Annotated in this window: 55 protein-coding genes, 3 pseudogenes and 3 riboswitches; of the genes and pseudogenes, 10 read left to right on the top strand and 48 right to left on the bottom strand. The window is 41.7% G+C overall.

Annotated elements, in window-relative coordinates:
• Window positions 1–54: 54 nt before the first annotated feature.
• Window positions 55–474, bottom strand: a complete 420-nt coding sequence (locus J7J00_RS24670) for a VOC family protein (protein ID WP_214795449.1) — start codon at window positions 472–474, stop codon at window positions 55–57.
• Between the two features lie 24 nt (window positions 475–498).
• A pseudogene (locus J7J00_RS24665) lies at window positions 499–702 on the bottom strand (IS1595 family transposase); the annotation flags it as partial.
• Window positions 703–720: 18 nt separating this feature from the next.
• Here J7J00_RS24665 and J7J00_RS24660 point away from each other — a divergent pair.
• A pseudogene (locus J7J00_RS24660) lies at window positions 721–900 on the top strand (IS1595 family transposase); the annotation flags it as partial.
• 1 nt (window position 901) lies between these two features.
• On the opposite strand, the pseudogene J7J00_RS24655 reads toward J7J00_RS24660, so the two are convergent.
• The 13 genes and pseudogenes from J7J00_RS24655 to J7J00_RS24595 all read right to left on the bottom strand — a co-directional run.
• Window positions 902–1189: pseudogene (locus J7J00_RS24655) on the bottom strand (transposase); the annotation flags it as partial.
• 170 nt (window positions 1190–1359) lie between these two features.
• Entirely contained in the window at window positions 1360–2721 is a 1362-nt protein-coding gene (locus J7J00_RS24650) for an MFS transporter (protein ID WP_286201560.1), read from the bottom strand.
• Between the two features lie 25 nt (window positions 2722–2746).
• Window positions 2747–3520: a 2-keto-4-pentenoate hydratase gene (locus J7J00_RS24645; protein WP_214795447.1), complete on the bottom strand. Its 774-nt coding sequence runs from the start codon at window positions 3518–3520 to the stop codon at window positions 2747–2749.
• Window positions 3517–4536 (bottom strand): 4-hydroxy-2-oxovalerate aldolase, encoded by a 1020-nt coding sequence (gene dmpG, locus J7J00_RS24640; protein ID WP_214795445.1) that lies wholly within the window; start codon window positions 4534–4536, stop codon window positions 3517–3519. The genes J7J00_RS24645 and dmpG overlap by 4 nt, the downstream gene beginning before the upstream one ends.
• A 34-nt stretch (window positions 4537–4570) precedes the next feature.
• Window positions 4571–5452 (bottom strand): acetaldehyde dehydrogenase (acetylating), encoded by an 882-nt coding sequence (locus J7J00_RS24635; RefSeq protein ID WP_214795443.1) that lies wholly within the window; start codon window positions 5450–5452, stop codon window positions 4571–4573.
• Between the two features lie 16 nt (window positions 5453–5468).
• The gene (locus J7J00_RS24630) at window positions 5469–6251 is read right to left on the bottom strand and encodes a 2-keto-4-pentenoate hydratase (protein ID WP_214795441.1); all 783 of its coding nucleotides are present in this window, start codon (window positions 6249–6251) and stop codon (window positions 5469–5471) included.
• Between the two features lie 18 nt (window positions 6252–6269).
• Window positions 6270–7745, bottom strand: coding sequence for an aldehyde dehydrogenase (locus J7J00_RS24625; protein ID WP_214795439.1), 1476 nt, complete (start codon window positions 7743–7745; stop codon window positions 6270–6272).
• A gap of 47 nt (window positions 7746–7792) precedes the next feature.
• Window positions 7793–8254, bottom strand: a complete 462-nt coding sequence (locus tag J7J00_RS24620; RefSeq protein ID WP_214795437.1) for a RidA family protein — start codon at window positions 8252–8254, stop codon at window positions 7793–7795.
• The gene (locus J7J00_RS24615) at window positions 8217–9263 is read right to left on the bottom strand and encodes an amidohydrolase family protein (protein WP_214795435.1); all 1047 of its coding nucleotides are present in this window, start codon (window positions 9261–9263) and stop codon (window positions 8217–8219) included. Before J7J00_RS24615 ends, J7J00_RS24620 begins: the two co-directional genes overlap by 38 nt.
• Window positions 9248–9808 carry a 3-hydroxyanthranilate 3,4-dioxygenase gene (locus tag J7J00_RS24610; RefSeq protein WP_214795433.1) on the bottom strand — a complete coding sequence of 187 codons (561 nt, stop codon included), beginning with the start codon at window positions 9806–9808 and terminating at the stop codon, window positions 9248–9250. The genes J7J00_RS24615 and J7J00_RS24610 overlap by 16 nt, the downstream gene beginning before the upstream one ends.
• Before the next feature lie 38 nt (window positions 9809–9846).
• Window positions 9847–10596 (bottom strand): IclR family transcriptional regulator, encoded by a 750-nt coding sequence (locus J7J00_RS24605; RefSeq protein WP_098371864.1) that lies wholly within the window; start codon window positions 10594–10596, stop codon window positions 9847–9849.
• A gap of 31 nt (window positions 10597–10627) precedes the next feature.
• Window positions 10628–12109, bottom strand: a complete 1482-nt coding sequence (locus J7J00_RS24600; RefSeq protein ID WP_214795431.1) for a 4-hydroxyphenylacetate 3-hydroxylase family protein — start codon at window positions 12107–12109, stop codon at window positions 10628–10630.
• Between the two features lie 11 nt (window positions 12110–12120).
• The gene (locus J7J00_RS24595) at window positions 12121–12588 is read right to left on the bottom strand and encodes a flavin reductase family protein (RefSeq protein WP_214795429.1); all 468 of its coding nucleotides are present in this window, start codon (window positions 12586–12588) and stop codon (window positions 12121–12123) included.
• A gap of 259 nt (window positions 12589–12847) precedes the next feature.
• Between J7J00_RS24595 and J7J00_RS24590 the strand changes: the two genes are divergently transcribed.
• Window positions 12848–13633, top strand: a complete 786-nt coding sequence (locus J7J00_RS24590; protein WP_309487241.1) for a protein kinase domain-containing protein — start codon at window positions 12848–12850, stop codon at window positions 13631–13633.
• Window positions 13634–14151: 518 nt separating this feature from the next.
• Here the strand turns inward: J7J00_RS24590 and J7J00_RS24585 are convergent.
• From J7J00_RS24585 to J7J00_RS24510, 16 genes are all read right to left on the bottom strand, one after another.
• A complete protein-coding gene (locus J7J00_RS24585) occupies window positions 14152–14424 on the bottom strand; it encodes an HU family DNA-binding protein (protein ID WP_098371861.1) in 273 nt (90 codons plus the stop codon).
• Between the two features lie 149 nt (window positions 14425–14573).
• Window positions 14574–16091 carry a cobyric acid synthase gene (locus J7J00_RS24580; RefSeq protein WP_214795427.1) on the bottom strand — a complete coding sequence of 506 codons (1518 nt, stop codon included), beginning with the start codon at window positions 16089–16091 and terminating at the stop codon, window positions 14574–14576.
• Between the two features lie 13 nt (window positions 16092–16104).
• Window positions 16105–16623: a cob(I)yrinic acid a,c-diamide adenosyltransferase gene (locus J7J00_RS24575; RefSeq protein ID WP_286201558.1), complete on the bottom strand. Its 519-nt coding sequence runs from the start codon at window positions 16621–16623 to the stop codon at window positions 16105–16107.
• 32 nt (window positions 16624–16655) lie between these two features.
• Window positions 16656–17219 carry a nitroreductase family protein gene (locus J7J00_RS24570; RefSeq protein WP_214795423.1) on the bottom strand — a complete coding sequence of 188 codons (564 nt, stop codon included), beginning with the start codon at window positions 17217–17219 and terminating at the stop codon, window positions 16656–16658.
• A complete protein-coding gene (gene cobA / locus J7J00_RS24565) occupies window positions 17198–18007 on the bottom strand; it encodes a uroporphyrinogen-III C-methyltransferase (protein WP_214795421.1) in 810 nt (269 codons plus the stop codon). The genes J7J00_RS24570 and cobA overlap by 22 nt, the downstream gene beginning before the upstream one ends.
• Window positions 18008–18042: 35 nt before the next feature.
• A complete protein-coding gene (locus J7J00_RS24560; RefSeq protein ID WP_214795419.1) occupies window positions 18043–19437 on the bottom strand; it encodes a cobyrinic acid a,c-diamide synthase CobB in 1395 nt (464 codons plus the stop codon).
• A gap of 16 nt (window positions 19438–19453) precedes the next feature.
• Window positions 19454–20578, bottom strand: coding sequence for a cobalt-precorrin 5A hydrolase (locus J7J00_RS24555; protein ID WP_214795417.1), 1125 nt, complete (start codon window positions 20576–20578; stop codon window positions 19454–19456).
• The gene (gene cobM / locus J7J00_RS24550) at window positions 20575–21351 is read right to left on the bottom strand and encodes a precorrin-4 C(11)-methyltransferase (RefSeq protein ID WP_214795415.1); all 777 of its coding nucleotides are present in this window, start codon (window positions 21349–21351) and stop codon (window positions 20575–20577) included. The genes J7J00_RS24555 and cobM overlap by 4 nt, the downstream gene beginning before the upstream one ends.
• On the bottom strand, window positions 21348–22055 hold the full coding sequence (gene cobI, locus J7J00_RS24545; RefSeq protein ID WP_214795414.1) for a precorrin-2 C(20)-methyltransferase: 708 nt from the start codon (window positions 22053–22055) through the stop codon (window positions 21348–21350). Before cobI ends, cobM begins: the two co-directional genes overlap by 4 nt.
• Complete coding sequence (cbiE, locus tag J7J00_RS24540) at window positions 22048–23262, bottom strand: precorrin-6y C5,15-methyltransferase (decarboxylating) subunit CbiE (protein ID WP_214795412.1); 1215 nt, start codon at window positions 23260–23262, stop codon at window positions 22048–22050. The genes cobI and cbiE overlap by 8 nt, the downstream gene beginning before the upstream one ends.
• Window positions 23246–24358: a cobalt-precorrin-5B (C(1))-methyltransferase gene (locus J7J00_RS24535; protein WP_214795410.1), complete on the bottom strand. Its 1113-nt coding sequence runs from the start codon at window positions 24356–24358 to the stop codon at window positions 23246–23248. Before J7J00_RS24535 ends, cbiE begins: the two co-directional genes overlap by 17 nt.
• Before the next feature lie 5 nt (window positions 24359–24363).
• On the bottom strand, window positions 24364–25011 hold the full coding sequence (locus tag J7J00_RS24530) for a precorrin-8X methylmutase (protein WP_034312499.1): 648 nt from the start codon (window positions 25009–25011) through the stop codon (window positions 24364–24366).
• A gap of 12 nt (window positions 25012–25023) precedes the next feature.
• A complete protein-coding gene (gene cobK / locus J7J00_RS24525; protein ID WP_214795408.1) occupies window positions 25024–25794 on the bottom strand; it encodes a precorrin-6A reductase in 771 nt (256 codons plus the stop codon).
• Window positions 25791–26711 (bottom strand): sirohydrochlorin chelatase, encoded by a 921-nt coding sequence (locus J7J00_RS24520; protein ID WP_214795406.1) that lies wholly within the window; start codon window positions 26709–26711, stop codon window positions 25791–25793. Before J7J00_RS24520 ends, cobK begins: the two co-directional genes overlap by 4 nt.
• An 18-nt stretch (window positions 26712–26729) precedes the next feature.
• A complete protein-coding gene (cobJ, locus tag J7J00_RS24515; RefSeq protein ID WP_214795404.1) occupies window positions 26730–28385 on the bottom strand; it encodes a precorrin-3B C(17)-methyltransferase in 1656 nt (551 codons plus the stop codon).
• Window positions 28386–28400: 15 nt separating this feature from the next.
• Entirely contained in the window at window positions 28401–28769 is a 369-nt protein-coding gene (locus J7J00_RS24510; protein WP_214795402.1) for a (2Fe-2S) ferredoxin domain-containing protein, read from the bottom strand.
• A gap of 149 nt (window positions 28770–28918) precedes the next feature.
• Window positions 28919–29109: riboswitch (cobalamin riboswitch) on the bottom strand.
• A gap of 202 nt (window positions 29110–29311) precedes the next feature.
• A riboswitch (cobalamin riboswitch) is annotated at window positions 29312–29507 on the top strand.
• On the opposite strand from J7J00_RS24510, the gene J7J00_RS24505 reads away from it, so the two are divergent.
• The 5 genes from J7J00_RS24505 (at window position 29491) to J7J00_RS24485 (ending at window position 32365) form a co-directional block, all read left to right on the top strand.
• Entirely contained in the window at window positions 29491–29661 is a 171-nt protein-coding gene (locus J7J00_RS24505) for a hypothetical protein (RefSeq protein ID WP_214795400.1), read from the top strand. It overlaps the preceding riboswitch by 17 nt.
• Before the next feature lie 20 nt (window positions 29662–29681).
• A complete protein-coding gene (locus tag J7J00_RS24500; RefSeq protein WP_214795398.1) occupies window positions 29682–30425 on the top strand; it encodes an energy-coupling factor ABC transporter permease in 744 nt (247 codons plus the stop codon).
• A gap of 1 nt (window position 30426) precedes the next feature.
• Window positions 30427–30738, top strand: coding sequence for an energy-coupling factor ABC transporter substrate-binding protein (locus tag J7J00_RS24495; protein WP_214795396.1), 312 nt, complete (start codon window positions 30427–30429; stop codon window positions 30736–30738).
• Window positions 30725–31501 carry a cobalt ECF transporter T component CbiQ gene (gene cbiQ / locus J7J00_RS24490; protein WP_214795394.1) on the top strand — a complete coding sequence of 259 codons (777 nt, stop codon included), beginning with the start codon at window positions 30725–30727 and terminating at the stop codon, window positions 31499–31501. The genes J7J00_RS24495 and cbiQ overlap by 14 nt, the downstream gene beginning before the upstream one ends.
• An 18-nt stretch (window positions 31502–31519) precedes the next feature.
• Window positions 31520–32365 carry an energy-coupling factor ABC transporter ATP-binding protein gene (locus J7J00_RS24485; protein ID WP_214795392.1) on the top strand — a complete coding sequence of 282 codons (846 nt, stop codon included), beginning with the start codon at window positions 31520–31522 and terminating at the stop codon, window positions 32363–32365.
• 116 nt (window positions 32366–32481) lie between these two features.
• Here J7J00_RS24485 and J7J00_RS24480 read toward each other — a convergent pair whose 3' ends face one another.
• The 12 genes from J7J00_RS24480 to J7J00_RS24425 form a co-directional block, all read right to left on the bottom strand.
• Entirely contained in the window at window positions 32482–32700 is a 219-nt protein-coding gene (locus J7J00_RS24480; protein WP_098371842.1) for a YozQ family protein, read from the bottom strand.
• A 182-nt stretch (window positions 32701–32882) separates the two neighbouring features.
• Window positions 32883–34310, bottom strand: coding sequence for an alanine/glycine:cation symporter family protein (locus tag J7J00_RS24475; RefSeq protein WP_214795390.1), 1428 nt, complete (start codon window positions 34308–34310; stop codon window positions 32883–32885).
• A 773-nt stretch (window positions 34311–35083) separates the two neighbouring features.
• Entirely contained in the window at window positions 35084–35848 is a 765-nt protein-coding gene (locus J7J00_RS24470; protein ID WP_214795388.1) for an SDR family oxidoreductase, read from the bottom strand.
• Window positions 35845–36876, bottom strand: a complete 1032-nt coding sequence (locus tag J7J00_RS24465) for an ABC transporter substrate-binding protein (protein ID WP_214795386.1) — start codon at window positions 36874–36876, stop codon at window positions 35845–35847. The genes J7J00_RS24470 and J7J00_RS24465 overlap by 4 nt, the downstream gene beginning before the upstream one ends.
• Window positions 36873–37631, bottom strand: coding sequence for an ABC transporter permease (locus tag J7J00_RS24460; RefSeq protein ID WP_214746746.1), 759 nt, complete (start codon window positions 37629–37631; stop codon window positions 36873–36875). The genes J7J00_RS24465 and J7J00_RS24460 overlap by 4 nt, the downstream gene beginning before the upstream one ends.
• A complete protein-coding gene (locus tag J7J00_RS24455) occupies window positions 37628–38374 on the bottom strand; it encodes an ABC transporter ATP-binding protein (RefSeq protein WP_214795384.1) in 747 nt (248 codons plus the stop codon). Before J7J00_RS24455 ends, J7J00_RS24460 begins: the two co-directional genes overlap by 4 nt.
• Window positions 38375–38385: 11 nt before the next feature.
• The gene (locus J7J00_RS24450) at window positions 38386–39837 is read right to left on the bottom strand and encodes an acyl-CoA reductase (protein WP_214795382.1); all 1452 of its coding nucleotides are present in this window, start codon (window positions 39835–39837) and stop codon (window positions 38386–38388) included.
• The gene (locus J7J00_RS24445; RefSeq protein ID WP_214795380.1) at window positions 39834–40922 is read right to left on the bottom strand and encodes a LuxE/PaaK family acyltransferase; all 1089 of its coding nucleotides are present in this window, start codon (window positions 40920–40922) and stop codon (window positions 39834–39836) included. The genes J7J00_RS24450 and J7J00_RS24445 overlap by 4 nt, the downstream gene beginning before the upstream one ends.
• A 672-nt stretch (window positions 40923–41594) precedes the next feature.
• Window positions 41595–42869: an Nramp family divalent metal transporter gene (locus J7J00_RS24440; RefSeq protein ID WP_286201557.1), complete on the bottom strand. Its 1275-nt coding sequence runs from the start codon at window positions 42867–42869 to the stop codon at window positions 41595–41597.
• 71 nt (window positions 42870–42940) lie between these two features.
• Complete coding sequence (locus J7J00_RS24435) at window positions 42941–44122, bottom strand: thiolase family protein (RefSeq protein ID WP_214795378.1); 1182 nt, start codon at window positions 44120–44122, stop codon at window positions 42941–42943.
• A gap of 24 nt (window positions 44123–44146) precedes the next feature.
• On the bottom strand, window positions 44147–44812 hold the full coding sequence (locus J7J00_RS24430) for a 3-oxoacid CoA-transferase subunit B (protein ID WP_214795377.1): 666 nt from the start codon (window positions 44810–44812) through the stop codon (window positions 44147–44149).
• 6 nt (window positions 44813–44818) lie between these two features.
• Window positions 44819–45475, bottom strand: coding sequence for a CoA transferase subunit A (locus tag J7J00_RS24425; RefSeq protein WP_214795376.1), 657 nt, complete (start codon window positions 45473–45475; stop codon window positions 44819–44821).
• 243 nt (window positions 45476–45718) lie between these two features.
• Here J7J00_RS24425 and J7J00_RS24420 point away from each other — a divergent pair, with 243 nt between their 5' ends.
• Entirely contained in the window at window positions 45719–46504 is a 786-nt protein-coding gene (locus J7J00_RS24420; protein ID WP_214795375.1) for an IclR family transcriptional regulator domain-containing protein, read from the top strand.
• Window positions 46505–46690: 186 nt separating this feature from the next.
• Here J7J00_RS24420 and J7J00_RS24415 read toward each other — a convergent pair whose 3' ends face one another.
• Together J7J00_RS24415 and J7J00_RS24410 are read right to left on the bottom strand one after the other, a co-directional pair.
• Window positions 46691–46840 (bottom strand): hypothetical protein, encoded by a 150-nt coding sequence (locus tag J7J00_RS24415; RefSeq protein WP_214795374.1) that lies wholly within the window; start codon window positions 46838–46840, stop codon window positions 46691–46693.
• 158 nt (window positions 46841–46998) lie between these two features.
• Entirely contained in the window at window positions 46999–47877 is an 879-nt protein-coding gene (locus J7J00_RS24410) for a LysR family transcriptional regulator (RefSeq protein WP_214795372.1), read from the bottom strand.
• Between the two features lie 260 nt (window positions 47878–48137).
• On the opposite strand from J7J00_RS24410, the gene J7J00_RS24405 reads away from it, so the two are divergent.
• Together J7J00_RS24405 and J7J00_RS24400 are read left to right on the top strand one after the other, a co-directional pair.
• On the top strand, window positions 48138–48761 hold the full coding sequence (locus J7J00_RS24405) for a chromate transporter (RefSeq protein WP_214795370.1): 624 nt from the start codon (window positions 48138–48140) through the stop codon (window positions 48759–48761).
• A 49-nt stretch (window positions 48762–48810) separates the two neighbouring features.
• On the top strand, window positions 48811–49356 hold the full coding sequence (locus J7J00_RS24400) for a chromate transporter (RefSeq protein ID WP_286201556.1): 546 nt from the start codon (window positions 48811–48813) through the stop codon (window positions 49354–49356).
• A 283-nt stretch (window positions 49357–49639) separates the two neighbouring features.
• Here the strand turns inward: J7J00_RS24400 and J7J00_RS24395 are convergent, their stop codons facing one another.
• The 3 genes from J7J00_RS24395 to J7J00_RS24385 all read right to left on the bottom strand — a co-directional run bounded on the left by J7J00_RS24395 (window position 49640) and on the right by J7J00_RS24385 (window position 52430).
• Window positions 49640–50956 (bottom strand): Na+/H+ antiporter NhaC family protein, encoded by a 1317-nt coding sequence (locus J7J00_RS24395; RefSeq protein WP_214795368.1) that lies wholly within the window; start codon window positions 50954–50956, stop codon window positions 49640–49642.
• A gap of 190 nt (window positions 50957–51146) precedes the next feature.
• Window positions 51147–51254: riboswitch (SAM riboswitch) on the bottom strand.
• Between the two features lie 288 nt (window positions 51255–51542).
• A complete protein-coding gene (locus tag J7J00_RS24390) occupies window positions 51543–52214 on the bottom strand; it encodes an SOS response-associated peptidase (protein WP_214795366.1) in 672 nt (223 codons plus the stop codon).
• A gap of 60 nt (window positions 52215–52274) precedes the next feature.
• Window positions 52275–52430: a hypothetical protein gene (locus J7J00_RS24385; RefSeq protein ID WP_153246094.1), complete on the bottom strand. Its 156-nt coding sequence runs from the start codon at window positions 52428–52430 to the stop codon at window positions 52275–52277.
• Window positions 52431–52628 lie beyond the last annotated feature (198 nt).

Below are 52628 nucleotides of genomic sequence, written 5' to 3'. Positions count from 1 at the left end.
ACAATTGGGGTGCAGTTCAAATTTTAGAGTTCTCTTTCAAATATATTAAATATCTTATTTGGAAATTATGTATTTTTCTTTAAATATTGGACTCAATTCGCTCCAAACATCAAATTTATTGCCATTTAAGTCAAAGAAAACAAAGTTTCTTCCAGAGTGTCCTCTGTTTTCAATTTCTCCAACTCTAATTTGTTTGCCAATAAAATCCTTATGTATAGTTTCTAAAGCACTTAACCCGTTGACTTCAAATGTTAATGAAAAACGTTCTTCGCCGTGAATATCATAAAAATTTGAGCTTTGATTTTCTTTAGATTTCACAAGAAATATGCTTTGATTTGCAAAGTTAAGTATTGCCTTATCTTCATCTTTATAGCTCAATTCAGCCCCCAATTTGTTCACATACCATTCCGAAGAAAGTTCTACATTTGATACTGGAATATAAGTTGTACCAACTCTTAATAATATTTCACTCAATCATTTCTCCTCCTTATAAGTTCTCTATTCGGAAAATTCTGATAACCTGAATTTATCATAGGTAACACATTTTGAGAACAGACAACTAACAACAATCAACTTGTTAACCGGTATGTCGTCATTTCGATGACTGATTTGGTCTAAGAATTGAATCCAACTCAAATAATGGTCGAGGTATTTTGTTGCCACGCCATTAAATCGATTCATCCAGCCCTTCAAACGACTATGTCGGTCAGGGACGGATGTAAAAGCCGATTGGATAAAGCTATTGGTTCTAAACTATCTCCTTCCAATGTTCTTTGTACAGATGCTTGGCGAGCATTTATGACTTATGCCAAAGAAAAAGGACTTGAGCATTACAGATCTAAATCAGATGGTAAGGAACGGGTTCGAGGCATATATCATATTCAAAATGTGAATAGTTATGAGTATTAGTCACATCAGTAAACGTTTTCCCGCGATTCTTGCAGCGGTAACGTTGGCGTTCTAATGTACGGCTACCCATTTTCACATTATATTTACCGAAACGAACGGCGTTATTAGAATGGCAATGAGAACAGGTAAATCCATCTTTATGTTTCCTTTCAGAAACCTCTTTAAATACAGGCTCGCTTGCAGAATAAGAGGCTAAAGAGTTCGTGAAAAACTCTTTAAGACGGTATTGGTCTGCTGTACTTAGCTTTCTGATTTCTTGGATAATGTCCTTCAATGTCATTCTTAACAACTCGCCCTCGTACTTTTTGATATATTTTAGAACGTTCGTTCGTATTTTTCAAATGCCAACAGAGTTATTTTACAGAGCTATTTTCTAAAAAATTGCCTATATGTCAGGAAACAATCTGCATGCTGTCCACTGACATATAGGCAATCTACTAAAGAACAATATTATACATTCGATGTTGCTTTTAGTTTTATATTTTCCTCGATCTGCGGTTTATCATAGCTGCCATACCTCTCTTTCACAACGAGTAACGCCAGGGCAGCCATTATGCTCGGGACTGTGAAGGCCATAAATGCATTTTGTGGCGAATAGTTTGCAGCCAGCAATAATCCTATTAATGTAGGGGCAACAATCGCTCCAATTCTACCAAAAGCCAAGGCCCAACCTATCCCGGTGGTCCTTATCTCCCGCGGATAATATTCGGATATATACGTATTGGCCAAATTCATCGTGCCCACTGTACAGGCGCCTCCAAAAGCGATCAGAATATATAATGCTAGTACATTTGAGGTCAATCCTAATATGACAAAACAGACAGTACCTATGGCACAGAGGGAAACAAGTACTCTTCTATGGCCTATTTTCCCAACCAAGTACCCTCCAATTATCGATCCGCCAATTTGTCCTATTCCCGATATAAGATTGAAAGATAAACTGGATGAAAGGCCGTATCCGGACTGCTGCATGATTTTGGGTAACCATGTATTGAGTCCGTATACCATAAGTAAACAATTAAAGGCAGCTACCCAAAAAGCAAAAGTGCTAAGAGTACGCCTATTTTCAAAGAGCTTCTTGACTGGAAAGCCCTTTGCCCTTTCTTGCACTTTGGCAAACTCATAATCGTCCGACTCTTTATAGTCGCCGTCTGGGTCAATGCGATTCAGAATTCCAGCAAGCTTTGCTCCTTGTTTTCGAATAACATAATAGGAAAGCGATTCAGGAAATTGCTTCATGAAGAATGGAAGTGCCAGTAAGGGAAGAGCCCCTATCCAATATAAAACCCTCCAACTCATTTGTTCCATCACATACATTCCAATTAAAGAAGCAAGTATGCTTCCGATAGAATAACCACAGTACATGGTGGTTACAATGAGCACCTTATTCTTTTTGGGTGAGTATTCCGCCATTAAGGAGATGACATTTGGCATTAATCCTCCCATTCCCAAGGCTGCTATAAATCGCATAACCGAGAAAAAGGCAGGATTCGGGGCAAAACTTGAAAGTAATGTAAAAACACTGAATAAACATATACAAATGGCAAGCACTTTTTTTCTCCCTAGTTTATCCGCCAGGGGTGCAAAAATGAGGGCTCCCACCATCATTCCGAACAAAGAATAACTTGCTATTCCGCCAGCTTCGACGGGCGTCAAGTTCCATTCCTCCATCATCAAAGGTAAACCTACTCCGTACATGGCTATATCAAATCCATCGAAGGTAATTGCGAACAAACACCACATAAAGACCATTAAATGAAAACGGCCAAATCTACTATTACCTACCACTTCCGAAGCATTGACTTCACGCAATTAATTCCCTCCCCTTTGCCATATTTCACGATATAACATGTAATGTCAGTTTCCCTAGTTCACCGTAATTCGCTATAATTTCATCGTTTGCCTGTATGGAAACGGCATCTGTAATTCCGCCTACCAATACAATCATTCCAGCCTGAATGGAAAGTCCTTCACGGCTAATCATTTTTACAAGTTCCACAATCGAGTGAATCGGATGATCGAGTACAGCTTCTCCAAGACCCCTCTTTTGCATTTCACCATTTTGATAAAGCGTAACTTCTGCTTGAGCCCAGTCCGTGTGGTACGGAGAATAAGCTTGATTGCTTAGCAGGATTTTGGCTGAGGATGCGTTATCCGCTACTACATCGGTAAGTGTAAAAGAAAAATTTTTATAACGGCTGTCAATAACTTCTAGTGCAAGAAATACACATTCTACAGCCGGCCAGACATCTTTCGCCGTTATATTTGCACCTTTCAATTCATCCTTGAACAAAAAAGCAAATTCAGGTTCCACTCTCGGATGAATGAGTTCCCCAACTTTTAATACTGGTTTAGTTAGTTCCATTGCAGATGTCAACCTGCCATAGATTGCTTCCTCTACCCCTACTTGCTGTTGTTTGGCTTTGCTCGTTAAACCCATCTTCCACCCGATGAATCTGTTATCACCAGTGATCGTCTCATTTATGCTCAACTTCTGAATTTCATATGCTTGATTTACTGTTAGTTCAGGATTGGATAATGTAAGCTTATCCATTTCACGTCCGCTTTTTTGCGATTCGGCTACCCGTTTTGCTAGTTGATCTAGTTTCATCTTAAAGTCCCTTCTTTCTGAAACGCCATTTGCTCAGCTACTTCAATTATGGTATCTTCCTGACCGCCAACCACTTTTTGTCGACCAAGCTCCATCAAAATATCCCGGGCATCAACTCCATACTTTTTCGCCGCTTTATTTGCATGCAATAAAAAGCTGGAGTACACGCCACTATAACCCATGATTAAACTCGAGTCTGTTATTTCCTGGGGCTTGGGCATGATTGTATTTCCAACTTCCTCCGAAAGATCGAGCATTTTATATAAGTCAATTTCGGTACGGATACCCATCCTATCCAGAACGGCAACAAGCACTTCAGTCTGGGTATTACCAGCACCTGCGCCGAGACAGCGGATGCTGCCATCGATTCTATTCGCCCCTTCTTCAATTGCCATAAGCGAATTTGCCACAGCGAGCGATAAGTTATTATGAGCATGAAAACCAATATCGATATTCAGCTTTGATCTTAATAACCGGATCCGCGTCTTCACATCTTGGGGCAAAAAAGATCCTGCGGAATCAACAACATACACAGCATCCGCTCCATAGGATTCCATTAATATGGCTTGTTCAAGAAGTTTTTCCGGTGATGCCATGTGAGACATCATTAAAAACCCGATTGCTTCCATACCGAGATGTTTCGCAGCTTCCAGATGTTGCTTTGAGACATCCGCTTCCGTTACGTGGGTTGCAATCCGCGCCATTTTCGCCCCAACTTGAGCAGCTTCCCTTAATTGGTCGATCGTCCCAATACCAGGGATTAAAAGTACTGAAATAACGGATTGGCCTGCAGCTTCAACAGCGGCTTCCACCAATTCAATATCATTCACTTTTGAAAAACCATATTGTAAGGATGATCCGCCCAGGCCATCTCCATGCGACACTTCAATATAAGGGACACCTGCTGCACTGAGTTTCCCAGTCATGTTTTTTACTTGATCGATGGTGAATTGATGTGCCACTACATGGCTCCCATCCCGCAATGCAACTTCAGTCACCAATACATCTTTACTCAAATGAACCCCACCTTTATAGTTCCGATTACCTTTTTCAAACAAATTGTTCGAATTGGCTTTTAGCGATTTCTTCCCCTACTTTTACAGCTGAAGCCGTCATTATATCCAAATTACCAGCATATACGGGAAGATAATCTCCTAACCCTCTCACTTCCAGAAATACTGTTATTTGTTTCCCATCAATTATCGGCTCTGTCTTCAGACGGTATCCAGGAACATATTCAGAAACTTTTTCCACCATCTTATTAATGGACCTTATAATTGCTTTCACATCAAAAGAATCTGATTGAAGCAGACAGTGAATGGTATCCCTCATAATGAGTGGCGGTTCGGCAGGATTTAGCAGAATGATAGCCTTTCCCTTTTTCGCTCCGCCCACCTTTTCCAGGGCCCTTGCCGTTGTTTGGGTGAATTCATCAATATTGGCACGGGTTCCGGGACCGGCACTCCTGCTGGAAATTGTCGCTATTATTTCGGCATATTCGACCTGTGCCACTTGACTGATCGCATGAACGATGGGGATTGTCGCCTGACCGCCGCATGTAATCATGTTAACAACCGCCTCATTCAAATTTTCTTTTAAGTTCACGGAAGGAACGATAAACGGTCCGATTGCGGCAGGCGTCAAGTCTATCAGCTTCTTGTTCATCTTTTTCAAGGCTTTGCAGTGATAAACATGCGCCTTCGCAGATGTGGCATCGAATAAAATGTCTGCAAGCTCAGGCCTTTCCAAAAAACCCTCCATGCCATTTTCAATGACATGATGTCCGTGCATCCTAGCCTTCTTCAAACCCTCTGATTCCGTGTCGATACCAATCATTACCGACATTTCGAGAACATCCGACCGATGAATTTTCATCATTAAGTCCGTGCCGATATTCCCTGATCCAATAATGCCTACTTTTAGTTTTTTCAAAGCCGCTGGGCTCCTTTCACTCAAAATTAACCGAGACCTTTCCAAGTTTTTCGCCAAAGTCAGCAGAAAAACGATCACCTGGTTTCGCGTCGATTGCTGCGGATAACGCACCGGACAAAATTACTTCGCCCGCTTTCAATGAGCCTTTAAACCCATGCATTTTATTTGCTAGCCAGGCTACACACGTTGCTGGATTTCCAAGTACTGCTTCACCTGTTCCTTGGTTCATGAATTCGCCATTTTTATATAGGCTCATTCGAATGGAAGGGAGGTCGATATCACTCAAGTGAGTTTTGCGATCTCCCAGAATATATAGGCCCGATGATGCATTATCCGCCACAGTGTCTGGAAGTTTAATCTTCCAGTCCATCACCCGGCTATCAACCACTTCGATCGAAGCAACCACATAATCAGTGGCTTCGATTACATCATCAACCGTAATATTGGGACCATGTAGATCTTTCTTTAAAATAAAAGCTACTTCTGCCTCCACTTTCGGTTGAATCAACCGCAGACTCGAAATACAGCCATTATTTTCTATTTTCATTGCATCAAGTAAATGTCCGTAATCTGGTTCATTCACTCCCAGAACCTCCTGCATAGCCTTTGAAGTCAAGCCTATTTTCTTACCTGATACTCCCAGACCAGACTGGGTTTTCCTTCGAATGGTTTCAAGCTGAATTTGATAGGCATCCTCAACATCCAAATCGGGAATTTCACTGGTGGGGGCCGAAATCCCTATTCCCGTTTTTTCCGCATTCAAAAACCTGGCAGACCATTCTGTTAAACTAACGTTCATGTTGCTTCCCCCCCTTCTTTATAATTTAATCGTGACGTTAGACAGTTCACTGTAAAATTCGAAACTATGAGACCCGCCTTCACGACCGATGCCACTGTGCTTCATACCACCAAAAGGTGTGCGCAAATCACGCAAATACCAGGTATTCACCCAGATAATGCCCGCCTCTATTTTAGAAGCGACACGATGCGCTCTCCTTAAATCATTGGTCCAGATCGTTGCCCCCAGTCCGTAATGAGTATCATTAGCGTGCTCCAGTACTTCTTCTTCCGTTTCGAAAGGCATGACCGTTACCACAGGACCAAAAATTTCTTCCCGTACACAACGAGATTCACGCGTAACTCCGGCAATAATTGTCGGTTCAATGAAAAAACCTTTTTCAAACTGTCCGGCTCTTCTTCCCCCAGTTAATATTTTCGCTCCTTCTTCTTTCGCCAGATCAATGTAACTCATCACTTTTTTATAATGTTCTTTTCCTATTACAGCTCCTACTTCCGTTTCGGAATCAAATGGATCCCCGACTTTTAATTTTTTTGTTCGCGCGACCATCTTTTCGAGGAATTCGTCATACAATCCTTGCTGAACATAGATTCGTGACCCACATAAACAAACTTCACCTTGGTTCATGAAGCTTGATTTCAATGTCGTTTCGATGACTTCATCAAGATTCGAGTCTGCAAACACAATATTCGGATTTTTCCCGCCCAGTTCAAAAGAGATTTTTTTCAACGTGGGCGCGGCAGCTTTCATAATCGCCGTTCCCGTTTTTGTTTCCCCAGTGAATGTTATCGCATCGACGTCCGGATGTTCACTTAGAGCAGCTCCAGCTGAATTTACACCATATCCATGCACAAGGTTGACAACTCCATCGGGAACTCCCGCTTCCTTACAAATCTCCATTAACTTTGTCGCTGTCATCGGCGTCAGTTCAGCCGGTTTCATAACCGCTGTATTGCCAGCTGCCAGGCATGGTGCCAATTTCCATGTCAACAATAGCAAAGGTAAATTCCAAGGATTGATCATTCCTACTACTCCTACGGGCCGCCTAATGGAATAATGAAGTGCAATGTTGTTCTGATTGAAGGATTCATTACCAAGTGTAGTGATATAGTCCGCAAAAAAGTGGAAATTGTGAGCTGAACGCTTGATGTCCATTTCCAGTGCAAGGCTATATGGTTTCCCTGTATCAAGGGTTTCCAACATTGTCAGTTCTTCTTTCTTTTCCAAAATGAGATCGCCGATTCGCCTTAGAACCGCAGAGCGTTCATTATCGGTAAAAGATTTCCAAGGACCGTTAAGCGCATTTCTTGCTGCAGAAACAGCCTGATTCACCTCCTCTTTTCCTCCTTCTGCAACCCATCCAAGTATTTCTTCCGTTGCGGGATTGATATTGTCAAAAGTCCTGGATTGATCTAGATTCAGGAATTCCCCGTTAATAAAGTGACGGCAATCTATTGATTTAGTTGTATTTATACTATCTTTTGCTGCTTGCATAAAACATCCCTCTCCCTTTATTGAGACACCCGCTTAGTTCAAGTGCCTCAATCTTGTATTTCCACAATCATTTCAATTTCAATTGCAGTGTTATTTGGAAGCTGGGCCATTCCCACTGCTGACCGAGCATGTCTACCCCTCTCTCCAAATACGGCCACAAGCAGGTCTGATGCGCCATTCAATACTTTGGGCTGTCCTGTGAAATTTTCGGCTGAATTAACCATTCCGAGAATTTTGATTACCTTCTTCACTCTGGATAGTTCTCCAAGCTCATCCTTCAGTACCCTCAGGAGATTAATCATTGACTGCCTCGCTGCCTGATACCCTTCCTCTTCCGTCAGCTCTTTGCCAAGCTTGCCGTGATATTCATCAACACCTTGTCCAGATGTGAAAATCAAATTCCCCACCCGGACGTGGCTAACGTAGTTGCCGACCGCTTCCCTTGGCGGCTCAAGCATGATTCCAAGTTCTTCAAGGACTTGTTCTGGTGCTTTTATCTGTTTTTCCATGCTTCTCCCCTCGTGATTCCAAATTTAAAAACCTCAATGCATTTCTACCTAGAAGATTCGCTTTCACTTCATCTGATAGATTTAGAGTGTCATCGATTACTTGACCTGGGGGCTTTTCTCTCAATAAAAATGGATAGTCGGAACCCATCAGCACTTTCTTATATCCAAAACGGTCAATCAGATACTGAATATTCCGGGTATCATAGTTCAGTGAATCGAAATAAAACTTTTGCGCATAGTAGCTTGGCGGCATTGATGTTTTTCTTAAATCAGGCCATACTTCCCACCCCTGATCGATCCGCGGTAAAATGTATGGAAATGAGCCCCCGCCATGTGCAAAACAGATTTTCAGATCCGGGAACTTTTCCATGACGCCACTCCATAAAATGCTTGCTGCCGCCAATGCCGTTTCACTCGGCATTGCCACTGTATACATGAGGTTATGCCGTTCCGTTCGGTCTTTTGCCATTGTCTCCCATGGGTGAATAAACAGTGGGACATTCCACTTTTCAGCCATTTGGAAGAATTCCAATAAAACAGGTGAATCCAGATTTTCTCCATTTACGTTAGTACCGATTTCGATTCCCGCCATACCAAGCTCAAATTTACAGCGTTCCATTTCCCCAATTGCCACTTTCAAATCCTGAAGCGGTACAGTACCGAGACCGATGAACCTGTCTGGATGCCTGTTCACAGTCTCAGCAATGAAATCATTCTGGAACTGGGACATGTATAGCGCCTGGTCAATTGGCGCCCAGTATGAAAATGTCACTGGCACAGGTGAGAGCACCTGCATATCGACTCCTTCCGCATCCATATCCTGAATGCGTTTTTCAGGGTCCCATACCTGGTCAGTGACTTTCCTGAACAGCTTTCCGCTTACCATGATATCCGCCCCGCAAGAACATTTCTGCTCTAGCACTGGCCAGCGTCCCTGACCAAATTTACCGGTTAAGTCTGGCAGGTCCAACGGAAGAATATGTGTATGAAAATCTATTCGCATTTCCAAGCCTCAACGTTTTCTGACATAACATGACCGCATTCACTACAGGTGCGGAGTTCCTTACTTCCGTTGAAAGCCTCGATCGCATCTTTCACCTGGACCTCAATATTCGTCAATTGGATCGTAACTTTGTGCATCTCATGGTTACAATTCCCGCAAAACCAAACAAAATCTTCAAGCTCATCTTTAGCACGCTTGCGCTCTATGACAATGCCGTAAGTATCAGATACACGATGAGGAGAATGAGGTACATCAGCTGGCAGCATAAACATTTCCCCCTCTTTCACCTCCACTACTTCACGCTCCCCGCTTTGGTTGATGCATTCTACATAGCAGGAGCCTTTTATCTGATAAAACAACTCATCAGAAGGATCTACATGAAAATCACGCCGATAATTCGGACCACCAAGAAGCATGACAATGAATTCGGAATCTTCCCAAAGCACTTTGTTATTAACCGGCGGTTTCAATAAATTTTTATTGTCTTCAATAACTTTTATTAGATTTAATGATCTAGCCTGTAATTTTGAAGATTGAGCATATCCTTTCATAAATAAACTACCTCCATTTTTCTTAATAGCCCGAAAATTCACATTAATGACATATAACCTACTTGTTTTGAAATCATTTGTGCCGATCGTATTACAGACTGAATAATTCTCGTTTTTTCTTTCCCAATCATATAATTTCGATCCCCGACAAGGTTAAGTGCTGCAATAACTTGGCCATTATAGGATTTAATGGGTGCTGCAACGCCATATAAACCATAATCATTTTCATCATCACTAATCGCAAATCCTTGTTTGCGGATGTCCTTTAATTCTTCATTCAATTGGTTGATGCAAGTAATCGTGTTAGTTGAGTGCTTCAATAGCCCTTTTGCAAGCGTAGGCTGAATAAAGGATGGGTTAAAGGCAAGTAATACTTTCCCGCTGCTTGTACAATGAGCTGGTTTTCTTGCTCCTATATATGTGGTCATATGCTCGGCATGAGGGGACGACATTTTCATCACAAACCTGACTTCGCCTTCGTGAAACATACCGATGTGAGAATTACCTTTAAATTGCAGGACAAGATTACTGATAATTGGACCTGCCTCATAATGAATATCCTGCTGATACATGACTTTACTGCTCCACTCAAGTAACTTCCATCCAAGCCGGTACTTTCGATCTTTGCCTTGGATCAGCATCCCTTCCTTGCACATTGTTTTCACTAGATGATGAGATGAGCTTGGACTCATATTCAATTTTTCAGCTATTTCCTTATTTCCAAGTGCGGGTTCTTCATTAGTGAACAAATCAAGTATCTTTATAAGCTTCTCAACGGACGAAATCATGACGGCCCCCCTCCCCATTCAACTATTAGAATTACTGGTTAACCGCATCGATGGCTACTTGCATCGGTTTGTTAAGCACTTCATCAACCATGTTAAAGTTGTTGTTTTTCTTATATTTATTATAAAAAATGGCTCTTTTCCGAACTGGATCACCCGTGTAATAGCGTTCGTATTGAAGGAGACGCTGTCCAAACGCTTCCCCGCATAAATCCCAAGCTAGTTTAAACACGCGAACGCGCTCTTCCGCTGAAACCCCGCTACGTCCTCCATAATATTTATCGATATCAATGCGCAATTCGGGATTATCAAAGTCGGCCCCTGTCGGAGACATCAACAGACCTCCAGCTCCAATGGTCTGGATAACCTCTATGGCACGTGGATACATCTCCGGAAGGAAACCGCGAATCGTTTCCAATGCATCCGGATTTGGCCGGGCCTCACCGTAGTCATTAATCGTGTACTCATATTCCGCTACCCGAAGCAGTGAACGGATGACTTCCACAGATTGAACAAGTTCACCCAAATCACGCTGTACATGCAGGAATCCATCGACTCCGATAGAGTCTGCCACTTTACAAGCGACTTCAACGGCAAATGCCAGTTTAATATATCCACGCACGCCTGATTGGTGAGCAGGCTGTTCAGCGATTCCCGTCATTGGATACAAGCGGTTTGCCGCCTCCACATTGTTGTATAAGAAGACACGATTCCAAGGAACCAGAACATCATTAAATACAAGCAGGGCATCCATTTCCTCATAGCGGGAGGCCAGTGGATGGTCAAACATCGAGCGTGTTCCGTCCTGCATTGGTTCCCGGCAGATGATGCGCAGTCCAGGCGTATCTATCGGCAGTGCAAATGCTACCGCATGACGTTCATCCCCTGGTGTGAATCCTGGGAAAGAATAGATAATCACCTCATCTGTAATCGGTGCCAGCGTTGCTAACATCTTTGCACCGCGAACAAGTATTCCTTCTTCTCTTTCCTCAACAGTCCCTAAGTGGGTATATGTTTCTTTTTGTTCATGAGATTGCTTGCTTCGATCATTTTGAGGATTAATGATTGCATGCGTCAAGAATAAATCATTGTCACGAATATAGGCATAATAATCCTTGATGTTCTTAGACCAGTCTTTGTTGTATTTATCAAGAAACCAGGAATTATGTGCCATGGAAGTGACCACGACATTTAAAAAGTCAGGCGTTCTCCCCATTAGTCCATATGTCATCCTTGCATACACTTCAAATAATTTACTTCTTTTTTGCAGATCCTCCGATGTCTTCGGGAATAAGAAAGCATTGTTGACACGTTCACCGGTTTCTTTGCAAATGTGAGTGATTTCATCTTGATATTCCGGGTCATGTTGAATGTCATACAACTTCGCAATTTCTTGTATCGGCTGCTTAAAAATTGGCTCATTATAAATATCCTCAACCACTCTTCCACCAAGCCAGACTTCAGGCTTTCTGGATTTAATTCTATTAATATATTCTTCACCGGTTTTAATGCCCATAATAATCCCCCTTATTTTACAAGTTGTTTAGCAGATCCCATTTTCCCTTGATGAAAAGTAAGCGCTTCCAAGTCTTCGAGTTGTAACTCCTGGATCTCACCGATGAACAATACATGATCACCAGCATCAAACTCTCTCCATGGTTTGCATTCCATCCAGGCAACACTTCCATTTATTTTTGGCGTAATCCCCTTGTTATCCCAGTCAATTTCAAGTGTTTCCTGTTTACTGCCCGCAAATTGCCATGCAATGGATTCTTGCTCATCCGACAAAATATTAATGGTAAAAGATTTATCTTTCAAGCTAGTGCAGGCTTTTGCTTCTTTATGAATCGATACTAAAGCAAGCGGGGGATCCAAGGAAACCGAGGTGAATGAATTCACAGTAATGCCCTTTTGAACTTTCCCATCAAACCAGCTCACTATCGTGACTCCGGTTGGGAATTTACCAAAGCAATTTCTTAACTCACGCCCATCCATCTTTTCACCTCCTACTCTTTTATTATGAATTCATTATAGTAAACTTAATAATTTTAAAAATCATATAATTTCATAATATGAAATTTAAGGAAATTTTTTTAATAGCTCTTTTTAATTGTGAATTATCGTAAAAAAGACTTTCATTACCGCATTACCAAAAATCAGTGTTAAACTATCCATGATCATTCATAATTCCAGCTTAATGAATAATGGTCTTTTTCGACTCGAATATATGAAAGTGGTGAGGGAAGTTTCAATTTTGCGTTCCTTAAGAAAGTTCTACCAATTTTTTGTGGATATTCCTTTAAAAAAAGAAGTGGTTTTGAATGACCGTTACGAGGTGAAAACTGTAATCGGTACAGGAAGCTACGGTATTGTTTACCTTTGCGATGATTTGAAAATGAATGAAAATAAAGTGATCAAGCAGCTACGGAAAAGTAAACGCCGCAGCAAAAAAGAACTGAGACAGTTTGAAAATGAAATCTCCATATTACGAATGTTAAACCACAAAAACATCCCCAAATTTCACGAGAAATTTTCACATGACGGAAATGTTTATTTTGTGATGGATTTTATAGAAGGGGATAATTTAGAAGACCATATTTTCTTGAATCAATTTACGTTCAATGAGAAAGAGTCTCTATTTTTTCTGGATGAGCTGGCCGGTTTAGTATCTTATCTACATGACCATGACATTTGCCATCAAGATTTACGCATTCCAAATATTTTACTTAAGAACCATCAGCCCATTTTGATAGACTTTGGTTTGTCCAAAATGATCAATTCGGCCGATCTCGCAAAAGACTCCATTTTACAGCTGAAAAGGCAGGATTTTTACGACTTGGGGGAAATACTTCTATATGTACTTTATACGACATACGCTTCCAAAAGTAAAAAGGCTCTTCCTTGGACAGAAGAGCTTTCGTTAGAAAAAGAAACCGTGCATATACTGAAAAGGTTATTAAGCATCCAAGAACCTTATTCAGATATTAAAGAAATCTCAATGGACCTGCAGGCTGCATTGAAGTCAAAGAAATTGAATTAGCTGCTGCTGCCACGCCCCTTTCTCTTGTAGCGGTCACTTCCACTCATGGGATACCTTTTATACCCTCGGCTGCTGCTGCTGCCTCGGCGATAATGACCATGTCTTCGCTCACTGCTTCCTTGGGAAAGTTGTTTGATTTTTTTCATTATTTTCTTCAGCATTTCTTTCACCTCTTTTACTTTGGTTTTAAAGCTTGTTATTCATTTAGCCTAACATAGTCACAGTATAAACCTTATTAATAAGTACTATAATTTTTTTTTCATTTGTGTTACATTCCATTACTGCAATTTTTTTTATGGAGTCGGCATATTTCATTGTTGATCAAATGAAAAATGGCATATATAAATCAACCAATTAAAGAGACGCTTAATGGCCTTTTCAAAAAAATATCTTGCCTCACCAGATGACAAACCGTTTTTTAATCTTTCCATTAAAGATTAACCGGGTTAATTGAAAGTACAGTAAACAGAAAAAACCCGGCGAACATTGCATCGCCAGGTTTTTTCTTCGTTCATCATTTATTTTACAGCTTCTTTTAATTCCTTACCTGCTTTAAAAGCCGGTACTTTACTAGCTGCAATTTGTATTTCTTCGCCAGTTTGCGGGTTTCTTCCTGTACGGGCAGCACGGTCACGCACTTCAAATGTACCAAAACCAACTAATTGGATTTTTTCTTCTTTAGCAAGTGTAGCCGTGATTGTTTCAAACAATGCATCCACAACTTTTTTTGCTTCGTCTTTTGTCAGTTCAGCTTGTGCTGCAACACTGCTCACTAATTCTGTTTTATTCATATGAACACCTCATCCTTTTATTTTGTATAAAGTATGTAGAGAAGACAACATAACATATCTTGTATGCCTCTGTCACTTATTATGGCTAAATAAAAGGAATTGTAGCTCTAAATTGATCTTTTTTGAAGTTAAAAGGGCTTTGATTAACATTAACTTTCTGCAGTTTCCAGCTGCAGCCATTGATAGATGGTATCCATATCAATGTTTTCCTCCAAATGGGATGCCAAGAGATTGTACGCTTCCTCCCTACGCTCCGAGTCGCTTTGGACGTTTTCCTTCACTTCTTCCAACCCCTTGTTCCGTCGAATTTGGTTAACTAGTAATCTAGTGAACAGGCGATTATGGAATATCCCATGAAGATATGTTCCCATTACTTTGTTGTCATTGGAAATGGCTCCATCCTCTCTTCCATCCTTCAATAAAAGAAAGGGCCTTACTTGCGACTTCAATGTCGTTCTGCCTAAATGTATTTCGAAACCGTTAAGATTCATTTGACCTTCCATTATCCCGGCAGAAAGGACACCTTCCATTTGTACCGTTTTCTTTTCTGCTTGAAATACGGTTTCCACCGGAAGAAGCGAGAGCCCATCTGCGTTCTCACCGTCACCTTCGACCGCGTCAGGATCGAAAAGTTTAGTCCCTAGCATTTGAAAACCGCCGCATATGCCAAATATCATCGTTCCTTGTTTCCGCAGTTCATTGATGGCCCGATCCAACCCCATACGATTCAACCACTCTAAATCTTCCATCGTGTTTTTTGTACCAGGCAAAATAAGCAGATCGGGATTACCTAACTCATGGACACTGCTTACCAGGCGGACACCTACTCCGGGTTCATCAAAAAAAGGATCCACATCTGTAAAATTGGAGATCCGCGGAAATCTCAAGACGGCTACATCGATCGGAAACTCAGCCTTTTTAGGTTTTTTAAAACGTAAGGAAGAGAGGGCAAGTGAATCTTCCGCTTCAATATTCACGTCAAGATAGGGCAGCACCCCGAGAACCGGAATCCCGGTTTCCTTTTCCACCCATTCAATGCCATCGTCCAACAATTCACGCATGCCACGAAATTTATTGATGATGATCCCCTTTACACTATCTCGTTCATCTTGATCCAATAAAGCAAGTGTGCCGATGATGGACGCAAATACTCCACCACGATCAATATCGGCCACCAAAATGACAGCCGCATCCGTGAGTTTAGCCATTCGCATATTCGCTATATCCCGGTCCTTCAGGTTAATTTCAGCCGGACTTCCTGCCCCTTCGAGTACGATGATGTCAAAGTCTTCTTGGAGTTTTTCGACCGATTTACGGATGATGGGCATGGCTTCCTGGACAAATTGGGATCGATAGCTTTTTGCATTCATATCAAGAAAATGCTTTCCGTGCACGATGACTTCCGAAACCATATCCTGCTTCGGTTTCAGTAATATCGGATTCATATCGGTCGTTGCCGTGATCCGTGCTGCTTCCGCCTGTACTCCCTGAGCCCGTCCGATTTCACCGCCATCCAAGGTTACATAAGAATTCAAAGCCATGTTTTGTGATTTGAATGGGACGACACGTAATCCTTTATTGGAAAATACCCGGCAAAATGCCGTACAAATCAAACTTTTCCCTACATCAGACGACGTCCCTTGTATCATGATGGATCGTGCCTTCATTACGCTCACCCCCTTAAAACTCTAATCCTTTAACAGCGCCGATGCCCTCGTCATAATAATGCTTGGTCGCCTCAATCGTTGAAACCAAATCGGCCATTTCCATAAGCTCTGGCTTGGCATCCCTGCCGGTTATGACTACATGCATATGAGCGGGACGATTTCGAATCGCATCGATGACTTCAGTCAATGGCAAGACATCTTCAATCGGGAATTTGGAAATCGCCAATGCATTGTTCAACTCATCCAAAACAAGTAAATCAATGCCGGGATCACTAAGGGCCAGTCTCGCCTTTTCCCAAGCTAACGATAATGCGTTGCGATGCTCTTCTGGAGTTTTGGTCCATGTAAAACCAATACCTAGCTGTTCCATTTCAACTCCTAATTTTTTCAAAGCCAATGCTTCCCCATATGTACGCTCTGGAGATTTTATGAACTGAAGGTATTTGACATTCATTCCTCTGCCAATTGCCCTTAAAGTCACCCCTAATGAAGCAGTCGTCTTCCCTTTCCCGTTTCCTGTATAAATAAGCATTAATCCTCTGCGTGACACTCAATCACCTACCTTCATAGCCAAACTGTTTTTTCTATGTATGAAGTCCTTTTAGTAGCAGGAACCGGTTGATCGCCTTTAGGGTATCCGACAAAAATGGTGCCTATCACTTTTTTGTTTTCCGGTGAACCGATAAATTCGTGCAGGCGTTCATCCCTGACAAGACCCACTCCTCTAGTGCGCCAAACGAATCCGAGACCAAGTTCTTTTGCGGCAAGCCACATCGAATGGACGGCACAACAAGAAGCGAATACATTGTCTTCGGATGAATCTGGATCATCAGGCAAAATATCGGAAGTCACGACAATGATAAGCGGTGTCGTCTTTACAACTTCCAGTGAACTTTCAATCAATTTTGGTTTGGTCGGGAAGCGTTCATGTAAATACCTTTCTGCCAATCTTTCATAACGGTGCTTCGCTTCTCCCTTGATTACATAAAAACCCCAAGGTTCACGCAATCGGTCGTTAGGGGCATAGGTAGCAGCTTCCAATAGCTTCCTGATTTTTTGGTCTTCCACTTCTTTTTCTTCGTAATTCCTTATTGCCCGGCGTTCCTTCAATTCTTGAATGATGGACATTCCGACTCATTCCCTTCAATTATGGACTCTGAATCAATCACTCTTTCAAACCATTGGATTTTTTCTCTTAATTGGACGACATCCCCTACTAGAAAGATTGATGGATTTTGAATTTCTTCTTTTATAGCCTTCAAAGAAATCGAATTCAAAGTACCGGTAATCGTCCTTTGTTTATCAGTCGTGCCCCATTCAATGACAGCCACTGGCGTATTGCCGTCCCTGCCATGCTCCATCAATTTTTCACAGATAAACGGCATATTACCTATTCCCATATAAAAGGCGATGGTATCGATGCCCTGAGCCAATGCCTGCCAATTCAGGTTATCCTGCCCCTTGTAATCACGGCCATGGCCTGTCACAATGGCATAACTTGAGGCATAATCACGGTGGGTCACCGGGATGCCCGCATAAGCCGGTGCTGCAATTCCCGCTGTGATTCCTGGGACGATATCATATTCAATCCCGTTAGCAGCCAGTATCTCCGCTTCCTCACCGCCCCGCCCAAAGACAAACGGATCTCCACCCTTCAAACGGGTGACGTTTTTTCCCAGTAAGGCATTTTCCACTAAAAGTTCATGTATTTCATTTTGAATGAGATGATGTTTCCCTGGTGATTTCCCGCAATACACCAGTTCTGCATCTTCTTTTGCATAAGTTAATAATTCTGGATTGACAAGCCTGTCATATGCAATGACATCCGCCTTTTGGATACATTCCAGTCCATATACCGTAATCAGTTTCGGATCTCCAGGACCCGCACCGACAAGATGAACTTTTCCCGGTTTCATGCTCGCGCCTCCTCTTAATCTTCGTAAAATATCTTTTACTTGTTGATAGTTTCATGGGAAGATCTGTTTTTTTGTTTTAAGCAAGCATCGATCCAATTCTTCGCAAGTGTTGGATTGGAAGCAAAATGAAAGTGAGTATATCCAGCAACAAGGTTACCCAATACACACCCCTCTTGTTTCGAACCGAATCTGCCTTTGGCTTCATATGCATGTGTAAGATCATCATCCGCTTCGAATGTCGAGTAGTGGAATTCATGTCCTTTTGCCTGCTCCATTTCATTGATCAAAAAATTGCCTGGAGTTCCTGTAATTTCTCGATACCCAAGTGCTGCAAGTTTTTTCTGCATTTTAATCCTGCCCGGTATAATACCTGCCATCTGATGTGTTTCTTTGGAAGTTGTTTCAATCGATTTGCTCAAAAACATGAAACCGCCACATTCCGCTAGAGTCGGCATCCCCTTTTCAATGGAGCTTCTGATGGATTTGATAGCACCCACGTTACCGGAAAGTTCAGCTGCAAATTCTTCAGGAAAACCGCCTCCAAGGTATAAACCATCAGCATCCAATGGAACTTCATCCCCTTTTAATGGAGAAAAATACTTGATGTTCGCCCCAAATGCTTCAAGCAACTCAAGGTTTTCCTGATAATAAAAATTGAAGGCTGCATCTTTTGCGACGGCAATGCACACTTCCTTTTCATTTTGGGGTTGAAATATATTTGAGTTTCCACTGGAAACGGAGCTTGTCTTGGATAAACGGTACAACTGATCGATATCGATCGTTTCCATGACTAATTGTGCAAGCTTATCGAAAAACGGATTTAGTTCCCCGCGTTCAATAGCAGGAATTAAACCCAAATGACGGCTTGGAATATCAATATCCATTTCCCGCTTCATATAACCCAGCACGGGTACATCACACTCTTGCTCAATGGCTGATTTGACAATTTTGTAATGCCCTGCACTTCCCACTTGATTGGCAATTACACCAATGATGTTCGGACCGGCCGAAAAGTCCTGAAATCCTTTTACGATGGCAGCTGCACTCCGTGCCATGCTGGCACAGTTGACTACCAACAGGACAGGGCTTTGCGTGATAATGCTGATTTCAGCCGTCGATCCTGTATTGGATAAAGGACTTTTGCCATCGAAGAAGCCCATGACTCCTTCGATGATCGATATATTAGCTCCGGTACCTGCTTTGGTAAGAATTTCTCGGACAGTGTCATGTTCGAACATCCAACTGTCAAGATTGCGTGAAATCCGTCCTGTAACTGCTGTATGATAAGTAGGGTCAATATAGTCAGGACCACATTTGAACCCTTGAACAGTATAGCCTTTCTTCTGGAGGGCTGCCATGATTCCGATGGTCAATGTCGTTTTACCGACACCGCTTCCGGTACCCGCAATTACCAATCTTCTATCGTTCATATTTGCTTCTCCCTCCTTAAAAAGGAATGATCCCAACTGAAATGGTTACGTTCCCCGATTTTTTCTTAACCAGCTCCAATTGTTCAGCTTTAGTGTAAATCCTCACAGCCGGTTCACTCACACCATATGCACCCGTGTATTTAAATACTGTTTCTGATGGCGCTTCGATTTTAGTTTTATTAAGCTCTTCCGGTTCATAATGCACGAATTCCCAGCCATATTTTTCAACCACTTCAATCAAGCCGATTTCGTCTTTCTTTAAGGAAATTGTACAGATCGCTTTAACGCTTTTTAGGGAAAATGATAATTCCGCTAGTGTTTCTGCAATCACCTGCTCAATTTCAACTGCCGCTGTTCCCCTATTGCACCCAATACCGAGAGCAATGACTTTTGGACGATATACGATCCCATTTTCAAGGATCCTCTTTTCCGGCTGGCTAAGAATACGGTGAGTTACGACCAGCGCTGCTTGCGGCTTTGCGTGAAGCGCTTCTTCAATGGATGGGTATAAGATTATTCGTTCAGGTAATGCCGTTTCATAAGTCCACCAATTCCGTTCACCTGATTCCTGTACAACGGCAACATGCTCTTCATTTACAACGGACGCACTTACTGGCGTCAATTTTTCTGCGGAATCCCAAATCCAGCCGAAGCGCTGGCCGAATAAGTCGACAGGAATCGTTTTTTGTACATCTGAAGCGGTGGTGATTATAGCTCTTGCGTCAAGGGCTGCAGCAACTTCCTTAGTCAGTTCATTCGCTCCTCCCAGATGCCCTGACAGTACACTGATAACATTTTCCCCTTTATCATCAATGACAACGACACCCGGATCCGTTTTCTTATCCTTCAAAATTGGAGCAATCATCCTGACTACTGCACCGAGTGAGATAATTAATATGATTCCTTTATATTCCTTGAATAAAGCTGGTAATAGCATACGGACACTGCCCGAAAAAAGCTGGATCTGTTTATGCTCTTCGTCCCCTTTTTCAAACTTGCTCATGTAATATAGATCAGAATTCGAAAAAACGGTATGTAATTTTCGCGCCAGCTCGACACCATGCTTTGTAATCGCCACGATCGCATAAGTATGAGACCGTTTAATGGGAGCAAGTTCCGCTTCTTTCAGTTCAATGATCATGGCTTAACACCTTTTCTGAAACCGTGGGTAAAACTCGCATCATATAATTTGGAACGGTATTCATCTTTATCATGAATGGTAGGGTCTAACGCCCATCCAGCCAAAATCATCGCATGCTTGCGGATACCATTTTGACGCATATCATCATCCAAGTTCACTAACGTGGTACGAACGATTTTTTGGTCCGGCCATGTTGCCCTTTGAATGACTGCTACCGGAGTATCATCCTTCCAACCGGCTTCCTGGAGTTCTTTAACGATTTTTTTGGTCAAGGTCGCACTCAAGAAGAGGGCAATCGTGCAGTGGTGACTTGCCAAATCACGTAACTTCTCAAATTCCGGAACAGGCGTACGTCCTTCAGCCCTCGTCAATATGAGTGTCTGAGTTAAATCAGGGATAGTCAGCTCTGCTCCTATTGCCGCTGCTGAGGCGAATACCGAACTTACGCCAGGGATCACCTCATAACCAATACCCTCTTTCTTCAAAAGGACAATTTGTTCCATGATTGCACCGTACATGGCAGGATCCCCTGTGTGGATTCTAGCAACCATCTTTCCTTCTTTAACACGCTCAACCATGATGCCAACAATTTCCTCCAAATGCATTCCAGCCGTTTTTAGCACCTCGGCCTCGGGTTTTGCCATTGCAATCAATTCTTCATTCACTAATGAATCCGTATATAAAATCACATCAGCCGTTTGGAGAATGTTCAATCCTTTTACAGTAATCAAATCCGGGTCACCTGGGCCAGCACCTACAATATATATCTTCATTTTCTCACCACCATCAATGTTAAGTATTCTAGTTCAAGTCCTTCCAATTCACTCACTTTCCAAATCACTTCTTCATCGGAAGTGACTTTGGTTACGACCGAGGCCTTTTCAAGCAAATCCAAATCTTTTAAAACGGTAATCATTAAATCGATGACCTTTGCCACTTTGATGAACACGACGGCATCATGATCTTCGATCGCCTTCTTCATCGCTTCATAGTCATCCCTTGCAGGAACTATCGCAACATGATCATCACCATCAGCCAAAGCGATGCCCAGCCTTGACGCTGACCCATTAAATGAAGAAATGCCCGGAACTGTTTTGATTTCGACTTCGGGATGCAACTCCTGCATCAATTTCATCATATGTATGAACGTACTATATAAAAGCGGATCGCCTTCCGTAACGAAAGCAACATCTTTACCTTCATTTAATTTTCGCCAAACTTTTTCAACCGTTCCGTTCCATTCCCGATCCAAAATCGCTTGATCTTTCGTCATCGGAAAAACTAGTCCCAGCATATCCTTCTCTTCAGGACGAATGTAAACTTCAACAATGCGATGGGCGTAGCTTTTACTCCCTTTTCTTTTTTTTGGATAGGCAATGACCGGAGATTCCTGAATCACGCGAAATGCCTTTACTGTAATAAGCTCTGGATCGCCCGGGCCCACGCCAAGGCCATATAATGTACCAAGATTACTCATTCATGTCTTCCTTTCGTTGTGCAGTAATGATATACACTGGATTAAGCGGAACAAATCTGTTCATTCCCAATATTGGCTTACTTCTGGAGATTTGGGCATGCATGATGGAAGTGTGAAAACCAGCTTCAGCAAATGCCTCATTAGCCCGGTAAAGATTCTCAATCGTCGCAGCATTTAGAACGATCCTGCCGCCTTCTTTTAGCCGTTTGCAGCATGTACTGATTAGATCTACCATTTCGCCGCCAGTCCCTCCAATGAAGATTGCATCAGGATCCGGAAAAGTTTCCAGTCCCTGCGGAGCTTTTCCATGAATGGCCGTTATATCAGTACGGAATTTACGCTGGTTTTGATAACAGTTATCTAAATCAGGCTCATTTTTTTCAATTGCGAAAATTTGGCCTTCGGGTGCAAGCTTGGCCGCTTCAATTGCCATTGAGCCCGTACACGTCCCAACATCCCACACGGTGCTGTTTTTCCTGAGTTTCAACGCATGCAGGCTTAATACTCGAATTTCCTTTTTGGTTATGAGGCCCTTGTCCGGTTTACGCTGCGAAAATTCTTCATCTTCTATCCCCAAGGACCAGCTTGGACCTTCTGATTTTCTTTTTAAAATGACGACATTCAACGGGGAGAATTCCCGCTCCATCATTTCTTCAAGTTCATACCAGCCAGAGTCTTCGGTTTCTCCTTGAAGATTTTCAGCCACAAATGCCCGGTATTCAGTCATTCCGAATGAAATGAGATATTTAGCAAGTTGATTTGGACTATTTTCGATGTCAGTAAGCAAAGCTACTTTCGCTTTTCCATCAATCCTTTGGGCCAGCCCTTTCATACTGCGGCCATGAACACTAATTAGGAAGGCATCTTGCCAACTTTCACCCATTTTTGCAAAAGCAAGCTGAATTGAACTGAAATATGGGTAAACCTCTATGCCGATTTTGCTGGAAAGATAGCCTCCCATTCCATAAAACAATGGGTCACCGGAAGCTAAGACAACTGTTGGACGAGTTTCATCCTGCAGTTGTTCCACCACCTTTTTCAAACCGCCCTTTATGACAATCTTCTTGCCAGTATAGTTCGGGAAAAACGATAAGACCCGTTCACCTCCGACCAGCACTTCACTTTCTTCTATCCATTGGGAATATTGGGGCAGTAAGCTTTCCTGACCGTTATCCCCTATCCCGATTAATTTAATCGATTGACTCAATTCCAACAGCCCTTCCCAGTAATTGTCCTTTCAACGAATAAATCGCCGTTTCCATTTCAATTCCGCCCTTCACTTGCTTTATGGCAGAGTGACAGCAGGATTCACATAGTTTATTAAAAAAATCAAAATTATTTATCGCTGACATCATGTCCCCGACTTGTGATGCTGTGTTTGCATTCTTGATTTCAAGAACTAGATCATCTTCAGCTCCCACGCTTTGGGCTATTTCCGATAGAAAACCGAAGTCGACCGGGGCACTTTTTGAATGCACCATCATCACACCTTGGGCCACTTTGGAGAATTTCCCCATCATGCCGACCAGTGATACCTTTTTAATTCCCTGCCTCTTACATTGCTTAAGTGAGAAGCCCACAAAGTCACCCATTTCAATAAAGGCTTCCTCAGGTAAATCCTGGAGAAGGCCCATCGCATACTTTTCACTGCGCCCGCCAGTAGTTAAGACAAGATGCTCGCACCCACTCGCTTTGGCGACACTGATAGCCTGGACGATGCTTGCCATATAGGCTGAACTGGAAAAAGGGACGACAGTGCCCCTTGTTCCTAAAATGGAAATGCCCCCCACAATCCCCAAGCGGCCATTTAATGTTTTTTTCGCTATTTCTTCACCTGCTGGCACGGAGATGACGACTTTCACTCCTCTATTGATCTTAAATTCTTCCAATGTTTGTATCACAGTGGTTAAAATCATTTTGCGCGGTACAGGATTAATGGCCGCTTCTCCTACAGGAACAGGAAGCCCGGGTTTGGTCACACGTCCCACACCTATCCCTCCATCCAGGATAATCCCAGGTGCATCAGACCAGCTGACAGTAGAGATAATATGTGCCAGATGGGTGGCATCGGGATCATCTCCGGCATCTTTGATCGTTTCGGCACTAACCGCATTTTCCGATATGTCATATTTCTCAATAGTGAAAGTGGCATCACGCCCGATGGGCAAGGAAATCGTCACTTCCTCAAGTGCATCCCCCGTGATCAATGCAGTCAATGCCGCTTTAGTCACGGCAGTCGAACATGCCCCTGTTGTATACCCATGACGCATTTGTGAGGGGTCTTTTTTTACTTTCTTTTCCATGATTTTTAACTATCAGCTAAAAGGGAAATCGCGTTCAATGCAGCAACAGTGACAGTACTTCCACCTTTTCGGCCAATATTCGTAATGAATGGAACTTCCGTGATCTTAGCGAGTTCCTCTTTCGATTCTGCAGCAGAAACAAACCCAACAGGCATTCCAATGATTAAGTCCGGTTTTGCAATCCCTTCTTTAATAAGGCGAATGAGCTCAAGTAAAGCTGTAGGTGCATTGCCAATGGCATAAATGCCCCCTTCATTTTCCTTTACGGCTTTTTGCATCGAAATGATCGCCCTTGTCGTATTCAAACGTTTTGCTTCGACCATCACATCCGGATCTGAAATATAGCAATGAACGTCCCCGCCGTGTTTTTGAAATCTTTTTTTGCCTGTACCGCTCTCGATCATTTGTACATCCGCAATGACATGTCTACCTTTGCGAATGGCTTCCACACCAGCTTGAATGGCATTTGGATGGATGATGACACTTCTTCCCAATTCAAAATCCGCTGAAGCATGAATGACCCGGCGGACGATCTTCCATTCATCTTCAGAAAAATCATGATTGCCCATTTCTTCAGCTATGATCGAGAAGCTATAATCATATATTTTGTCTGGGTCTACCGTTAGTGGTTTAAAATCCGTTTTAAAATCCATCTTGCATTCCTCCTATTTTTCATTTAGCTGTTTATTCAACTCGGCGATGACATGATCAAAACTGGAATGAACATTTTGATAGTCAACATCCGGTCGCGATATCATGATCGTTTCTATTCCACATTCCAACGCGGCTTCCAATTTCTCATCAACCGCACCGACCTTGCCACTTTCTTTCGTTATCATCAATGTGACGCCATACTGTTCATATAGAGCTTTATTTAATTCTTTGGAAAATGGACCTTGTATCGCAACGATATTTTTTTGTTCAATGCCCAGCTGCGCACATTTTTCCATATTGTCCATGCGTGGCAGCATTCTCGCTATGACTCTGGTATTCTCGATCCCTAGCAATTCTTTTGCGAACACGGCTAGGGTTTTACTTCCGGTCGTGAGCATGATTACTCCCCGTTTCGCAGCGGCAAGCTTGGCAGCTTCCTCATAATCACGGACAACTATCAATTTATCATTCTGAAACCGTTGACTTTCACGCTCATAACGAATATAAGGGACATTTGCTGCCTTTGCTCCGTTAAGGGCGTTTTTGGATGCTTCTTCGGCAAATGGGTGACTTGCATCAACTACAGCCTGAAAACCTTTTTCAGAGATTAATGATGTCATATCCTCTGCAGTTAATCGGCCAATCCGGGTGGATATGCCTGCATCTTGCAAACTTTTAGCCGCCGACCCGGTTACAACAGTTGCCAAAACCTTGAATCCCACCTGCTGCATCTCAATCGCTAATTCCCTTGCATCACTTGTACCCGCCAAAAACAAAATCATTTTGACGTCCCCACCACTTGCCCATCGTGATCGTGGTGATGGTCGTGGTCGTGATCGTGGTCGTGATGGTGGTCGTGATCGTGGTCGTGATGGTGATGATGGTGGGCATGTCCATGTTCCTCGACATGTTTACGATAGTTTTCCAAATCACGTGCCCCGCTTGATCTGCCTTCACTAGCTTCAATTACACGTTCTTGCAGAATGTTCTGTAATATTGGATGATATCCAAAATACTTCGCCAAAATGAATCCTTGATCTTGATATAGCTTTTGATAGCCTTTCAGCATATCCTCCATTCTTTCCATCAACACCCCTGTGAAGAGGAAATATGGCAGCATCACTACTTTTTTTGCCCCTAAGCGGATGCATCGCTCAATGCCTTCATCAACGTGCGGGTCCGTTACACCCATGAAAGCTGTTTCGACCCATTTAACGTTTAATTTTTCCCATAATAATCGTGAAATTTTATATATATCACTATTTGCATCAGCATCACTGCCACCTCGGCCAATTAGCAATATTGCTGTCTCAGCCTGTTCAGAGGTTGTATCGAATCCCGCTTCCTCAAGACGGTCTGTCAGGATTGTCAATACATCATGGTGGACCCCGATCGTTTGGCCATATGTGAATTTCACTTCTGGATACTTTGTTTTCCCATCTTCTATTTCAGCTGGGATATGTAATTTCGAATGTCCTGCATGCAACAAAATGATCGGTATGACGATAACTTCAGTAGCACCTCGTTTTACACAATTATCAATGCCTTTGGATATATTCGGTGCGGCAAATTCCAAGAAGCACGTTTCTACAAGGAATCGCTCATCCAATGCCGGAATCATATTTTCAATAAAATGAAGGACTTCTTCGTTTCCCGAAGCCAAGCGGCTTCCGTGTCCTACGAACAAAACTGCTTTCATTTACTTTCCCCCTCTTGATTAGTCTTCACAAGGCGCAGGCTCTATGTTTATTTTGGGAGCGATGTCCTGATAAGAAAAATTCTGTATCTTTTTCGAACGTTTGAAGTATTTAAAAAGCCGCTCATTTGGATGGGCATTTTGCTTATACTCCGCGACAATGTCCGTAATCAGTTCAACAAGCTGTTCCGGTTCAATGCCTTCCGCAACCGGCTGACCTGGATGGGCTGTTCTTCCAACCGGTTTAGCTCCAAGAAATAAGTCGAACTTCCCTTTTCGGAAGACAATCCCGATATCATCCATCACAGCACTATAGCAAGCCATTCCACACCCATTAAAACCGATGTTAAGTTCCTTGGGCATTTTCATTCCGCCAAGCACCCGATGTATTTCATCCGCATAAGGAATGGATTCCGTTTTTTCACCATCACAGAAATCACATGCTTTTAATGTCAATACATCTCCAATCGGCGATAAAAGAAAGTTTGCTGATTGCAATTTCCCCGTAATGACTTCCGGATCCGTTGTCGGAATCTTTAATACGATTTTATGATTTGGCGTGTATTCCATCGTGCCCTTTTCCCCGACAACTTCCGCAAGTGTCATCATTTGTTTGGGAGTGAATTGTTTATTCGCCACACCTGGACTAACTGCAAGTTCGAATACCGACTCCATTTTTTGCTGAACAATTGGCTCAACGGATTGCTGAACGGTTTGACCCTTGACTCTTGACAGTGCTTCCATTGCCATTTCAAAGGAAGCTGGCTTCTTTTCTGGTGCTTTTGTAAGTAATCCAACTCCTCCAGCGGATTCGGTGAAGGCTTCTTGCACGGAATCGGCTTCTTGATCTAATGCCCACGGTTCCGCTTCTTTTTGAAGACGCTGATGCGGCTTCAATGGTTGCTTTTCCGAATTCAAAGTATATTTCCTCTGATAGCCTCTTGGTGTGATGATTTTGTCATCATATAAAAAGGTGGATGAATTACCAATAATGACGGTGGTCAACATTCCAATATCGTGATTCAACATATCTTTCAAATTGGTTATGACAATATCCTGCCTATCGCGATATGCACTTTTCACCAACCCGACAGGTGTATCGGGGGAACGGTAGCGAAGGAGAATTTTCTGTGTTTCAACAATTTGCCTGGTCCGCCTGCCGCTGCGCGGATTATACAGGGCAATGACAAAGTCTGCCATTGCAGCTGCTTCAACCCTTTTAGCGATCAGTTCCCAAGGGGTTAAATGATCACTGAGACTGATCGTACACGAATCGTGCATGACTGGTGCCCCAAGTAAAGATGCACAAGAGTTGATTGCAGAAATGCCAGGAATGACTTCAATGCCCACTCCAGTTTCTTCTTTCCAGCCTTTTTCAATCAATACTTCATAAACCAACCCAGCCATCCCGTAAACTCCGGCATCCCCGCTGGAAATAACCGCAACTTTCTTACCCAGCTCCGCTTGTTTCACTGCTTCCTGTGCACGTGATACCTCTTCAGTCATCCCCGTACTAATAATCGTTTGATCTGTAAGCAGTCCCTGAATGAGTTCAACATAAGTTTTATAACCAATGATGTAGTCACTTTCTTGAAGGGCTTCGACAGCACGTTTGGTAATGTGTTCAAAATTCCCTGGCCCAAAGCCCACGACGAATAATTTACCGTTTGTACTCATTAAGACATCTCCTTTTTACGCTTTGTTCTTTGAAATACCCGTATGAGCAGGAAAATCTGGATTGGGTGTCATTTCCCCATCATTGAATTGGTAGATCATTTGTGGAACAAACTCCCCATCATCGATATGGCTGACAATCTGGCGACCGAAATCAGGCGTTTCCACTCGATACCAGTTTCCTTGAGGATAGGCAATCACAATGCAGGCATCCTTACATCTTCCGTTACACCGTGTCCTGGTTGTATGGATTTTCATATCCAGTCCTTTGGAAGTAATTTCATCGCGAATCGCTTGGGTTACTTCTTCCCCGCCCTTTTTCATACAGCTGCTCCCATTACAAATCAACAGATGTGTATTTGTACCCATTAAGTTCCAAGTAGTCATATTCTTCCTCCTGCGTTCAGGGAAAAGGCAAAATAAAAAACCTTAACATAAGAGTCAAGGTTTAAAAAAACTATATGAATGAGGAACCCCAGGCAAGAATGCCCAATCTCCAAAATCGTCATAGTCCTTCTACCTTTCCCTCCGAAAAGTATCATGCAATTTTAAAAGCAGGTTTCCTGGCTTACGCTTCATTTTACTTTGTCCCTTCCCGGCAACAATGCCAGTGGCTATCGACAATTTCATCAGCGTTTACAGTAGCGGGGGCTGCATCGGATTTTCACCGATTTCCCTATTATCCCTTGCTTATTCACACAAGAGCACTTTTAAAATGAAATATTTGGTTTTAATATACATTTCTAACTAACTTTATCTATCATATAACAACTTTATCAAAATTCAATAGTTTATTCCGACTGTTTAGAAAAGTTTAATAGTGTATATCCTGCCCACAAGCCTTTCCTTGCAACAAACTTAGTCAAAAAAAAAAAGTTAGTATAGCTGGAATTATTTCTTTATGGTACACTATACGAGAATTTTCTAAATAATTACATAAGTTTTATGGTGTTGAATTTTTCGGAATTCAGCTTAAAAGGGAAGCCGGTGAAAATCCGGAGCGGTCCCGCCACTGTAAAGGGAAGTCCTATTGCTTTAACTTTAATCCACTGTCAAATGAGATGGGAAGGATGTAATGGGATGATGAACCAAAGCCAGGAGACCTGCCATGAAGCGTGAAACTGTTTCAACCTACGAGGATGGGTGTGCGGATCAGGCAGAAAGGCCCATGGTTGGTTTACGCTGCAAAATTCCTGTTCATTACGCACTTCTTTCCTTTGAGAGAAGTGCTATTTATGTTGGGCGCGCCTTTCTTCTCAAGATTGATCAGAAAAATTAAAAGTGTTGAAAGGAGAAAGAATGAAAAGAACCAATTGGAAAACCATTTATTTTGTCATTTTACTGCTTTTTGTCCCAAAACGGGCAATGGCCATGCATATCATGGAGGGCTTTTTACCCATTGAATGGGCTATATTCTGGTGGGCCGTTACCCTTCCATTTTTAATCTTGGGTTACCGGTCCATTAGGTCCAAAGTAAGGGAAAACCCAGAAACCAAAATGATGCTTGGCCTATCGGGCGCATTTGTATTCATTTTATCGGCCTTAAAGATTCCTTCCGTTACGGGAAGTTCTTCACACCCTACCGGAGTTGGTTTGGGTTCCATATTATTCGGACCATTGGCCATGAGTGTCGTTGGCTCCATCGTTCTGTTATTTCAAGCTTTTTTACTGGCTCACGGAGGATTGACGACATTGGGGGCCAATGCATTTTCCATGGCCGTTTGCGGACCGTTCATTGCTTACTTCGTCTTCAAGGGCGCAACTAAATTGGGTTGGTCTTTTTCACTTGCCGTTTTCTTGGCAGCTGCTTTTGGAGATTTGGGAACCTATGTGATAACTTCCGTTCAACTTGCTCTTGCTTTTCCATCCGAGGTAGGAGGATTCATGGCCTCTTTCAGTAAATTTGCAGGGATTTTTGCCCTGACCCAAATTCCCTTGGCAATCAGTGAGGGGATATTGACAGTCGTCGTGATGAATTTCTTGAAAAAATACAATCTAGGCGAATTGAAATTGCTGCGAGTTTTATCTAAGGAGGCCCGTTAATATGAAAAAAAGTTTACTGCTGCTTTTCCTGGTCGTCATTCTTGCTACCATACCGTTAATCACCCAACAAGGAACGGAATTTGGCGGTGCAGATGGCGAAGCTGAAAAAGCCATCACTAAAATCCAGCCGGAATACAAGCCATGGTTCAACAGTATTTGGGAGCCGCCAGGTGCAGAAACCGAAAGCTTATTATTTGCGCTGCAAGCTGCAATCGGAGCTGGTTTCATTGGTTATTTCATAGGTGTAACGAGACAAAGGAATAAGCAAACCAAACAAGAAATTCCCGAAAAATCGAAGCATGTTACTCATTGATAAATATGCCTATTTCAATGGGCTAAAGGATGTACATCCGTTGGAAAAGATGGTTTTTGCACTCTCCCTTTTGCTATTTTCGTTAACGGTAAGGGATATGACCGTTTCGCTCATCACTTTTACGGTGATGAGCGCTTTAATCATTTTTGCGGCAAAAATCCCGTTTTCTTATTATCTTAAATTACTTCTATTACCTGGATTTTTTATACTATCAGGAACAATTACCATCCTTTTTTCTTTTACAAGTAAATTTACTTCGATTTCGAATATATGGTGGTCCTGGAAGGTCGGGAACTGGCAAATATTCATTAGCGATGACAGTGTAGGTACAGTGATCAATTTGATCACTGTCGTATTCGGCAGTATTAGCTGTTTATATTTCCTTACCTTGACTACACCCATTACTGTCATCCTATCCGTGATGCGAAAACTTAAAGTGCCTTCCTTATTGGTCGATTTAATAGAATTGACCTATCGCTTCATCTTTATTTTTTTGGAAACAGCTTTGGCCATTCACCAATCACAAGCTTCACGGCTGGGGTATGGTTCGTTAAGGAAAGGCATTCGATCTCTCGGATTACTAATCTCATCATTATTTTTAGGAGTATTGCAGCGCTCTGGACATTTGACGATGGCCATGAACGCAAGAGGCTATCAGGAGAACCTTTCCTATATCGAGGATACTTACACCTATTCCTCACGCAATTGGCTTTTCGCGATTGTAATACTAGGAAGCTTAATCTTTATTAATGGATATTTGTAAATTGGAGGCAACCCAAGAATGGACGAGCAAATTTTTCATATAGAAGGCCTCACCCATCAATTCGCGGATGGAACGTTCGCTTTAAACGATCTTTCGCTAACGATCCAACATGGTAAAAAGATAGCATTATTAGGCAATAATGGTGCCGGCAAATCGACTTTATTCCTGCATTTAAATGGTCTTTTACAACCTACAGCAGGAAAGATCAGATTTAAGGGCAAGAAAATGAAATATGACCGTAAAGCATTATTATCATTACGAAAGCAAGTCGGGATCGTTTTTCAAGATCCCGACTCGCAGCTCTTTTCCGCTAATGTACAACAGGATATATCGTTTGGACCGATGAATTTAGGTTGGGATAGAAATGCAGTCCAGGACAAAGTAAATTGGGCAATGGCTGAAACGGAAGTAACCGAACTGAAAGACAGACCCACCCATTTTTTGAGCTTAGGGCAAAAAAAACGTGTCGCCATTGCAGGGGTACTCGCCATGGAACCCGATGTATGGCTCTTGGATGAGCCTACCGCTGGATTGGATCCTTATTTCTCAAGACAGATCATGGCTCTGCTGGACAGTATCCACCACCATGACAAAACGATAATCCTATCAACTCATGATGTTAATTTAGCTTATCAATGGGCTGATGAAGTCGTTGTCATGAACGATGGTAAGGTCATATACCAAGGAGATCCCGTATCCGTTTTCCATGATGAAGACGTTTTGCTGCAGGCACATCTGGAGAAGCCGTGGGTTTTTGAAATGTTTCAAGCCCTTCTTCAATCAAGGAAACCTGCAGAACGGGACCTTTTCCCAAGAACGAAGGAAGAATTGCTTCAAATGTTGGAGACTGAAAGGATTTATTAATTAAGCATCCCCTAGCTATTGTTTCATCTTTACAAAAGCTAGGGGATCAAACTGATATATCTTTAAAATAGCAGGTGATAATTCTTGTTCCTAAAAAACAAAAATCTTATTATTTATTACTTTTCTTCCTCAGTTCTTTCTTTTGCAAGCTCAATATCTCTTCCGTTTACATCATCAACGACTGCTTTTATCTCGCCTTCCGCATAAGTATCCGATACTTGTTCGTGGGTTGTAGCCAGTCCAGAGGATAAATTATCTTCCCGTTTATAATCACTAACATCATATGTTCTTCCGGCAATTTCTGAAGATTCATTTTTTGATTGCTTGCTATCCATTTTTTTCACTCCTAGTTTTTAAATTGTCCAATCATCCATTGACAGCAGTATTAAAGACAAAGGTATTTTGTGTAAAAACTGAAGCAATATTCAATAATGATAAAAAAAAGGAGGGAAAAGGCAAAAAAAACTTACAAGTATAATCCCCTTTCAAGGACTTTACATGTAAGCTTATTGAGAGCTTAGGCTTCCTTCTTCACATCCACATTATCGGATGGGTCACCCCAACATTCCACATTCTTCAAACCTTTAATATTGTTCACATGGAAGACAGGATTTTTCCCACTTTTCTTTTGCTTTTGATAGTCCGCCAGTGCAGCAAATGCAATCTTCCCTAGTAATGCTATGGCGATCAGGTTGATAATGGCCATAAGGGCCATCAGCATGTCAGCCAGTCCCCAAACAAAATCCAGTGAGGCAAGAGAACCGAATATCACCATCCCTACGACTGCGATACGATAGATGTTTAACCAAACCTTATTTTCATTGATGAAGCCAATGTTCGACTCTCCATAATAATAGTTGCCCACAATGGAGCTAAAAGCGAATAACAGTACAATAATGGCAAGGAAAATACCCGCCCAAGATCCCAATGCCGTTCCAAGGGCATTTTGGGTAAGGACGATTCCATCCGTTTCCTTCGATGTATAAAGACCTGAAAACAAAATGATGAAGGCAGTCGAACTGCAAATAATGAGCGTATCGACAAAAACACCTAGTGACTGAATGAGCCCTTGTTTAACGGGATGACTGACATCTGCCGTCGCGCCAGCATTAGGTGCACTACCCATCCCGGCTTCATTTGAAAATAGGCCGCGCTTGATTCCCTGCATCATGGCTGCTCCCAGTACTCCGCCAGCCACTTCTTTTATTCCATTAAATGCACTTTCAAAGATCAAAACAAAAACACCAGGTAACTCGGTAATATTCATGATGATGATAATCAACGCCACTATCACATAGGCTCCTGCCATGATCGGAACGATGACTTCAGAGACCTTTGCAACCATTTTGATCCCGCCAAAAATGATGACAGCCGTGACGATTGCCAGGATGACAGCCGTAACCCACTTTTCGATGCCAAACGATTCATTGAATGCACTTGTAATCGTATTGGCTTGAACCGAATTGAAAGCAAGTCCAAATGTAAGCGAAATTAACACAGCGAACGTGATCCCCATCCAACGGGCATTCAATGCTTTTTCCATATAATAGGCAGGACCGCCGCGGAATGCATCCCCATCCTTGACCTTATAGATTTGAGCAAGTGTACTTTCAATGAAAGCCGAAGCAGATCCGATCAGTGCTATTAACCACATCCAGAAAACGGCTCCAGGTCCGCCCATCGTGATCGCTATGGCAACACCTGCTAGGTTACCCGTTCCTACCCGGGAAGCCGTACTAATACAAAAAGCCTGAAAAGATGTCACACCTTTTTTTTCCGCAGTGGCCCCTTCGCCCAATAGCCGGAACATTTCCCCTACCATTCTGAATTGGACAAACTTCGTGCGGACGGAAAAATAAAGTCCCAATCCAATCAACATGATGATCAAAATGGAAGACCATAAAACATCATTTGTCTCACTAATAAAATTTTCTAACATCTCCATTAAAACAAACCCCTCTACTTAACTGTAATTATTATTATAAAAACATATACAACTATAATTCATTTCCCGATTCATTAGGGAGATAAACTAAACAAATGAAGCCCATAAAAAAAGGAAATTCCAGAATGAATCTCCATTACAATAATATATTATATCCTAACACACAATTTTTTTCATTCATGAATTGGTGGAATCAATCGAAAAATATAATATTTCAGTATTATTACCTATAGATAATACTCTTTCTTCCTCTCTCATTTAACGTTCATTTCCAACGGGAGTTATTTTCTATTTTTATCCACATCATTATAAAAAATTACTAAGGGGGTACTGTTAAAATTGAAAAACAAAAAAGATTTTGCTGTGCCTAACGTAAAATCAGTGGGCAGAGACTCAAAAAGGAGCATTTCAGCTCCCCAAATCCAAACAAAAAGAGAGACTTAAACAGCCTCCCTAAACTCATCAGTTTCTACAGTTATTAGTATTAAACTACCTCCCTCAGGACATTAATTACATCTGCCTTACTTGGGGCTATTATGTATCTCCTTCATCCTCATAAAAGCTCAGTATTGTACCATTAAGATCCTCAGCCATTTCTACAGCCTGAGACACTATCACCATCTGTAAAGCAATTCTCTAAATCAGGAAAGCTCACAGCAAAAACTCCCCCTCTTGCTCAACGACAGCATAATATTTGAAGATTTGGTCAAATAAATTAAGTAAATGAAACGAAAATTCACTTACCATGTATTGATTTATTGATTATCGTGTTGTTACATCACAAGCCCGCCATCTACAAATAAAGTTTGCCCTGTCATAAACTGACTCCAATCTGATGCAAGGAACAACACGGGGCCTGCTACATCTTCTGGTGCTGCAATTCTGCGGAGTGGAGTTTGGGATATGATGAGGTCCTTCAACTCTTCTTTTGTATCCTTGCTTGTATCCGTTGGATAGACAAGCCCGGGAGCCACGCAATTGACCCTGATCCCAAAAGCTCCGAGCTCTGCAGCTAAATTACGGCTGTACCCCATAAGTCCACTTTTTGCTGTCGTGTATTCATGGTAAGGTACAATCGGTCTTTGAACTAAATTGCTGATCATATTGATGATGCTGCCATTACTCTGTTTTTTCATAATGGGCAAGACTGCCTGACACATATAATGTGTAGAGCGTAAAGCCCCATCAATTTGCGCCTGATAATCTTCCCATTTTAGCTCCCATGACATTTTTCGATTGTCAGCATCAAAAATGTAAGACTTGAAGGCATTATTCACGAGAACATCAATTTTCCCCGCTTCCAAAACTTGTTCGATCATCTGTTTGACGGACGATTCAGAAGAGACATCTCCCTGTATTGCCCATCCTTCACCGCCCAGTTTAGTACAATCCTCGGCAACCTGTTCAGCGGCCTCGTGATTTTGCAAGTAGTTGATGATCACCAGTGCCCCTTCTCTCGCAAAGGCACGGGCAATACTAGCTCCAATTCCGCGGCTGGCTCCCGTCACCAGTACTACTTTCCCCTGAAATTTTTTCATTTTTTCTCCTCCGTTTTGTTAGGAAGAAGCTCGTCTCGTACTGCCTCTTTCATATCGATGCTGTTTTCAATTAGTCCTAGTTGTTGGTACGTATCTGCCCCTTTTTGTAATATCGATGTATCAAGTCCCCCTAGCCCCTTACTATCAGTTTCTTCAGAGGAAACACTCGAAGTATTTCTCAGATTAATAATTTCCAAGTTTTGTTGTTCATCTTTCCCATCTATGGCATATTCAGATGCTAGTGTAGCAGCTTCCTCAGGATTTTTGATCATCCACTGTGCACTGCTACTATAAGCCTCCAAAAATTCTTTCAGAACGTCTTTCTTTTCATCATACGTCTTTTCTGTGACAACAAATACATCGCTAGGCACATTCAAATAATCTTTTGCTTCCATGACATTTACTTCATCCAATCCCTTTTGTTTAGCGACTGCTAAACCAGTATCCGTTGCAGCTGTTGCATCCACCTTTCCCTGCATCAAAGGTGCAAAATTCAACAATCCCGTCTCCACGATTTTTACATCGTTTTCCGAAAGTCCAGCCTGATGCAGAAGAACCAATAAATTTTGACGCGTCCCGCTTGTTAAACTATATACACCAATTGTTTTCCCTTTAAGATCCTGTGGCTTATTTATTTTTTTGTCTTTAAGCGATACAATGTTAAACACATTTTGTGGATAGATATTATAAATCACCTTCAGCTTTTCCCCTTTGTCTAATGCAAAGAAAAGAGAGCCGGGATCTGTAAACGCAATGTCAGCTTGTCCAGAAACAATATTTTTAATGGCATCCCCGCCACCTTCTCCTGGAATAACCGAAACGTCCAATCCTTTATCCTTGAAAAAGTGTTTTTTCTCATCCACCAATAAATTCGTTTGCTCAGTTATCGGCTTACTCCAATTCGCTACTCTGACCGGCTGTATTTTCTCTGAGCCAGATTCCTTGGTTGACTCTTCCTTCGCTCCACAAGCGCTTGTAATTATTGCTATCAATAATAATAAACCCATTAGCATAATTTTTGATTTCATTTTTTCTCCGTCTCCTTTATAAATCGTTTGACCCATTTCTTTTCCATTAGTTGCACTGCCTGATATAGAACCATTCCCATGGCCGTTAACAATATCAAGGTCGCGAACATCAATGGTGTATCCATCATTCCCTGTGAAGCAATGATTACCGCTCCTAATCCGTCACTACCGCCGATAAACTCTCCAACAACCGCTCCTACAATTGCCAAAACGACTGCTACGCGAAGCCCTGCTATAATCCCAGGCATCCCAGCAGGTATCTTTAAATGGATCAAGGTTTGCCAGCGTGATGCACCAAGCATTTTGAACAGTTCCTGCTTCTGCTTATCCGTATACTTTATGGCCATCACCGTATTCTCCAATAAAGGAAAAAAACAGATCAGTGCCGTAATCACCACTTTAGAGGTCATTCCAAATCCAAACCAAAGGATAAAAAGAGGAGCTAAAGCAAGCTTCGGAACAGCTTGACTGGCAATAATGTAAGGAAATAAGAGCTTCCGTAAAAAAGGCACCTCTCCCAAAATAATGCCTGCCACAAATCCGAATAACCCTCCAAAAAACAGCCCCAGCAACACCTCTGATGTGGTTCGGATAATATGCGGGGTAAAGTATCCGCCCATTATGCCTTCAAAAAGAGTATGGAAAATCACAATAGGTGTCGGCAGGACAAGCTCCGACATGGACCTTGCTGCTAGATCCCATAAAAACAGCAAAAGTAGTAAAAGGATTACGGAGTATATAGGAAATCGTCTCATAACCGTGCTCCCCCCATAACCTGGCGGATCTTGAGGCAAAGTTCATTAAAATACGAGCTGTACCTCATTTCCACCGTTCGCGGCTTTGCAAGATCGACAGCTGTATCATAGACAATGCTTCCTTGATCCATTACCGCTATCTTGTCTGAGAGATAAACAGCTTCTGAAATATCATGTGTTATAAAAAGGACTGTCGTATTTTGCTGTTTGCATATCTTTAAAAGGTCGTCCTGTAATTCTTCTCTTGTAATCGCGTCCAATGCGGCAAATGGTTCGTCTAAGAACATCATGGACGGCTGTTCAACAAGTGCCCTTGCAATGGCTACACGACTCTGCTGACCTCCTGATAATTGTGCCGGAAACCTCTGAAGAAAGTCTGCTAACCCAACAGTCTCCAATAACTTCATCGCATACTCTATATCCTTTACCGTCACTTTCCTTCTAAGGGAAACGGGCAACAGAACGTTGGCCATTACAGTTTTCCACTCTAAAAGGGTTGGGGATTGAAAGACAAATCCGGCTTCAGGGGACGGCTTGATTACGACGTTCCCATTCAGGGAAATACTTCCGGTATCCACCTGCAGTAAGCCTGCAACGAGCTTTAATAACGTCGTTTTCCCGCACCCACTCTTCCCCAGCAAACAATGAAACTCCCCTTCTTTGATTTCCCAGCTTACACGATTGATAACTGACCCTCTGCCCTGATAGCTGTATGTCACATCATTAACTGTCAAAAAACCCATTCCACTACCTCCTAATCCACATAAGGGGCAAATCTTTCACTGTACACTACAGCAGAGGACTCTATATCTATCATGTTGATCAAATCTAGTAAATTAAAGCGGCCATCATGGTGCCATCCAACTTCAGGAGACGTCATACTGCCCAAAGCCGTTAACCTCGTTACACCAATCCCCCCTAATAACTCGGCCCAATGAAAAAGTTCTCTGGGGCTTGCAGCTATACCAACGGTTTGGAGGAAAGCACGGTGAGGCTCAATGTAAGGAATCAGGTCCTCTATTTTTTCAAAGGCAATCACCTTTATCACTCGATTCAAACTACTTGGAGTGAATGAAATGCCCTTTTCTTCGTATACGACGGTCCAATCATGTGCTACATTTCCCAATACCTCCTTTTGGGAATCATAAAAAACACTCATCTCTTCTCTTTGACGCCACGATGCCAGGGCTGCAGACTCTTCCATTGAAAGAATTCGCCGAGGATACCTTTTTTCCATGTTTTCGAGTTCATGTGCCAGATATCTCGCAAATTCTTTTGGCGGAACATTGCCTCCATGTTGGACATAAAAAATATGGGGAGAGTAGCAGCCTTGCTGATCATAACGGATGACATCAAGTGCCGCTTGACGTGCCGTTTCAAAAGCTTTTTGTGAATCCAAGCTAAAACGAGAGATTAACCCAAAACTGATTTTATGCCCATATGCCAAAAATCGGGTGGTTATTGGCGTTCGGCTTTGAAGAGACTGAAGAGAAGCGTTGCCGCCGTACCCTACTACAACGTCACTTTGTTCCAATATGCATGTTTCCCGCTCTTCATCGCCCCCTTTCCACCAAACAATAGCAAAGCAATCCGCTAATTTAGGTTCAATTTCCACTAACAAACGGGCAAACAAGCCCGCAAACAAAGGCTCCGCACTTGCGACCTTCCCAATGTTTCCTGATTTGGTAAGCAAGGCGGAGATGAAGCTCCACAAAGGAAGACCAGGGACATTCCCCGACCAAATATGGGTGATTAGATTTGGCCCGACTGCCTTAGAGAACCCGCCTTTGATTCGAGGTTGAAAGTCATCAAGCAACAGGGGATTTCCAAAATCTTCAACAACAAAGCGTTGGAGTTCATGTTTACGGAATTTTTTCAAATAGGAAGTAAGTCCAAGACGAACTATTTCCTCATCGTACCCTGTAATAATCGGCAGGAGCTGTTCAGCCTTTTGACGGTACGGTGAACGACGATCCAGTAATCTCTCAATTGCTTTGTCAATCATGTCCATGATTTCCACCGTCGTAAATGTCTTTAATGTCTCAACACTTGCCCTTTTAACCTTTTCTATAACCTTATTCATCTGTTCTATCGTAAGAAGGGGAATCTCCACTTCCACTTCTTCATTCTTTCTCTTAAATACTAATATCCTTTTTGCGAAATCTTCATCCCCTATATCCGGTATATATCCTGCAATCTCGCTCATTCCGATAAGCCCTTTGCAGCTTTTAAAAACTCATCCACCGCTATGGAACAGCCCTTTGCTTCTGTTCCCTGCACTCTCCCTAATAAAAGAAAACCACCATCCACCTCAACCCCTAAATCTTCTGTTAGGATGGTAGTGACCGAATTAAAATTAGCTAAATCACAATGAACAAGTACTCCCCGCTCGCCCTTTTGGACCTCTTCCCCACTTAAAGGATTAATCACTCTAGTCCTTATCCAATGCGGTCCCGATTTTACAGGAGGAATAGTCTCATTACCATCATCATAAAATTGGGTGCTTAGCTCTGTCATCCCATACATATTGATGCACTCAGACCGTTCTACACCTAAGTGAGTGGAAAGCAAATGATAGAATTCATCCAAACCCAATTCCTTTGATTGATTTTTATATCCTCCCGTATCAAGGATTTTACTTCCCTTTGGTAAACTGAAGGTCTTTCCCATTCGTTCTAATTCTTCAATCATATGTACGAAACTAAAACTCGCGCCTACAAGGGCATAAGGCTCCCCTGTTTTTTCCGCATGTTCAAGGTCCTCCAGCAAGCGGTCCATATCAATTCCACCTTCATTTAATAGATAGTGGCTATCCTTCGTACCGAATTCACGCATTCCAAGACCCAAGTAGCGAGCTAATGAAGAGTTAGGCATTTCTATTTCGGTTGGAAAAAGAATCCCCATGCGGATTTTCTCCGTTTCCTTCATAAATCTTTTCCTGAAATTTAAAATCATGGACTCATCAAACACTTCCAAAGTGGGATGATAATGTTTGCCCTTAATTCCTTTTGTAGTTCCGCTCGTCATGAAAACCGCTTCTGTTTCAGAGGGATCTATGGAGCTTAGCGTGACCTCTTTAAAAGCATTAATCGGAACGGCCGGAATATCCCTCCAAGTCTTGACTACGCTTGGTGTCTTTCCTTTTTGAAAACAAAAGGTTCGATAGGGAAGATTATGATGGTATTGATAAGAAAATAATTGTAAGGCCTGTTCATTGAATGCCTCGTCTGATGTAACTTCATTCTGCATAAAGCGAACAATATTAGTGGTTATGACTTGCTGTTGATTCATCTCGAATCCATCCTTTCATAGAAAATAAAAAAGCACTTTGCGTAAGCAAAGTGCATAGTGGTCCTCTAGTCACAATCCCTACGCTGGCATTACCCAACAGGTTCAAACGGTCTACAACAGTTAGTCATACTCTCAGCCTGATTCCACAGACTCCCGTAACATTAAATTTTATTCAAGTCTATTCCTTCTGCCTAAAAAATGCAACTCCATTTTAAACTACCGTTAAATACACTAAATCATAGATCCATATTTCATTAAAAGGAATGAACAAGATCATCTCCATCGATTTTCTCAATTTTTCATTTTTCATGAAGGCATATAATTCTTTAAATAATGAATATAAAAGAAATACCATTCTAAACTCTAAAGTAAAAGCTATGTGCTTGTCTGCTGGATATAAGTTAGGGTAAAGAACTTAAAAAACACAGCTACTTTTGGATTGAATATGTTTGCAAGAAATCCTTCTTTAGTATAATTATTATCGATGACCATCAGCTTTTCCGTGAAGGCGTAAAGCACATATACTTTTTTATTGAGCTAACGGGGCAGCATTCCTATAATAAAGAAAATGAGATTTGAGCGTATAAAAAACCTTGGTATGAAAGTGAGACTGACCAGCTAAAGGGAAAAATAAAGGCTGTCAAGAAGAAGATTCCCCACAGCCTTTACCTATTATTTAGTAAAAATTTCAATAAGTTCGTTAACCCCTAAATAGGCGAACATGATGAGACAAGCTGTTAATACCAAATTAGGAACAGCTTTGTTCCTAAACTCTTTATCAACCTTTTTCGAATTTAATAGTAAAATCAAGGAGATCGCCAGGAATGGCATAAATAATGCTCCTAAAGCTCCATATATGATGATTAACTCGACGGGTTTTCCGAAATAAAACAAAATCATCGGAGGGAATGTTAGCCAGGCTAGATAGGCACGATAAGCAGGTTCCGTTTCTGATACAGCCTGTTTCCCTGGAGCCTTTTTCTTGCGTATCGTTTTGACAAAGTCAGCGAAAAGATACGGAACCCCATTCCAAACTCCAAGTAAGGAAGAGAAAGCTGCAGACCAAAATGCAATTAAGAATAACCAGCGCATGGGTGTGCCAAACTCCGCCCCAAGCATTTCGGCAAGTTTGATAAGCCCTTGATCATCACGGATGCTGACACCTGTACCCGCAAGAAATTGAGCACCGATTATCAATGCAGCCAATGTAAAGATAGCTGTTAATGTATAGGCAACCTTGGTATCTGTTCTCATCATGGAAATCCAACCTTTTCCACTCCAGCTTTTTTCACTTAACCAATAACCATAGGAAGCCATTGTGATTGTTCCACCAACTCCACCAATCAAGCCTAGCATTAAAATGAATGAGCCTTCTGGAACTCTAGGAACGAATCCGATTGCGAAATCTCCTAAGCTAGGTAGGAAAAGAAGCGCTGTACCGATAATCGTTACAAACATAACACCTATTAAAACTGTCATTACACGTTCAAACAGAAGATAACGGCCTGTCCAAACGAGACCGAAGCCTAGAATCGAATGGACGATAGCCCAAGCCCAAAGCGGCATGATTGGAAACATGGCGTGCATGGCCAATGCTGAAGTCGATGCTGCAGCTGCTCCATAGATAAATCCCCAAATGACTGAATAGATACCAAAATAACCTGTTGCCCATTTCCCTAATGAATGCCAGCCATCAATCATGGTTTGTCCGGTTGCCAAATACCAGCGTCCTACACCTTCATTTAAAAAGTATTTCAAAATTGCACCGACAATAATGGCCCATACAAAGGTCATTCCAAAAGAAGTTCCAATAACGATAGATGTTATCAAATCAGCAGTTCCTACACCTGTGGCAGCGACAACTATACCCGGTCCAACCTGTCTTAGTTTTTCCCCCATCGTAGCTGGTGGAATTTTGAACTGTGGCTTATTAAGTTCTGTCTTCATGTAATACCTCCTCAGATGGTAAATGTCCCAAATATAAATTAATTTTATGTAGTTCATTATTTAGAATCGTCTTAGGCTAATTCTAATAAAATAGCCATGCCCTGACCTCCGCCAATACATAGAGTCGCTATCCCGTATCTTTCTTGTCGTTTTTGCATTTCATGAATTAATTTTGTTATGATTATCGCTCCAGTTGCCCCTAATGGATGACCTAATGCGATAGCCCCACCATTGACATTGATTTTATCCGGATCCAGCTTCGCTTCACGTATCACGGCAAGTGATTGCGAAGCGAAAGCCTCATTCAATTCAAACAGCCCAATATCCTCAACCTTCAGACCAGTCTTTTTCAAAAGATTTTCAATTGCGGGAACTGGACCGATTCCCATATATCGTGGATCGACACCAGCTGTAGACCAGTTAACGATTTTGGCAATGGGTTTGACACCTATGTTAGAAGCCTTTTCTCGAGTCATTAAAACTAAGGAACTCGCTCCATCATTACGGCCACAGGCATTACCCGCTGTGACAGTTCCATCCTTTTTAAAGACTGGTTTCAATTGAGTTAATTTTTCTAAGGTTGTGTCTCTTGGGTGCTCGTCTATTTGGAAAATCGATGTGTTTTTTCTAGTTTTTATTTCAATCGGAACTATTTGCGATTTGAAGGATTCAGACTCAATTGCTAATTTTGCCCGATTCTGGCTTTCCAAAGCAAATGCATCCTGATCTTCACGGGAAATATTATATGTTACCGCAACGTTCTCAGCCGTAACCCCCATACCTAAGTCTTTACCATAAACTTCGATTGGCTGCTGGCCATTTTCCAGATTAGAATCAACAAGGTAAGGATTTCCTTCTCCATATCGTGAATTTCTTAAATAAATGGGGGCTCTGCTCATATTTTCCGCTCCGCCGGCAACGACAATATCACCCGGATTAAATGCTAAGTGCTGAACCCCCGATACAACAGCCTGAATGCCTGAAGCACATAGTCGGTTTACTGTGAAAGCAGAGGCCTCCTGGGGAATACCAGCTCTTAATGCAGCAACACGTGCTAGATTAGATGATTCAGTGGACTGCCGTACCTCACCAAAAATTACTTCATTGATCTGCTCAGGTGCTAGCCCTGCACGTTCAATCGCATCTTTAATGGTTGTTGCAGCTAGATTTCCAGCAGGTACATCTTTTAATCGTCCGCCAAATCTACCAATGGCTGTACGGTTTGCGCTAACAATTACAAATTCATGATCCATTATAATACCTCCGGATTTTTAAATTCATTCAACTGAATACGCTTTCAAATTTGGTGAAATTATAAAATTTGCAGGTGTGATTTCTTTTAATTTCTCTACCGTACACCCCTTGTCTAACTCTTCTAAAACCATTTCATTATCTTTAAATCGAAAAACTGCATATTCAGATATTAATGTCGATACAACACCTTGGGCTGTTAGTGGAATATCGCAGTGATTGACAATTTTCGGATCGCCCTCTTTCGTGCAATGCTGAGTTGCAATGATGACTTCCTTTGCACCCACGACTAGATCCATTGCTCCACCAACTCCTAAAATATCCTTTCCCGGTACAGCCCAGTTTGCTAAATCTCCTGTTTCACTGACTTGAAGGGCTCCTAAAACGACTGTATCAACATGTCCGCCGCGAATCATCGCAAATGATTCGGAGGATGAAAAATAAGCAGCACCTTTTTGTGCGGTGACCGGTAATTTCCCGGCATTTATGATTTCAGGGTCTTCCTTCCCTTTCTCTGGCGAAGGACCTACTCCAAGGAGCCCATTTTCCGTATGAAGGTATACGGATTTATTTTCGGGTATATAGTTAGCAACCAGGGTCGGAATGCCGATTCCTAAATTGACGATTGTTCCCTCTTTTATTTCCATAGCAACCCTTTTGGCTATCATTTCTTTAATAATAAGTGACGACATCTTCGGTCAATTTCTCCTTTCCACTATAAAATCCACGAACAAATGAGGCGTTATGATTTCCTCGGGGGATATCTTGCCCACTTCAACAATCTCCTCCACTTCAACTATAGTTATTTTTGCTGCACTAGCCATATCAGGGTTAAAGTTCCGAGCTGTTTTTGAATAGATTAAATTACCCAACCTATCTGCTTTTTTAGCCTTCACTAAAGCCACATCAGCAAATAACGGTAACTCTAAAACATATTCTTTTCCATTAATCACGCGTGATTCTTTATTTTCTCCTATAAGTGTCCCTGCTGACGTGCGAGTATAAAATCCACCTATACCGGCACCTGCTGCTCGTAACCTTTCGCCTAATGTCCCCTGCGGAACCAGCTCCACTTCCAAAATACCTTGCTTGACGTAACGGACGGCATCCATATTACTCGTAAAATATGAACCTATCCCTTTTTTTATTTTATTTTGGAGTAGAATCTTACCTAGACCTTTTCCTCCTGGTTCCCCTAGGTTATTGCTAATGATTGTTAAATCGGAAACTGGATGTTCAGCCAATGATTCTACCAAGTCAAGAGGGCATCCTACCAACCCAAAACCTCCTACAGCGACGGTGTCTCCATCTTTTATATACGAAACAGCTTCTGATGCAGTAATGATCTTATTCAATGTAGCTTAAAGCCTCCTCTTCCACGTAATGTAATCCCTTACATATACATAAAAAAAATTTAAAATAAGAGTTGTGTAATTCCGATTATACCTGTACACTATACGTACACCTTGTACATATAGTGTACCTTGGGATAATCATAATTATCTTTTGTTAAGAAGTCAACCTAATTGTTTATTTTTTCTAACAATTAGACTGATAATTCACTATAAATTTTCATTATTTTTAGGAGGAAGTTCGTGATGGATAATGAAACGGAACAATCATCTTATTTCGTCCAATCAGTCGCAAAAGGATTTGAAGTGTTAAAAGCTTTTGATTCAAGTTCTGCTAGTCTTTCGCTTCGGGAACTTGCAGAGCGGACAGGCATTAATAAAGCGACAGTTAGACGCTTTGCATTAACCCTTGTCGACCTCGGTTATCTAAGGTTAATAGAAGACAATAGATTTCAACTCAGCCCGAAGGTTTTGGATTTAGCGGTCCATTATTTACAAACATTGAATTTACCGGATCTTGCTCAACCTATCTTGGAATCTATCTCTGCCACTGTAAAGGAATCAACAAACCTGGCCATTCTGGATGGTGCGGAAGTTGTCTATGTTTCCAGAGTGAATGCAGCTAAAAGGATCGTCGGGGCAAACTTGAAGGTCGGTTCAAGATTGCCTTATTATGCAACCTCATTAGGAAAAGCACTTGTTGCCTGGTTACCCGAAAACGAGAGGAAAAAAATTTGGGGAATCACCCATATCGAAGCTTTTACCCAAAATACAATCACTACTTATGAAAAATTCGAGGAAGACTTGGCCATGACCAGGTCACGGGGTTATGCGATAGGTGATGAAGAGCTAGAGGAAGGACTCCGCTCCATTTCAATGCCCATTATCAATTGGCAGGGTACAACGATAGCCGCAGTAAATGTTTCTACCCAGGTCATCCGAACAGATAAAAAGAAATTATTAGAAATCTACTTACCAGCCCTTCAAGAAGGAGTTAAAAAATTAAATCATCAAACGGGATCTAAAAGTTAAAATCAAAAAACACACTTATAAAAATTGAGGCCACTGAAAACTTTCGTTTTTTTAGTGGTACTTGATTTAGTAAAAAAGACGACTCCAATTTATTTTCATAAAATTGGAGTCGTCTTTTTGATCATTAAGGAATTTTTTAGAAACATATACATGAATATCCTATTCATGTATGAATTATGATGCAACTTAAAATAATTTGGGTATAAAATCAAACTCGCTTTGGACAGACTTCACCCCTTGTTGAAGTTGTCCTTTTTTATTTCCCTGTTTACGCCCATCAATGACAGTCCCAGTGTGCCAGATTGGGAAAGAAACGATTTTATATACGTTAAACAAAAAGCCCCTCCCGATAGAGAAGAGCTTTTATGAATAATCATGGGGTATATTCAATTTGCTATGACTTTTTCAAGGTAAGGGGGCCGGGGGCACATCATTAACCATGAAACTGAAAACGCTGCCAAATTGTAATAGTAAACCAAAGTGGCTTTCCTTCCTTATTGAAGAAAATTAACAAATTTAGACACCCCTATTTTATTAAAACGATTGTTTTTCCTGACTAGCCATAAATTTCTTGTTATATCTATTCTGGAAATACCCACTTCCCGCAAAAAGCCTTGCTCCAATTCCCTGGCCACTGTCAACCTTGGCAAAATGCTGATTCCAAGTCCAGCTTCAACCGCACTTTTTATCGCTTGTGTGCTACCAATCTCCATGTAACTTTCTATTTTTTCTAAAACCCCATGCTCCCTTAACATGTTTTCTACTATAAGCCGTGTTCCTGAAATGGATTCACGCCAAATCATTCTTTCATTCCCCAATTCCTCAAGCTGAATTTTTTTTCTGTCTTTCCATGGGTGGTCGGATGGACATACCAATATCAATTCATCCTCGGCGAACTTGTCTACAATAAAATCGCTGTTTTCCACAAGTCCTTCCACCAAGGCCAAATCAATGACATCGTTTGAAAGATCCTCCAGAACCCGTGGGGTATTTTTTATCGTTAATGTCACTTTTATTTCAGGCTGTTGTTTTTTAAATCTCCCAAGCAAGCTCGGCAACAAATACTCACCGATAGTCAAGGACGCCCCTACTATGAGGTTTGCATTGTACTTGCCAGTTGATTGCTGAATCACTTCTTTTGAATGGTTGAAGTCGTTTACAATAGCTTTTGCAAAAGGGTATAACAACTTTCCTGCCTCTGTAACTCTCAGCCTTCCTTCCTCACGGTCGAATAACAATGTGTTATAATAATTTTCCAGTTGATGGATTTGTCTTGTTACAGCGGGTTGAGATAGGAAGCTTAACCTCGCTGCCTGGCTTATGCTTCCTTCATCCACCACTAAACAAAACATTTTTAGATTTTCTAATTTCAAGAAAACGACCTCCATGTTTTTAGATAGTTTATTAAAATGATAGCATCATAAAGGTAAATGGTGAAATGAAAAAAGAGTACTACATCCCTGAATAAGTGAGGCTAATAAATTATTGGCGACATTCTTTATAAAACGGATAAATCTTCTGGGTATAACGATTTGTTATACCCGATGATTTTGTTGCAATTTACCCATTCCTTTTTCTTTGATATGTTAGTAATAAGATTTAAACTTAACGGCAAAGGAAGTGACTGATATCAATGAAAGGACAATGGAAAACTCTATTCCATTTATTTTGGACCTTTTTTAAAATAGCACCTGTCACATTCGGAGGCGGGTTTGCGATGATCCCTTTAATCGAAAAAGAAGTGGTCGAAAAGAGGAAATGGATGAAAAGCGAAGAAGTTACGGATGTTTTTGCGTTATCTCAGTCCGTACCGGGAGCTGTCGCCATTAACTCCGCCACCTTTATCGGCCATCGAATTGCCGGAATGAAGGGGGCAATGGCAGCCATGATCGGTGTTTCATTACCTACCTTTTTAATTGTTCTGCTCCTAGGCATTTTGTATTTTTTCATTCAGGATAATCCGAAGATAGAATCCGCATTCATATCGATCAGAGCTTCGATAGTAGCCATCATCGCCTATGCGGCTATAAAGATAGGAAAAACGGCTGTTGTAGACAAATCAACATTCTGTATTTTACTAGTAGGAATTCCAGTCCTCTTCTTTCTCCACCCTGTGATAGTTATAGTAGCAGGAGCTGTAGCGGGTATTGTGACAATCTCCATTAAGAGAAAATTAGGTTACGATGTCAAGATGGACAGAAAAGATATGGGAAAAGAAGAAAATGATTTCGAACCTTTCATGGGTGCTGGCATATAGGTAAATCTAAAAAAGGGTCTAACTAATTTTCAAGAAAGCGTGTGATAGAATGATGGAATTGTGGGAGTTGTTTAGCACCTTCTTTATTATCGGCTTTGTATCGTTCGGAGGCGGATACGCCATGATTCCCGTAATAGAATCGGAAGTCTCACAGCATGGATGGATGACGACGCAGCAATTTACCGATATAATCGCTATTTCCGGGATGTCCCCAGGACCCGTCACAGCCAATAGTGCCATTCTCGTTGGCTATTCGACTGCTGGATTAGCAGGAGCCATATCATCCGCTCTCGGAATCTTGCTACCTGCTATTATATTCGTGACCGTTATAGCCACCTTCTTCAGCAAATTGAATCATTTTCCAGTTATTCAATCCATGTTTTATGGATTAAGACCCATTGTCACTAGTTTAATCCTCTTTGCAGCAATCAGTTTAGCACTTTCCAATCATATGATAGCCCCGAACTTTTCATGGCATACGATTAGCTTATTACTCGTTTTTGGATTATCGTTATTTGCCCTAATGAAATTACGCTGGCACCCAGCCTATGTAATTATTCTTTCTGGTTTAGTTGGTGTTGTCCTCTATTCATGACAAATGCCTCACGCAAAACCATTATCAATATGGACCGGAATGAAGCACAGTTATTTTGGTTATGAAAAAAATTTGTTTATCATGAATTAAAGAAATATCAAACAGATGAATTGGAATTTTCAGGTCGGTTGAAGACGGCCTTGATTAGTTTAGGACACTTATTCTGAAATAAGAGAAAGGATGACTTCTGAATAATTTTCATGCTTATCTTTTAGTATTTCGATCATACAGAAAACACCCTGTATCCAATGATCCAGGGTGTTTTTTCATTATTATCCTCTTTTTAAGAAGTCCGTTTCTTCGTTTCATCATTTCCCGACTGAAACCGTGGATAACCAATCAAGATGGCCACGACTCCACAAAGTCCAATTAGTATTGGGTAATATGAATACGGCAAGATGCTTATCGGAGAAATCTTTGCTACTCCTGCCGCAACAAGCAGCTGTGCCCCATATGGAATCAACCCTTGGATACAACAGGCAAAAACGTCAAGTAAGCTCGCCGATTTACGCGGATCAATCCCATACTTTTCAGCAATATTTTTGGCAAGTGGCCCGGCAATGATAATCGAAATCGTGTTATTTGCCGTTGAAAGGTTCGTCAAACCAACAAGCCCGGCAATACTGAATTCCGCCCCTTTTTTTGATTTGCTATTTCGGGTCACGAGGTGGAGTAAATAATCGATGCCACCATTATGTTTGATTACAGCAACCATACCTGCAATTAAAATGGCAAGGAAGGATATTTCATACATTCCCGCCATTCCTTCGCCAACTTTTTGAATGACACCCAGCGGTTGATAACTTCCATCAGCCAATCCGATAATTCCGGCAAATACGATTCCGATGGATAGGACCAGGAACACATTGACTCCTGCCAATGCAGTAATCAATACGCAAAGGTATGGAAGAATCTTCACCCAATTATAGGAATTTTGGGTGATGTCGGCTTGTTCACCCATCGTTAATATTCCTAGGATAGCACATGTGATGATGGCCGCAGGTAAAACGATGAAAAAATTCACTTTAAACTTATCCTTCATTTTCGTTCCCTGTGTTCGAACTGCAGCGATTGTGGTATCTGAAATGAAGGATAGGTTATCACCAAACATCGCACCACCAATAACGGCCGCCATTGAAAGGGCAAGCGAAATATCGGTTTGCTCGCTAATTCCCACCCCGATAGGTGCTAGTGCTACAATCGTTCCCATGCTCGTTCCCATAGATAGAGAAATAAAACAAGCGATAATGAATATCCCTACCATTAAAAGATTTTGGGGAAAAACCGCTAAGGCAAGATTAACCGTTGATTCAACTGCTCCCATGCCATTTGCAACTTCGGCAAAAGCGCCGGCTAAAAGGAAAATGATAACCATTAACATAATATTGGCGTCCCCTGCACCTTTACAGAAAATATCAACCTTTTGATTGAAACTTTCTTTCCGATTCATTGCCAATGCAGCTGCTGATGCAATAGAAATCGCTACAATTACCGGAAATGAATAAAAATCTTTAGTGACGATTCCGGACCCTATAAATAAAATTAAAAATACGACAAATGGAATCAATGCCCATGGATTCCCTTTATTGTTTGCACTCATGATGTACACCTCTTTTTATTTTTCCCATGACATGTGTCATAGCTTTTATTCTTTTAACGGTTTTCGCAAATAACACCAATTTGAACTTGATTCTCCAGTCATGGAGCTATAGCTAAAAAAACTGTCAGCATAAAAAAGACCCCTTCTATTAAACAACAAGAAGAGGTCTTTTAATTTATAAAAAACACCCTCCTTATCTTTCAGGCGAAAATCAGCCTGCTGGATTTGGCACAGCACTCCTATTAAGTCCGCTGCCGAGACATCTTCGGGCCAGTCCCTCCGTCTCTCTTGATAAGAAGATCAAAATTATATAATTTATCAAATATTACGATGCCTGTCAGAAAAGTACCAGGCTGGAAACTTGCTGAAACCATCTGAGTTTGTGAAAGTGACATCGAAGTCATTTTGAAAAGCAAATATAAGAGTACAGCATTTTGTCTATTTTCGCAAGGCTTAGTTTTAAAGTATTCACATGCACTTCTTACTGATTAATAAGAGATCTTGACATGTGCAGTTAATCAGTACAATGAGTCTTCTATGATATTTATCGGGACAGAATTAATATAAAAAGAGGTCTAATGACCTCTCAGCAAATTTGTTGTATTAGGTCAGGTGAATTTTTTTTAGTCGAGTTCACATCAGTCGATACCTCAAAAGCTTCCATTTGTTCCGAATCGAATGACTTTAAATACTGCTGCAGATATGCAGGATCATTAATGGATGGATTCAACCAATCTTTTTCATCTTCTGGTTTAAGGATGACAGGCATACGATCATGAATGCTGGTCATCAGCTCATTAGGAACGGTTGTTATAACGGAGCACGTGTAGATGCTGAGGCCTTCAGGGGATTTCCAGGATTCCCATATACCGGCCATTCCAAATGGAGCATGATTCTTCAGTTTTATTCGCATCGGTATTTTTCTTTCTGGTGTCTTCTTCCATTCATAAAATGAGTCAGCGATTATCAAGCACCTCTTCTTCTTATACGCATTCTTGAAGCTTGCTTTCTCTGCAATGGTTTCCGCTCTGGCATTGATCATTTTATAGCCCACTTTTTCGTCTTTTGCCCAGAAAGGAATGAGTCCCCACCGAAGATATCCAAGTCGGTTCATTGCCCCGTCATTAATGACGGATAGCACGGATTGGGAGGGAGCAATATTGTAGCTGAATTGGTATTCCTCATCAAATGATCCTTGAATATCAAACCGATCTTTTATTTCTTCAATGTCAGTGAAAAGGGTGAAACGACCACACATAATATCGCCTACCGTATTAAGATTTATTACAGTGTAACAAATGGAACGGGAAGGCACAAATCAGCGTTCTAAAATCCTGATGTCGGTAAATGGTTGATTAAATAATTCGCTGGAAATCAAAAGGGTGCCAAGGACTTCTCTTTCATCTTCAGCTTTAATGATTTCCGACAAAATTAAGGTACTGCCGTTCCTTACCGTTACTTTATATTCATTCATTGAATCCCCCCCAAAAGGCTAGATGGTTGTTATTATAAACTAAAAACCCACAAGTATCAGTATTGAACTCTGGCAGAGTCATGGTTAATCTTCTAATGAAGAGGCCGCATGGAGGTTCCTTTACACTTTAAAGGGTTAGTCGAACAATGCCCGGGACCATAAATCCTTGATAGGCGGCAATCGAGTAGGAGGAGGCGC

It is taken from the genome of Bacillus sp. ISL-4 (assembly GCF_018613275.1).
GTDB classification, from domain to species: Bacteria; Bacillota; Bacilli; order Bacillales; family DSM-1321; genus Peribacillus; species Peribacillus simplex_E.
The sequence above is the reverse complement of the archived record's forward strand: the minus strand, read 5'-3'. Positions and strand labels throughout refer to the sequence as shown.

Excerpts from the sequence above, each read along its gene's own strand:
- J7J00_RS24440 (WP_286201557.1), bottom strand. The coding sequence starts at position 42,869 with ATGAAGACAGAACTTAATAAGCCACAGTTCAAAATTCCACCAGCTACG.
- J7J00_RS24610 (WP_214795433.1), bottom strand. The coding sequence starts at position 9,808 with ATGAAAGGATATGCTCAATCTTCAAAATTACAGGCTAGATCATTAAAT.
- J7J00_RS24445 (WP_214795380.1), bottom strand. The coding sequence starts at position 40,922 with ATGAATCAACAGCAAGTCATAACCACTAATATTGTTCGCTTTATGCAG.
- J7J00_RS24470 (WP_214795388.1), bottom strand. The coding sequence starts at position 35,848 with ATGAAAAAATTTCAGGGGAAAGTAGTACTGGTGACGGGAGCCAGCCGC.
- J7J00_RS24605 (WP_098371864.1), bottom strand. The coding sequence starts at position 10,596 with ATGATTTCGTCCGTTGAGAAGCTTATAAAGATACTTGATTTGTTCACT.
- J7J00_RS24630 (WP_214795441.1), bottom strand. The coding sequence starts at position 6,251 with ATGAACGTTAGTTTAACAGAATGGTCTGCCAGGTTTTTGAATGCGGAA.
- J7J00_RS24595 (WP_214795429.1), bottom strand. The coding sequence starts at position 12,588 with ATGGATGGGCGTGAGTTAAGAAATTGCTTTGGTAAATTCCCAACCGGA.
- J7J00_RS24395 (WP_214795368.1), bottom strand. The coding sequence starts at position 50,956 with ATGAGTGCAAACAATAAAGGGAATCCATGGGCATTGATTCCATTTGTC.
- J7J00_RS24575 (WP_286201558.1), bottom strand. The coding sequence starts at position 16,623 with ATGCTTATTTATACAGGAAACGGGAAAGGGAAGACGACTGCTTCATTA.
- J7J00_RS24435 (WP_214795378.1), bottom strand. The coding sequence starts at position 44,122 with ATGGATCATGAATTTGTAATTGTTAGCGCAAACCGTACAGCCATTGGT.
- J7J00_RS24535 (WP_214795410.1), bottom strand. The coding sequence starts at position 24,358 with ATGGAAAAGAAAGTAAAAAAAGACCCCTCACAAATGCGTCATGGGTAT.
- J7J00_RS24430 (WP_214795377.1), bottom strand. The coding sequence starts at position 44,812 with ATGTCGTCACTTATTATTAAAGAAATGATAGCCAAAAGGGTTGCTATG.
- cobK (WP_214795408.1), bottom strand. The coding sequence starts at position 25,794 with ATGATTTTGTTTTTGGCGGGTACAAGTGATGCAAGGGAATTAGCGATT.
- J7J00_RS24580 (WP_214795427.1), bottom strand. The coding sequence starts at position 16,091 with ATGAAGGCACGATCCATCATGATACAAGGGACGTCGTCTGATGTAGGG.
- J7J00_RS24585 (WP_098371861.1), bottom strand. The coding sequence starts at position 14,424 with ATGAATAAAACAGAATTAGTGAGCAGTGTTGCAGCACAAGCTGAACTG.
- cobI (WP_214795414.1), bottom strand. The coding sequence starts at position 22,055 with ATGAGTAATCTTGGTACATTATATGGCCTTGGCGTGGGCCCGGGCGAT.
- J7J00_RS24570 (WP_214795423.1), bottom strand. The coding sequence starts at position 17,219 with ATGTCCATCATTCAAGAATTGAAGGAACGCCGGGCAATAAGGAATTAC.
- J7J00_RS24510 (WP_214795402.1), bottom strand. The coding sequence starts at position 28,769 with ATGACTACTTGGAACTTAATGGGTACAAATACACATCTGTTGATTTGT.
- J7J00_RS24390 (WP_214795366.1), bottom strand. The coding sequence starts at position 52,214 with ATGTGTGGTCGTTTCACCCTTTTCACTGACATTGAAGAAATAAAAGAT.
- J7J00_RS24465 (WP_214795386.1), bottom strand. The coding sequence starts at position 36,876 with ATGAAATCAAAAATTATGCTAATGGGTTTATTATTATTGATAGCAATA.
- J7J00_RS24645 (WP_214795447.1), bottom strand. The coding sequence starts at position 3,520 with ATGAAACTAGATCAACTAGCAAAACGGGTAGCCGAATCGCAAAAAAGC.
- J7J00_RS24620 (WP_214795437.1), bottom strand. The coding sequence starts at position 8,254 with ATGGAAAAACAGATAAAAGCACCAGAACAAGTCCTTGAAGAACTTGGA.
- J7J00_RS24485 (WP_214795392.1), top strand. The coding sequence starts at position 31,520 with ATGGACGAGCAAATTTTTCATATAGAAGGCCTCACCCATCAATTCGCG.
- J7J00_RS24475 (WP_214795390.1), bottom strand. The coding sequence starts at position 34,310 with ATGGAGATGTTAGAAAATTTTATTAGTGAGACAAATGATGTTTTATGG.
- J7J00_RS24400 (WP_286201556.1), top strand. The coding sequence starts at position 48,811 with ATGATGGAATTGTGGGAGTTGTTTAGCACCTTCTTTATTATCGGCTTT.
- J7J00_RS24600 (WP_214795431.1), bottom strand. The coding sequence starts at position 12,109 with ATGGGCATTAAAACCGGTGAAGAATATATTAATAGAATTAAATCCAGA.
- J7J00_RS24505 (WP_214795400.1), top strand. The coding sequence starts at position 29,491 with ATGAAGCGTGAAACTGTTTCAACCTACGAGGATGGGTGTGCGGATCAG.
- J7J00_RS24530 (WP_034312499.1), bottom strand. The coding sequence starts at position 25,011 with ATGGATTTTAAAACGGATTTTAAACCACTAACGGTAGACCCAGACAAA.
- J7J00_RS24405 (WP_214795370.1), top strand. The coding sequence starts at position 48,138 with ATGAAAGGACAATGGAAAACTCTATTCCATTTATTTTGGACCTTTTTT.
- J7J00_RS24555 (WP_214795417.1), bottom strand. The coding sequence starts at position 20,578 with ATGATCATTGAACTGAAAGAAGCGGAACTTGCTCCCATTAAACGGTCT.
- J7J00_RS24420 (WP_214795375.1), top strand. The coding sequence starts at position 45,719 with ATGGATAATGAAACGGAACAATCATCTTATTTCGTCCAATCAGTCGCA.
- J7J00_RS24460 (WP_214746746.1), bottom strand. The coding sequence starts at position 37,631 with ATGAGACGATTTCCTATATACTCCGTAATCCTTTTACTACTTTTGCTG.
- cobA (WP_214795421.1), bottom strand. The coding sequence starts at position 18,007 with ATGAAACCGGGAAAAGTTCATCTTGTCGGTGCGGGTCCTGGAGATCCG.
- J7J00_RS24455 (WP_214795384.1), bottom strand. The coding sequence starts at position 38,374 with ATGGGTTTTTTGACAGTTAATGATGTGACATACAGCTATCAGGGCAGA.
- J7J00_RS24450 (WP_214795382.1), bottom strand. The coding sequence starts at position 39,837 with ATGAGCGAGATTGCAGGATATATACCGGATATAGGGGATGAAGATTTC.
- J7J00_RS24500 (WP_214795398.1), top strand. The coding sequence starts at position 29,682 with ATGAAAAGAACCAATTGGAAAACCATTTATTTTGTCATTTTACTGCTT.
- cbiQ (WP_214795394.1), top strand. The coding sequence starts at position 30,725 with ATGTTACTCATTGATAAATATGCCTATTTCAATGGGCTAAAGGATGTA.
- J7J00_RS24560 (WP_214795419.1), bottom strand. The coding sequence starts at position 19,437 with ATGAACGATAGAAGATTGGTAATTGCGGGTACCGGAAGCGGTGTCGGT.
- J7J00_RS24495 (WP_214795396.1), top strand. The coding sequence starts at position 30,427 with ATGAAAAAAAGTTTACTGCTGCTTTTCCTGGTCGTCATTCTTGCTACC.
- J7J00_RS24385 (WP_153246094.1), bottom strand. The coding sequence starts at position 52,430 with ATGAATGAATATAAAGTAACGGTAAGGAACGGCAGTACCTTAATTTTG.
- cobM (WP_214795415.1), bottom strand. The coding sequence starts at position 21,351 with ATGAAGATATATATTGTAGGTGCTGGCCCAGGTGACCCGGATTTGATT.
- cobJ (WP_214795404.1), bottom strand. The coding sequence starts at position 28,385 with ATGAGTACAAACGGTAAATTATTCGTCGTGGGCTTTGGGCCAGGGAAT.
- J7J00_RS24625 (WP_214795439.1), bottom strand. The coding sequence starts at position 7,745 with ATGCAAGCAGCAAAAGATAGTATAAATACAACTAAATCAATAGATTGC.
- J7J00_RS24480 (WP_098371842.1), bottom strand. The coding sequence starts at position 32,700 with ATGGATAGCAAGCAATCAAAAAATGAATCTTCAGAAATTGCCGGAAGA.
- J7J00_RS24520 (WP_214795406.1), bottom strand. The coding sequence starts at position 26,711 with ATGAAAGCAGTTTTGTTCGTAGGACACGGAAGCCGCTTGGCTTCGGGA.